A 57,671-nucleotide genomic window follows, 5' to 3' on the forward strand; every position below is an offset into this window, starting at 1 on the left:
TGTTTACCGCTACGATCAGGGGTTAGCTGCCCCCAATCTATTGTTTTTTGATGATGGGATATGTCTATGCCTTCTATACAATCAGACTGCCCTGTGAAATGCTTATACATAGTTAATCTATTAGGTGATAAACATGATATAGATGATATAAAAAGACCAACCATTGCCCATTTGCTTATATGCCTTATCCATGCACCACTATTCAAATAGCTTGAAAGGTATTTCAATCTATATTTTATGTGATTGGCCCACGCAACCGATACCATGATACCACTTGTTTGTCTTACCTGCTGATATTTGGATTTATGCACTTAAGTTTATATGATCCTATAAGCATTAATAAACAAATAATAGTAAAAAACAAAAAAAATATGAAATTGTTTGAATATTCTATTTTTTTATTTTTCTTGCCCCAGTTCGTTTTACTTTCATGTAATTTGATGCACCAATAAAACAATTACATATGAAAATCCATTCTGCTGCACTTGCATCCAGCAATGCGCATTATAAAGTGTGTCCTGAGGATACCAAACCAGAAGTTGCTTTTATAGGGCGTTCCAATGTGGGCAAGTCCTCTTTAATTAATGCGCTGTTGCAACGGAAGCAACTGGCTAGGGTATCTAAAATGCCTGGCAAAACACAATTGATCCATCACTTCTTAGTGAATAACCAGCTCTATTTTGTAGACCTACCAGGATATGGATGGGCACAAGTAGGGCATGCTACAAAAATAAAATGGAAAAAAATGTTGCGGGAATATCTGCTGCATAGATCCAATATGGTTGCTGTCTTTGTATTGATTGATGCCAAAATTGCGCCCCAAGCCATCGATATTGAATGTATAAACTGGCTGGGCCAGCATGCCATTCCTTTTGCTATTATACTTACAAAAGCAGATAAGAAACATAAAATGGTGGCGCAAAAACACCATATGGCTTTAACCCGTATCTTACAACAAGAGTGGGCAACTATACCGCCTCTTTTTATGGTGTCCGCACACAATAGACTAGGAATAGAAAACCTCTTAGGATACATTCAAGCAGTTACAGACCCTAACAGGAGCCTTTAATGCCATCTATCGATTGGCTACCAAAACTTTTTAGTATACGCAAAGCTTATACCAAAAAGGGATCGGTTAGATGCACTATTTAAAGGTTGTTGGTAAAGCTTGGCATGCATATGGTAGGTTTTAGAGATACGATAGGCAATTTCCCAATCATTGATAAAACGAGAGCTTCTTCCCACTGTACTGGAAAGTTTAAGATCCTCTGATAGCAGTAGATAGCTTACTTTAATGCTGGTGTTTTGCAAAATATTTGCTTCCTGATGGTCAGACTGATTCATACCTAGATCAGTTTCTATCTCTAGGTTATGGTTGATTTTAGATACTAAGTTTTGTATGCTTTGCGCAACAAAATCATTGATGCTATTGCTGAGTGCACTCCAACGGCCTATGTTTTGCTCATTATAGATTCTTTTAGCTATTAGCAAGCTTAAGACTTGATGGTTGAGGTAGTTTTTATCCAACAATGCCTTTGAGGCACATTCCTCTAAAGCAATATTTAAGTCAAAATCCATACTTTTTACTGGAAAGAAAAGTTGATATACAATATTTGGATGGGCTAATGTGCCATATGCAGAAAGCATAATTTCCACTGGAATCGGTCGCTTATCTGTACTTTCCGGACAAAGACCTGTTATAGAAGCAATTTGTTTGTAAGATGCACCAATATGGACAATCCCTTCTTGGGGATAACCATTAAAGTTAACCTGGCTATTAGGTGTAATGGTAAATGTTTTTTGAATGAGATTATAAACAGAAACGGTGTAGGTACCGCTCTGAAAGAGGTAATTACCCATTACATATGGCTTACGATTGGTGCCTACCTCTAGCCGCATTGTTCCTGTTCCTTGGCCTTGTAAGATATCGCTGGCATTACCATACGAGCCAAACAATACCTGCGCCTTTATAGTAGGTAGTATGGTTAGGTCAAGAATCAGTTTAATGGCTGATCGATCTTCACTTGTAGAGGCTGTATCTGTCTGATGCTTTGCTTTGGTAGAAACAAACTGTACCAATTTTGTGGTGTTTTCTATGTCTTCTTTATCATGCGCCACAATCGTAAAGCTGCCTTTATCGGCTGTGACTTTCATTTTAAGGAGTAGATCATAGATAGACCCTTCCATTTGTAAAGTCCCAGTGGCATATAGGTCTCCATAGAAATCAGGATGATGGATTCGAGTAGTATGCAATAGATGGAAGGTCTCCATATCCCCTGAAAGCATCAAGGGAAAGCCATCTTGTAGCACCATATGGCCAGATAAAGTAGCATGCCCCAATGCGCTATCCTGTAGATCAAGCTGATCAGCATATAAGCGATTCTCTTGGACCTTTATGGCGCCAGCCACTTGGTAAGAGGTGTTCAAATAGTTAATTTTAAATTTTCCTTTCTCTATGATGCCTTCGCCATTGAGCTTGGGTGCAGCCAGACTACCGGTTAATCGAAACTGTCCGCTTAACCTTCCTCCTATATCTGAACAAACAGATGCAAAAAAGGGATTCAATAGGTCCAAATCCATTTGGTTGAATCTAGTGGTAACGGCTAGGTTATCAGCGGGTTTAATCAGATGATAACAACCATCTATCTGTACCAGCTGTTGGCCTCCTTTTTGGAGCATTCCTGCTAGGACTAATTTATTTTCTAATAGGTTCCAATCTACTTTTGTATGTAAAGTGCCTACAGCATAGTCTTGAATGGCAACCTCTTTTAGCTGTAGGCTACCGGTTGCTATCAGCTGACCTTTTTGAATACGGGCTACTAACTTAGTGTCTAATATACCTTTAAGCGGCCCTACTGCTGAAGCATAGTTTAATGCAAGATGGCGTATGGTACAGCGTAAGGGATCTGTTGTGGGCAATTGCGTAAGCTGACCACCCACGCAAATGGAGGATTGGCCGCTTATAATAGATAAGTTCCCAATCGCTATGCCTAGCTTGGAAATACAACTGGTACGTTCTGTGTGTATGGTCCATATTTTGTCCTTAGTAGTTAAGCTAGAAGGGAGTAGATCAATTTGTATCGCGCTATCAGTAAGTCTACCTGAACAGGCTACAGATAGATGATTGCCATAGCTGGATAAACTATTTAAAATGGTAAATTCATTTTTATCCATAAGCAACTGAAGGGATAAACGATCTGTTTGAAAGGCTTGGCACCAATCCTGCTTATCTGATGCAATGTATAACTGAACCAACCGTTTTTTAGCATCCATAAGATGATGCGCATTCAGTTTTACTTTAAGCTTTTCCAAACTAAACTGCTTACAAGAAAGGGTTGATGCACTAGGCAAACGGAGGGAAAAATGATAATCCTGATCATAGGCGAAATGACCCAAAAAGGTGGTAGAGGGAGCTATATATAGATCACCTGCAAACCAGTTTAAAATTGGCAATATCTTTTTACAGTCGATGACGTAATCTAGATGCAACTGAGCAAGGATGGTGGACCGATCTGCTGGATTTTTAAATCGTCTGATAAGATGGTTGATATGGCTGGCCAAATCATTAATGGTAAATATCCCTTCCAACCTACAATCTATAAGTGGAGAGGTAATGGTTACTAAATCCTTGCTCCCATGTGCTATAGCACGTATAGCAACCTGATTACAGGCTACTTTTTTTGCCAACCCCTGAATGATACATTGATTCAACACAATCTTCCCCCGTGGACGTTTCGTTAATATATCTCTGATTTTAAATGAAAATTTGGTACTAAACGACAGCGGATCCGAGACAAAACCAAGTTTTTCCAAGTCGACCTGTTCTATTATTCCATCTGCTTTTAAGCTTTTAGCCATATGATAGGTACCCGCTACGGTTAACTTTGCATGAGGATCTTTGCTATGTAGCTTAAATGTGGCCATAGCATTGGAAACGATACAGGAGGCTTCTATCTTCTTATACTTATAATGGTGCACCTCGATTTCCGTTAGCTTAGCCGCTGCATCTAGGGTATTGAGATGGGTGCCCTGCGCTTTTATGGCAACTGTTCCAGAAAGCGATTGAATAGGCAGCGCAGGTAGCAATGCCTCTATGGCTACCTTATGCAAGGTTAGGTTACCGGTTACATGCTGTATGGGTTTACCTAGATGGTGTAGGGTTAGATCTGTTTGCACCGCCCCTATATTGGTAGTAATATCGCCAGTTAGTTTGACTGCTTGGGTGTTGCCAAGCAACTTGGCATTGGCTATGCCAATATATTGCAATGGAGTGGGCCATGCTGCTGGCTTTTTCTGTAGGTCATGCATATAGATCCGACCCGCTTGCACAAAGAGATCTCCATCGAGGCCGTTATAAGAACCTGTACCTTGAATATAGCTATCTCCAAAAACCAGTTTACAATTCTTCCATGTCATGGCATAAGGGGTTAAGGAAATGGATCCATCTAGTTTATAGAACATATGTTCCCCCTTAAAAAAATCTGAAAACCGACTTAACTCAATCGATGATAGGGCTGATTGATGTAATGTGGCGTCCAATGCAATAGACCTCTTTTGAAACTCGATTGCTAAATGGCAATTTTGTGGTCTACCTTCCTGATCAGCAACAAGGGGCAGTTTTTTAGCATATTGCACTGTGAAGTCGCCGTGTAGGCTGCTATATTTTGTAATAAAGTGGCAATCTTTAAGCACTACACTATGGGGGGTAATGCTAAACTGGGTCATTAGGTTTTTGCATGTTACAGGGAGGTCACTTGTTTCTTGGTAAGAAAAAGTAGTTAGGGTGCCTGAATGATGATCGGAAGAGGATAAGAAATGGCTGATCGCTAGGTTTATATTTTCCACCTTCAGCGCTTGTTTGTTTATTTGGTTATGGTAGTATAGGTTGACACCGCCTAGTTGAATCTTATTGATCAATAGATCTGTATCTGTTTCTGGTAAAAAGGGCAGCAGCACTTTGTTATAGAATGCAGCGATATTAAAATCCTCCTGGCTATTTTTTTCCAGATACAGTTTTCCTCCTGTTAGGGAAACCGAATCAATCATATCAGGCTTTAGCAAAAGCAAACTAAACAGATTCAGTCTACCTGTACATCCATGAATGGCCAATAAAGGTTTATCTTGAGGATCTGTAACGGTTAGATTTTCCAATGCAATATGACGCAACCAGGTAAGCCGGAAGGCATCGCATGTAATGTGGTAATGGGTAGTTTGATACAGATAGCTTGTTATGCTACGAAGCAGCTGTTGCTGTACCGGAGGTAGGTGAAGCAAGGCCAATAGCGCGGGTGGTAGTATGGCTATAAAAAGCAATAGCTTCCTAAGTGGCTTTACATACCATTTTTTCATTTTATTAAAAGCATTTTTTATATTTTTCAAAGCAAGCAAAGGGGGCGTAAAACATCCAATAAAATCAAGCGCTGGGCAAAAAATTGCGGGAAGCACAGCTTATACAGGCCAATAGTGTAAGTATAAGATTAATTGGATAGAGATCCAATCTTAGGTCTAATAAGGATTTTTTTGTTTCAGGTATAAGGGGTACTACCTAATTGAAACTTTTTACAAAGGGGATTGCTTGTCTTGCGTGGTCAGAAAGCTGTATGGATACCCAATCTGCCGCCAGCTCTATTACAAGGCTGATGCGTCGGTTCACATTAATGGTAAAAAATGAATTTATATTAACTTTGCCTCTGTTCAACCACTAACGTCAGCTTTTTGCCTACCACTTTTTGCTTGATCAAAAAGTGGACAAAAAATCAAGCCCTGTGCAAAAAGTTGCTAAAAGCAGCGCCTAGAGCTGAAAAGAAAAACAGCCTGTTTGAAGCCCGCATAGCGGGCGAGTTCTGTTTTTCCAGCTCTAGGCGCTGCTTTCTAAACGTAACTTTTTACAATGGGCGTTTTTCTCTTTTTAGAGTATAACGTTACCAGATGGCTGAATGGATACAGGCTGATTAGCCTTATTTCCCAATAAATTTTTTATAGAAGCAATGGCTGAATGAACCCTATGCTACTAAATAGATCTGATTCATTTAGCGCCTTGCTCCTATGCATTTATCCTTTTATAGTGGATACTATAACAGCATATTAAACAAACCTGGGTTTGGGTTTGAGTTTGATGGCACTTCTATACAAGAAATCAAGAAGCGGACACTGCTTTGTATATTTATCGGTTTGATCTGCATTTAGGTTCGACCGCACAAATCTCTTTTTAGCCTTTTTAGCTTTTTCAGGCCTAGACTCAATCAGCCTGGACATAAAGTCGCCTCTGCATGCCGATTTCATTATTTTTTCATACGCACTTAGTTTGTGCTCAGGTATAATGATATGATCATAGGTTATTAATTGTGCTCCGGGGTTAAAGGGAACTACACCTGCTACAGGTTTGAGCACGACCTCATTGGAGCCTAATGCTTCCCTTGTGCTGACACAAGAGGAAAAAGTATTCAAGCTTAACAGCGCAGTCAATAGCGCTACCCTAACGTGTATATATTTTTTCATAATCATAATATTGATATTTAATCCTGCTACAATGAACAAATAAGCAGCAAGCACAGTGATTGGAATAAACAACCTATAACTTATCCATACCAAGCCCTCTGCTTAAGTCTATTAAGGCAAATCAAACAAACCTTAATAAGGGATAATGGCAGCAAGGTATCCAAATTACCCCTTAATTTTTTAACTACAAAAAAATAAATACAATTCCAAATAATAGCGATGATATAAAAAGAACATGTATAAAAATATATATTGGGGATAGTAGACCTTCTTCAAAACCTATTTCTAATGGCAGTTTTGGTGTCGAAGCTTGTCTATGCTCCTCAAATACATTTAGTATTCTGCGGTGCTCGACTGCGCTTCTCCTAAAAACTGCTGATCACAAATAGGTTTTGAAGAAGGCCTATAGACTTCTAAGGGCTATGGAACGATAAAATTGCTACTATTATTGGTATTTGATCTAAACAAATCTTTCATCCATTCTGATGTGAGTAAGTCATGCACCCATTTTAAGCTAAGTAAATGCTTCTCCCATTCTGATCTCACTGGAAGATTATTGAATGTTGCGTTCGATGTTGCTGTATATAGATCTAGGCCATCTGTAAACATACCACTACCATTACCGAAGTTTTCATTTGATGCTGATCGCATCGTTGCGTTATCTGGTCCTAATGTTGTAACCATAGAGCTGTTACCAATAGAGCTGTTACTATTTAAAAGGGCGGTATTGCCTACAGGGGTCATTTCTATAATGACCAATATTATACCCAAATTAACAGCAAAAAATGTTACTACCCCTGCCCACCGACAATAACTTCTGCGCAACCTACCTTGAATAAAATCCGATTTTAAGCCCAGGCTAGGACGGCGCATAGCTAGCGACTGCCTTGTATTGACGCAAGAAGATAAGGTATTCAAGCTTAACAACCCAATGAATAGCGCCACCCTAGCATCTCTATATTTTTTCATAGTACTTGATGGTTAATATGGCTACGGAGCGATAAAATGATTACTGCCCTTAGTATTGGGCGCCAACAAGGCCTTTATCCATTCTGGTGTCAGTAAGGAGTTATTCAATTTTAGTGCAAGATTATCGAATGTTGACTCCAATGCTGGCGCATACCCATCTAGTTTGTCTGCAAATAGACTACTACTATTGCCTGAATCTTCATTTAATACTGATCGCATGCTTATATGCCGCCCATCAGATATAGCATTACTACTATTCGCACCAATCATATTGGATACCAATGAGCTGTTTAGAAAGTAGTATAGTGCTGTTACACCCAAAACCAAAAATGTAATGCCGCCTATCACTGCTGGTACACAACGAGGTTTTTTCGAGGGACTACTATGTACTGACCTTTGAAGATTTGTTTCTATCCGATTTTCCATGTCTATAGTGCATACATTTCTGCTTTTAAGACAAGAAGAGAAGGTCTGTGTATGGACACAAGAAAAGAAGGTCTGGAAGCTTAATAGTACGATCAATAGGTTTACCCTAGTATAGGTATATTTTTTTTTCATAATACTAATATTTAAATTTTAAATTAGTCTGCTACAATGAACAAAATAGGATGGCTTTGATGTACATTCCATCATTTAGTACCCATTGATCCATTTATGGCATCATATTTGATTGAGTCCTCCTACCCGCACTGAACTTATCGACTGCCAATGCAAGTGTTTTCTGGAACCTATTTAGCTTCTTTACAGGTATAACACTACTGTTTCCTAATCTTTCATTCGGTATTGATCGCCTTACTGGGTCAAACATAAATGGCCTTACGCCTTTTGTAAAAAAAGCATCCTCACCATGCAAACCAGTCCTATTAAATCCTGATGAACTATTTGTATTGGGCGACATTTTTATGATCCAAGCAGGAAACAGAGTTACCCATAAAATTAGGAAGGTAAACGGTACAATTATTTTAAACTTATCACCAATTCCTGTGTCTTGTTCATAGCGCTGCGTGTAATCCCGCTGCGTGTAATCCCATCTTATCGCTGGATCTCTACCTATAAATGGCTGCCTTGTATGCACACAAGCAGATAAAATATTAAGGCTTAACAGCCCGATCAATAGGCCTACCCTAGCGCATGTATACCTTTTTACCATAGTACCACCATTTAATAATGCTTATACATTTAACATTCAGCAAGAAGCAGCATGATTGCAATAAATAGCCCATAATCCATCCATATCACGCCCGCTGCTTTAATGTATTAACGCAAGTAAAAGAAACCCTAAATAAGGAATAATAGCAGCAAAGCATACAATTATTACTTTTAATTTTGTATTTATAAAAAAATAAATATAATTCCAAATAAAAGTATCAAAAACCACATACCATTTATTTAAGTCAGTAGGAAGCAAGAAACCTTCTGCAAAACCTATTTGTGATCAACAGTTTTTAGGAGAAGCGCAGTCACCAGCATACTAAATGTATTTGAGGAGCATAGACCACAAAATTGCCATTTAGCAATAGGTTTTACAGAAGGTCTATTTCATAATAAGGACTATAAGCAGCATAGATACTGGGTTAATCATACTGATATGGTAGCTTAAGATTCTGCTTTCTTTTAAAGGACTTGCGCCAATGCCGTGTCTTAAAAGGCTTAGCGTTACCCTTATCGAACGTATAGCTTCCTGCGTCCAAGTTTTTTTTATACGCATTTATTGTATCTACAGAGATGCCTCTATTATGGTCTGATGTTTTATTTAATGTTGATGGATTGAATGGACTGATGATTGGATCGATGGCATTGCTGCCATCCGAGTGGGTCCTATGGAATATTGATGGCCTATTGCTCATATGCGATAGAATGACCCAACTGGGAAAACCAATTGTCCATAACATTAAGATGAACAACGGCCCAAATTTTTGCAAATTATGCTTAAGCCTTGATTCCGATGGATAGGGCGAATGGTATGATCGCTTATGATCTCTACTACCTAATACTTGCCTTGTATCTACACAAGCAGATAAACTTTGAAAGGCTAACAACCCGATCAGTAAACCTACCCTAGCGGATCTATACCTTTTTTCCATAGTAGTCTGATTTAAATAATGGTACAATTTAAATATGAATGGCAGACCAGTGATTAGATCACTACCATAATCTATATCATGGTGGAATTGTTTGACTGATGTAGAGAACCAATAAAAGTAAGCGCATATATTATTACGCCGCCCGCAATACAAACCAAGCATAGATTTCTTGCTACCGAGCAACAGCTGCGGAAATTTCTATTGCTCAGCTTGCTACGCTTGGAGATGGTACAGACATGGTTATCGGAAGAATAGAACCTATTCGATTTAGGCGAACGCTCATCTACTTCGTGAATAGTAGAGAGCCCTCTATTAGGGATACTTCCATTAGGGAGGGGTCCATTAGGGAGAGAAAAAGAGGGTGTATATGCTTCACCCATTTTCACATAAGTGTTCATATAAATCTCCTAATTATTGTGACGAGGAAATGACGATTTCTCTGACGTTTTCTTTGCGTTTATTACATAAACAGACAATGGATCTTCCCATAGAGCTTTTGCCCTGTATGCACACAGGAGGATAAGATATTTAAGGTGAATAGCCCAATCAATAGGACTACCCTATAGTGTGTATATGTTTTCATAGCATTTTATTTTTAATTACAAGGAATTATATCCTTACTTTTTGCTTGATCAAAGGCATCTTTCTCTTACTTTTTGCTTGATCAAAAAGTAAGCAAAAAATCAAACGCTAATGAAAAAAGTCGCTGAAAGCACAGCTTACAGATAGAAAAACAGAAGCCACCCTGTAGGCTCCATTAAAAATTGTTTTTCTTAATCATCTGTAAGCTGTGCTTTCTGATCGCAACTTTTTTCAAAGGCGCGTTTTTGCTTGCCTTATAATTAAAACCATTGCCTTAACAGATACTTGGCTAAAGGACAATCTTGACTAGTGTATTATGCACATTTTCCCGATTCACGAAATTTTTCTGCAACCTCATGTAATTTATTTATAATATCAGACTGATTCTCAAACTTAGGAGTGGCTTTTGCATAGGCTTCTGCATCTTCACCGTATTTATATTTTCTATAATGGATTTGCTCCATTTTTTAGTAAAAATTCAAATATATCCTTATTTTTATCCTTATCAATCAGTCCTTCAGCTGCAAATAAGTTTATTGTCCAAAACAGGGCTGTCCTCCCAAGCCTATCTTGTGCATTCACATTCGCCTGCTTATCTCCTATTAAGAATTGAACAGCTTCTATATTACTAACGTTGATTGCATACATCAATAAAACATATTTATCTTCATTCGTTGCATCTATCTTTAAACCTTGATTAAGCCAATATTCTATCCTTGCCTCCGCAAAATTACTATCCTTAATGTCCTGTATGATCTGCTCATGTAAAAACATAGGATCACTAGCAACGAGTAAAGCATCAGCGCACTCTTGATGGCCTTTATCCTTAGCTAAATTAAATGGAGTTTTATCATCGGAATTTGTTAGGCTCGGATTAATATTCTTGCATTCTAATAACAGCCTAACCACATCTTTATGACCCGCTCCTGCTGCTAAATGCAAGGCAGTATTCCCATCTAGATTCTGTTCATTTACCTTAATCTTATCTCCATATTTCTCTAGGAGTAGCCCTACAACACCTTTATAACCATTCTGAACTGCCATATGCAAAGCAGTATTACCTGACCCTGGATCTTTAGCCGTAACATCTAGCCTATCTTCATCTTCACCTTCAGTCAATAAAATTTTAGCCATTTCCAATCGTGGCTCCTTAAACGCAAGTGCATATACAAGAGTATTTAAATTTTCCCCCGCGTTATTAATATGAGTCCGTTTGTCTTTGACTAAACTCCGAAATATTTGTTCATTATTGTTCCATATAGCCAATCCTATTGGTGTCAGATTTGGCCTTGGACCTACTACCGGGTTTAAACACTTTTGTACATCTTCTTGTGCTGAACTATCACCTTGTGTATCCATGTGTATCCATTCCTCGACTTGTACTGACACAAGAAGATAAAATATTGAAGCTTAATAGCCCAACGCATAGGCCTATCCTAGCGTATGTATACTTTTTCATAGCATTGATATTTATAAATGTATAATTTTAATATTATTAAATTTATTAAATCACTAACTAATAGGCAATATTGCTGCAATAGCCCCCCTTGCGAAACCCAACTGCTTGCTAAGCTGAATAAGATAAGGGCATAATAAAATAATATAGAACCGAGGGATCCGCTAAGCCCATTGCATAATTTTTATTAAAATAAGAGTATTAAAAAATAAATATAATTACAAATAAAAATGGCTAAAAAATCACTTAACCCTACAAAAACTTATCGGTAACGTAAAAACTTATATAAAAAGACTAGCCAGAAAGCTGGAAAATCAACATCCGCCATACAAACCTAACCAATCTGATTTGATCTTTCAGATCATCTTTAAGAGCAGATCTTTGATAAGCGCATTATTTCATAATAGGCTCGAGGAAACTGAGGGGACAACGGCGTTAACATGTTAGTTAACGCCATTGGCTAAATAGATGCCAGGTTCATGCAACACCGCTTAAATTATTTTTCAATAATGCTTTCATAGCATCATTTTTTGCATACTGTATTAATATCCGCCCTTGCGACTGTAAGTATAGAGAGGCGACTGTATTGTTCTCTGCTGTTGCCTTATTGTGCATAGTGCACCCCTGGATGATATCTCTTGCATCGATATTTACATCGTTATTTAACAAACATCCTATAAAGTCTATCGAAGAATTGCCCGTCTTATCCTGTAGGACTTTCTCTAAAACTGCCATAGTCTGCTCACCTATAACCACAATCTTCCCTGCTGGTACTCTACCATTGGGCTTCTCGGTAGTAGTCACTGAGTCCTCTGGAACCGATTCTATCGTACTACTAAGGATTGACTGCATAGTGTTACCATCAAACTGGTCCTCTGGTGCTGGTGTTGTGGTATTCCAGCGGCCTTCTGTAGTATTGCCCTTAAACAAATTCGCCGGGTCCTTTTCTATCGCCTTCAGAGCTAATTCTGTTGTTGTCTTATTCATGTTTCCATCTACTAATAACGTATCATTTCTCCATGGAAGTACATGGGTTCCATTCCAACAGGTTCCCAGAGATTGATCTGAAGTAGCAAGTGAATTTAGGCCTAAGAGATAAGAAATTACTACATAGCCTCCATATAAGCCTCCATATAGGGCTCCACCAATCAAAAAAGCACTTCCACCATATACAAGACATGCTACCGGCCACCTCATATGCTGACGAGTAACCTTAACTTTGCTGGAGGGATTATACGCTCTAGTATAGTTACCCTTGAACCCTGATTTACAACAACAAGCATTATAAATGCTATCCTTTACACCTGCCCCTAACTCCTGCCTCATATTCGTACAAGAAGACAAGATATTTAAACTTAATAGCCCAATGCATAGCTTATCTTATAATTTGTATACTTTTTCATAACATTGCTATTTAAATTGTATGTTATCATCACCAACAAGCAGCATTGGCTCAATGGATAGCTTATCATTGCGCCCATTCTGCTTTAAATTCTTTAAAAGAAAAACAACCCCTAACTAGGGGTAATGGCAGAAAGTCATCCAATCTTACCCTTTTTTCATTAATGAAAAAAAATAAACACAATTCCAAATAAAAACGAATAGAAAAAGCAATGCCTAATAAAAGGGAAAATTCAGGATAAGTAATTTTTGATTGATAAAGAGGTTTTTTTTATCAATATAAACAGCAGATAACCATTAGGGGAAGGGTAATGTATACCGCTTTTATATGAGACCTTCTGGAAAACCTATTGCTAAATGGCAATTTTGTGGTCTATGCTCCTCAAATACATTTAGTATGCTGGTGACTGCGCTTCTCCTAAAAGCTGCTGATCACAAATAGGTTTTGCAGAAGGTCCAATAGATGGTTTGTTATTTAGCTCTTATGCAGCGCATCAGCAATCTTTGCTTTAATAGCTGCTTCAATTTTATGAAAGAGTTCTGGATGGTCATTTAACAGCTCCTTGCTGGCCTCCCTGCCTTGGGCAAGCTTATGCTCTTCATAGGAAAACCAAGAGCCAGCTTTCTTTACAATGCCTAATTCTACGCCAATATCAATCAGCTCTCCAACCTTAGAAATCCCCTCTCCATAGACAATATCAAATTCAACGACCCTGAAAGGGGAGCTACTTTATTTTTTACAATCTTAACGCGTGTGCGTTTCCCTGATACGGTTCCATCACTCTCTTTTAAAGAGGTGACACTACGAATATCCAAACGAACAGAGGCGTAGAACTTTAATGCATTGCCGCCAGTAGTGGTTTCTGGGTTACCAAACATAACGCCAATTTTCTCTCTCAACTGGTTGATAAAAATGCAAGCACACCCTGTCTTATTAATGGTTCCGGTCAGCTTGCGCAGGGCTTGTGACATCAAACGGGCTTGTAAACCCATTTTGCTATCACCCATGTCGCCTTCTAACTCACTACGTGGGACCAATGCTGCAACAGAGTCAATTACTAAAATGTCTATGCTGCCAGAACGAATGAGATGCTCAGCTATTTCTAGCGCTTGCTCTCCATCATCTGGTTGGGCAATCAGCAAGTTTTCTGTATCTATCCCCAAACGTTCTGCATAGCTTTTATCAAAAGCATGCTCGGCATCAATAAAAGCAGCTAGCCCGCCTTTTTTTTGCGCTTCTGCAATGCAATGCAAAGAAAGCGTTGTTTTGCCAGAAGATTCTGGTCCATAAATCTCAATGATTCTTCCACGTGGTATCCCACCTACGCCTAATGCAAGGTCTAAACCAAGAGATCCTGTGGAGATAACAGGAATATCTACTACATGACTGTCGCTTAACCGCATAACCGCACCGCGGCCATATGTTTTCTCTAGCTTGTCAATGGTAACTTGTAGCGCTTTTAATTTTTCTGTATGATCCGTCATAGTTTATGTTATAAAAAATATAAATGGCCTAAATGTCGGTTAAACATACTACATTTATTTGATATGGCATCACACTAGACCGCTTTGCAAGACTATTCCTTTATATCTTGTATCTTTAGTAGCACTTTCAATATAGACTACACTTTAAAAATTTTGAATACAATAAAGTTGAAAACTTCTTTCTTAGGTCAGAAAAAACCTATTATACAACGCATCCTACAGCTACTGCTAGCTATTTATGGTAGCTGTCCATATGCAACTGCTACTACTAGACCTCTTTCGAAAGCGATTTATGATCAGCAATTTTTAGGAGAAGCGCAGTCTAACACCGCAGCATACTCGGATGTATGTGAGGAGCATAGACCAGCTTCGACACCAAAATTGCCATCAGAAATCGAATTTCGAAAGAGGTCTAAAGGAACTTTACCTATTAAGGAGATAATCATAGGTGTAAGCAACAAGCATAAGCAAGCATTGCAAAAACACTCTATCTACCAACCCAATGTTACTTTTTTAGGCATGCCCATCGAAAAATGGCTGTATCAGTGGGGTAAAAACCATTTCAACCCTGAAAAAATAAAAAATGAGATCGCCGCAATTCAGCAACTATATGCATACCGCATCAGCAAGGCAACCAGTGAAAAAGAAAAAACGAGGCTTGCGGCCAAACGAGACAAACTGATCCAACGAAAAGAATTTGCAGCGGTACATGGGAACCGCCTTATGCGTATGGGTGAAAAACCGCTATACTATGATCCAATGTATGTACGCCATAATGAAAAAATATTTTTAAACTATCTCCATTCAAAAGGATATTTAGATGCTGAGGTTACCAGCAAGACGGACATCCAAAAAAAAATAGTACGCGTAACCTATTACATAAAGCAGCAAAATCTATATAAAATTGCTTCAACCAGTCTGCAAGTAGCCTATAAACCAATACGGGATCTATTAGCCAGCCACAGTGGTGAAAGCTTTATTAAAATAGACGCCCCTTATGGGTATCAAGATTTTGTCAACGAGCAAGAACGTATTGTCAACTTATTAGCTGATAATGGCTACTTTGAGTTTGACGAACAGTATGTTTACTTTAAAGCCGATCTATCAAAAAATGATCATACAATAGGGGTGACTACTATAGTAGGCGTACCAGAATCTACAGTAGATAAAACCAAAATAGGACGGATCATAGTGGACTTAACCACCCAAAAGCAGCACCAATCCAATGCTGGCAACCTACAAACAAAAGTATGTCAAGGCCTCTTTTTTTTGGTTCCATCAGATGGATATCCTCTAGATGATCTAGCCAGCAAAATACCCCTTCGACCTGGTGATTTTTATAACAAAAGTAAGATTTTAGAAACATATGAACGGCTCTACCGAATTGCTACATTTGAATCTATTGCCATTTTACCCAAAATAGAAGCAGGTGAGCTCGTCATTTATATTCATGCAAAGCCTTATGAACGTGTAAGGTTGCAAACAGAATTCGGAGGGGAGTGTATTAACCTAGACCTTAAAAGACTCCGCCCTACCATCAAACTAAACCCTACGATAAGGCGCGTTGGTGGACTAGGATTATTAAACATAGAAGCAAGCATTGCGCTTAGGGAAGAATTTATAACGAAAACAGCCGCTAATCTTTCCCAGAATATTACATATGGATTACGGGGTAAATTCACTACACCACGTTTTATACTGTGTTTACCACGAAAAACCAATCTGATGCTGGAAAATTTTAATCCAAGCACCACCATAGATATCGGGTATAGTTTTACAAAAAATGCCATTTACAATAGCAAAAAAATAGATGCCATGTTGAACTATGATTGGTACAGCAAACATGTTGCATACCAACTTTCACCATTTAAAGTGGCATTTGATTACCCCCAAGTGGTAGATGCAACAAAAATAAGCCAACTTAAAACAAAATTAAGGTTACCCTCTCTTTTGACAAGCATAGGATGCATAGCTACCATAAGAGCAGCCACCCCTACCCTATATTTAAATTCGTTAGAAAGGTATAAATGGATGGTTTCCATTGGCATAGAACATGGAGGATTATATGAACATCTTGCACTATTCAAGAAAATTTTACCTAAACCATTTGAAGTGTATAAGTATATTAAAATTGATATCGGATACCGCCATGCTTTTAACCTTACACCCTATACGACACTAGCTTACCAGGCTAAATTAGGTACTGCTAGGGGCTATACTGCAACAGATAAGGTCCATCCAGACAAACAATATGCAATAGGAGGATATGGTAGCGTTCGGGCTTGGGATAAACAAATGATTGGCCCTGGTGTATACGAAGGAGATAAAAAGGAAGAACGAAAAGGTGATCTGCTCTTGCTAGGCAATATAGAGCTACGCCGAAAGCTAATTGGCTACCTAGAGGGCGCCCTTTTCCTGGATATAGGAAATACTTGGCGGTTGTCAAAAAATGAACCATCAGCAATGCAATTCTATTTAGATAAATTTTACAAAGCATTTGCTATAGGAGGTGGATTTGGGTTAAGATTAAATTTTTACAATACCTTTGTACTATGTGGGGATTTAGCTTTTCCGTTGCATAGACCTTCTGGAAAGAAAATAAAAAAGCTAGAACCCTTTTTCAATTTAGCCATTGGCTATCCTTTTTAAGGATATAAAAAATTAATTAAGCCATAATCATAATTATATGCAACCAAATACAATAACACTCAGGTTAGATATCACTGAAGTGAATGTAATTATCAAGTCCCTCTCTGAGAGGCCTTTTCGAGAAGTATATGAATTAATAGGTAAAATCCATACACAGTCCAATGCACAACTCAAACCAAATGGCACGCAACTCCAACCCAATGAATTACCAAATCATCACCAGCTACATGACAAAAGATAATAGACCTTCTGCAAAACCTATTTGTGATCAGCAGTTTTTAGGAGAAGCGCAGTCGAGCACCGCAGAATACTAAATGTATTTGAGGAGCATAGACAAGCTTCGACACCAAAATTGCCATTAGAAATAGGTTTTGCAGAAAGCCTAACCATATATTGTAACCTCATTTACATTACTTTTTACATATGACGAAAGACCAACTTTTCACCGCCATAATCGGCGCAGGAAAATGGTTAATCCATGACCAACAAAGCTTATTGGAATTTAGTGTAGTCATTGCATCCATTTTGGCCCATGTTTTAGAGGCACGCCAAAATATTTGGAGCAAAATTTTGGCTTTTCCTATTGCTTTTACAAACATTTATGTCTATTCCGTTAGACAGCTCTATGGAAAAGTAATCTATAGCATTATTTTTATATTCTTCAATCTATATGCCTATCTAAGATGGAAGGGAAGCATCCGTCGAAAACCTGTAGAAGTGAGCAGAACCTCTCATAAGATGCTTTTATCCATTACCGGTATGAGCATGTTAGGTGGGATGGGTTGCCACCTTATAATAGGCAAGTATCTGCATGCTGCATCATATGGCGATGCCTATTACCTTTCTTTTGGTTTTATGGACAAGTGGCTTATGTCACATAAAAAATTAGAAAGGTGGACCATTGCGCTTTTTCGCCACATAGCCTTCTCGCTGGCTTGCTATCAAATAGGGGCGATCATGCTATGTATCCATCACCTTATTTTATCATGTATAGGCATTTATGGTCAAATCAAATGGTATACATCTTACAAAGGGAACCTACCCTAACACTTTCCTTAGGGTAGCATACAGCGCGTACAGCGCCATTATAGTTAGAATAATAAGCAGGTATGCATACAATTAAAGAAAAAAACAGTAAATTGGAGGAATTAATGCCCAATGCCTAAACCGTGTTGGACTTCCAATAGGGTCTATCATCTTAATGGATAGACCATTTTAAACGTAAGCGAATGGCACCTGCTCACCTAAGAAGATGTTATAATAGGGAGGCGGTGCCATTCCAGAGTGATATTAAAATATAACCTACGAAATCTTAGTAAAATGCCTTGCGGTAGGAAAAGAAAAAGACAAAAGATAGCTACACATAAGCGTAAAAAACGTCTTAGGTTAAATAGACATAAAAAGAAAAATAGATAGCACTTAGGTGCCAAGAAGCATTATTATCTACTTTGCTTAACTATTTATTAAAATAGGCTACTAATTGCTTTCTGGGTTTCTGTAAAAAACGTAAACAAAATGAGCACGTGGGTAACGAATTAATAATTAATAGTACGGATAATAATTGTAGAATAGCACTGTTAAAAGATGGAAATCTTTTTGAATATCAGGTAGAAAAAGAAGACAATAAGTTTAAAGTAGGCGACATTTACTTAGGGGTTATTAAAAAAGTAGTGCCCAGTTTAAATGCAAGTTTTGTGGATGTAGGGTACAAGAAAGATGCTTTTTTGCATTATTTGGATCTTGGTCCACAATTCAATTCTCTGAAAAAGGCTATTCGATATGTCAGGCATAAACAAGGGAATATAAAAAATCTAGTTGAATTTGTAGTTGAGCCGCCCATAGACAAGCTGGGTAAAATTGGAGATCTACTAACAAAAGGGCAAGAGGTATTGGTCCAAATCGTAAAGGAACCTATTTCAAGTAAAGGTCCACGTATAGCTTCTGAATTGACTTTACCTGGTCGTTATATGATTCTTATACCCTTTGTAGATACGATTAGTATTTCCAAAAAAATTACAAATGCAGAAGAGCGTGATCGGCTGCACCGTTTAATCGCTTCCATTAAGCCTAAAGATTTTGGTGTAATTGTGCGTACGGTGGCCAAAGGAATCGATGTGGCCACATTGGACAGAGATCTAAGAGATCTTATCGATAAGTGGCAAAAGGGGATGGAGCAACTGGTTACTGCACTGCCTGGCGAAAAAGTTATCGGGGAAGTAAATAGAGCCTATACTATTTTACGAGACATGCTCAATGAGTCTTTTGACAGCATTGTCGTAGATGACCAGCTTCTTTATACCGAAATAAAGCAGTACATCCATACTATTGCACCTGATAAAGAAAAAATTCTTAAATTCCATCAAGGTAAGATCAAACTCTTTGAGCAATTGGGTATAGAAAGGCAACTGAAAACCTTGTTTGGTCAAACGGTTGGCATAGAAGGGGGGGGGTATTTAGTGATTGAGCATACGGAAGCGATGCACGTCATTGATGTGAACAGCGGCAACAGGGCGCTGGACGAAGAAGGGCAAGGGAAAATGGCTTTAAATGTCAATTTAGCTGCTGCACAAGAAATTGCACGCCAGTTGCGTTTGCGCGACATGGGGGGCATTATAGTAGTGGATTTTATAGATATTAAGGACATAGAAGATCGTAAGCTGCTTTATCAAAAAATGAAGGAGCTGATGAAAGAAGACCGCGCTAAAACTTCTGTTTTGCCCCTGTCAAAGTTTAGCATTATGCAAATCACACGACAGCGGGTACGCCCAGAAATGAATGTAGTCACAAGAGAACTTTGCCCATCTTGTAATGGAACAGGAAAGATCGATGCTTCTATATTGGTTGCAGAAAAAATTGAAGAAAACTTGCGTCTTGTCTTGATGAATCAAAACGAAAAAGGCATAAGGCTCTTGCTGCACCCTTATCTCTATGCCTATTTTACTAAAAACTTGATCTCTAAAAGATTGAAGTGGTTTTTAAGATATGGCAGATGGGTTACATTGGTTGAAGATTCTTCAATGGCAGTAACAGATTACAAACTTGTCAATCAAAATCAAGAAGAAATAGAACTCCATTAGTGCTTTTTTACAATAGACCTTCTGTAAAACCTATTTGTGATCAGCAGTTTATAGGAGAAGCGCAGTCGAGCACCGCAGAATACTAAATGTATTTGAGGAGCATAGACAAGCTTCGACACCAAAATTGCCATTAGAAATAGGTTTTGCAGAAGGTCTAATATTATGCCAAGTAGGCTTGGTTCATTTGTAAGCCAAGCCTACCTACTTATTCAAGCAGAACGCAGTAGAAGAGACCTTCTGCAAAACCTATTTGTGATCAGCATTTTTAGGAGAAGCGCAGTCGAGCACCGCAGAATACTAAATGTATTTGAGGAGCATAGACCACAAAATTGCCATTTAGCAATAGGTTTTGCAGAAGGTTTAAGGAATGGACAAGTCCCACTTTTTACTTGAACCCAAGTATTTATGCAACCAACTGGCCATGTTAAGCTTGGATAATTAAAAAGGAACCCTTAGATTACTGCTAAGCAGAAGATAAATTTAAAGCCATTAGACCTTCTGTAAAACCTGTTTGTGATCAGCAGTTTTTAGGAGAAGCGCAGTCGCCAGAATACTAAATGTATTTGAGGAGCATAGACCACAAAATTGCCATTTAGCAATAGGTTTTGCAGAAGGTCTATTGAGCCGCTTTAAGCAATTATCCGCTCGACATTATGACGCATACAAAAAGAATACATCTATTCTGCTTTTTGCTTGATCAGAAGGTAAGCAAAAAATCAAGCCCTGATGGAAAAAGTTGCTGAAAGCACAGCTTGCAGATGGAAAAACAGAAGCCACCCTGTGGGCTCGATTCAACTGTTTTGTTTTTATATGTAACCTATGCTTGCTGGCCGTAACTGTTTTCCAAGGGCATGCTTTTCCTTGTTTACGGAGCAGCAGCGCGATATGGCTTCTAAGGAGTTGTAGTCAAATGCAGTTTAGCTTTTAGGCATAGCCCACATCTGTGGGTAGGTGCTGAATAGCCAAGAAAAGCAACTTAATGAATAATAAAAATTATAAATTTATAAATCATGAAGCGCACTAGGCTACCCAAGCGTAATAAAATAGCTATTGTAGTAGCTATTTTTAGCTTTTTTCTTTACTCAGCTACCAATGCCCATGCAAAAAATATAAAAAGCAAAAAGCCTGCTACAATCTTACAAAAGATAAAAGAACTTTGCAAGCAAAAAATCTCTAAAACGGATTCCCTTAATGACAATCCTTATATAAACCTTTTGGCATATGATTTGGTCCATCAAACGGGTCATAACGTTAGCCTTATGCCTTATATGCAACAAGCCAACACCCAGATAAATAACGATTTCCTCCCCATCGCTACAAAAACATCAGGTCCACCAAACCACAACACCCCCTCAAATGATGTAGCTACAGATGCGTTATTGGAAGAATTGCTGGGTGTTCACACATTTACACAACCCATTCATGCTGAACAGGAAAGAAGCATATGGCAGAACTTTTCATTTGATTTCAGCATAGGCGCTGGACTTATTTATTATACAAACGGCTTGGAGCATATGCGTTTGCTTCAAAGGAAAAACCAAAACCATGATTATTTTTTTGTAACTAAAACAAACGAGGTATACAAGCCCAATTGGTTCCACCATACACTTAATATGGTAAGTAATTTTAACGAATCTAATTGTGTAAAAGGTGATGATGCTCAAAACAGCGCATTTCAAGGCAAAGAGTGGGGCATCCCCATTACATTAGGGATCCAATATATTTTCTGGCAACGCCTGCTTGTGGGTGTTGGTAAAGAAGTAGTCTTTAATGCCACCAACAGATTGCTCCATAATGATGACCATATAAAACATAAGGCATACATTATGCCTAAAAAGTGGTCGGTTCAGGGAAGATGGTTTGCTAAATGCGGATGGTACGCGTTTAATGGTAAAAAACATAGATTTTTTGGAGATATACGTCTATTCCATATACGTCATTTGGGTAGTATGTTTGCTAGAGTAGTAACCTTTGGCCCCTATTTGCATGAAGCATTAGCCTATAATTTCGGCTTAGGATACGAGCAGCAGCTTACAGGTTACCTTTCATGGATCACCCGCCTTTCCGTGGAGCTGCAAAGCTTTAAACAGTTTACCAGTAAAAAATCTTGTGATTATAATATTGCATATAAACAGCTAGCTATTTATCTCCAAGTAGGACTCTCTATCCGAGCCAATCCATTGAAGCATTTCAAAAACAAAAAAGATCAGAATGAAAATCATAGATTCAATGACATCAGCAAGCTAAAAGGCTTACAAAATTTGCTAGACTTAGATTAACTATTGTTTGCAAATATTTAAACCGCTTTCACAACTTATTTATGGTGCGTAATTTTTAGGAGAAGCGCAGTCGCCAGCATACTAAAATCTATAGACCTTCTGCAAAGCCTATTGCTAAATGGCAATTTTGGAACTTGTCTATGCTCCTCAAATACATTTAGTATGCTGCGGTGCTCGACTGCGCTTCTCCTAAAAACTGCTGATCACAAATAGGTTTTGAAGAAGGTCTTATTTAAGGAGCATAGACCACAAAATTGCCATTTAGCAATCGACTTTTGCAAGGGGGCTATTGTTTATCAACATAATATTTATTATACTAATGGTAGTGGTCCGATATTTTCAGCTGTTTTTTAAACAGTAAGGCTACTGATCAAGCAAACAGCTGGCTTTTTAGCCTCTTTTTGCAAGGAGAGAGACTTAGGGAGCGCTATCATTTTAAATTGTATAATTTTTAACATAAATATTGCTATGAAAATTAAAATCGCGTTATTTGGCTTATTTTTGGCCAATGGCATCACACATCTACATGCTGATCAATATAGATATAACCCAGAAGAAGAAGAGATAGAGAACGAGCAGAATAATGCTAAGGAAGATAAAACAGGAAAAGATAAATCTGAAAATTTAATAAAGATGGGGGCTGATCTTGGGATAGATCCTTCTTTTTCATTTCAAGATGAGGTATATTCAACTAAAAACAAAATTAGCGCAAAGCTAGCATTTAGTGCGGATGTGCCAAATGCTTGGTGTAACAAAAACGCAACCATTAATATAGATACTGGTTGGAATGGAGACAAATTTACTGTTAAAAAGGCTGCACTATCCATTGACAAGATGGTAACGATGGGCTACGCCTCTACTGTTTTTGGTTACGAAAAATCAGCTAGCGCTTCGCTTGTATCTGCAGGTGCAACTGTATTGCAAGCAAAATATGCCTATACCTTTGACTGGTTCCGAATAGCAGCTGCCATTGAAAGGCCTGTTGAGCTCCAAGTAGGGCACTTTGATAAAGAGAATGTAGCAGAAAAAAATGATAAAAAAGACCGAACTAATAAAGTTGATGATTCAAAGGATGACAACCGCCCTTTCAAATTTAAAAATCGCATCCCAGCTGCGGGCATTAATCTAGGGGTTGTTACGGATGACTGTAATATTGGCTTAAGCGCTTTGTTCCGTTATACAGACTATACCCATAACGCTAATGAGAAAAGTTCGGATACTAAGTACTGCTTTACTTACGGTGTGAATTTAGGTATTCAGTATCAAATAGTTCCTAAAAAATTTACAGCTACAGGGCAGGGTATATATGTGGATGGTTTAGGTGATTACATATCAGGACTTGAAGCGATTCAAAGTGATACAGATCGTAAAGAAATGTGTGCGGCCTACTACTGTGACAAGGAAGAAGATAGCTTATCTACTATACGTGCATATGGCGCTTCACTTTGTTTAGCGTATTGTGTAACACCTAAATGGAAACTTTCTGTAAGTGGATCTTATCTTAGAGCCCTAGAAAATGAAAAAAAGCCGGGCCAAGCCTTTTTGCACCAGTATAATGCCGTCCCGAAAATTTCCTATGAAGTTAATAAATATGTCACGCTTTCTGGTGGTTATACGCTAGCAAAAGAGTGGAGAAAAGATGAAAAGAATGAACACAATAAGGGACATCAACATAAATTCTCCGGAGGCATAAAGTTTAGCTTAAAATAAGCAATGTATGGCGCTACTTTTTACTTGATCAAAAAAAGTAGTCAAAAAATAAAGCCCTGTGCAAAAAGTTGCTGAAAGCATACCGAAAAAACAGAAGTCACGCTGTGGACTTTACAAAGCTGTTTTTCTTTTTTAGTGGTGTGCTTTCTGGCCACAGCTTTTTATAAGGGGCTTTTTTTCTTATTTTTGGGTAGTGTAACCAAAAGGCTGCATAAAAGCTGTTCCTTTGCGCTTACTGCGCAGCCATGGCCATTTGATTGAAACAATACCTTTTAGCAAGTGGCCAAATCATATCAATAGTATATTTACATGCATGAGAACAGAATAAAAGCTGCTATGGTCTTTAGTATAGGCTTAGTAGCCAGTAGTATTATTTTTAGCTTAGCCTTTTGTTATACCCGCTCAAGCGCTTTAGAATATATCAGCGTAAAGGGGCTTGCAGAAAGAGAGGTGGATGCCAATGTCGGTATATGGAATATGAAGTTCGAGTCAGTGGATAACGATCTAGAGCAAGTAAATAGGCAAATTAAAAAGCAAACAGAAATATTAGTTGGCTTTCTAAAACAACAGGGATTTGTAGATAAAGAAATTATATATGGAGCCCCTGAATTACGTAATCATAGTAAATATGACTCAAAAAGTATTAAATACCCAATAGAGATGGAAGTGACTGTACATTCACCAAATGTATTTTTAGTATACGAAACGGTACAAAAGTCTCAGGAACTAATGAAACTAGGTGTTTGTTTATCTTACCATAGATACGATGGGCCAGCTAAGTTTATCTTTACGGACTTAAATGCAATTAAGCCATCTATGATTCAAGAGGCTACCATAAATGCAAAAAAAGCTGCAAAGCAGTTTGCTACTGATGCAAATGTTCGTCTAGGCAAATTACGTAAAGCCTCTCAAGGTACTTTTTCTATAGAAAAAACCCATCTGCCTACTAAAAAAAAGGTTCGTGTAGTGACCCAAATGGAGTACGCTATTGGGTAAGCATGGCTGCTCAGATTGCTCATTTGTTTATATAAGCTTAGATGCCATTTTTTAATTGATTTTAATAAATTAACTATGAATGGTCTTGATATTTTACTCATTATACCACTTATTTGGGGAGGGTATAATGGGCTTAAAAAAGGGTTTATTGTAGAGCTGATTTCTTCCTCCCTACTGGTATTTGGTTTTATAAAAGGTGTAGCCTTATTTTACACATTGCTCCCCATTATAAAAGATAAATTACCTACTTTAGCGCCTTGCCTTCCTGTTTGCTTAGCGGTTTTAATGCTCTTGATAGGAGGCGGCGTGATTTACTTGCTTACAAAATTGATTAAAGGAATGCTTGCCATTAGCCTTCTGGGTATATTTGATAACCTATTAGGAGGGGTATTTGGGTTGTGTAAAGTATCATTCTTTATCAGTTTGTTGATTTACTGCTGTAGCTGCTTAAGCATTACTTCCTTTCCCAGCATGTATACACATAATAGTTTATTATTTCCACTATTAGAACCCATTGTTCCAAAAGTTTTACAATCTTTTACATCTATACATCACCTCGATGCATTCAAGCAATGGTGCAGCTGGCCATCAGCTTAAGCAATTCATCTACAAGCTGCACTTTCTGATCGGAACTTTTCCAAAGACGCGTTGTTTATTGTTTTGATAGTGCCATATAGGCTAATGGACACATTAATGACTGGATTTAGCAGCTCTTTTTCGCTCATTGGGATCTAATATTACTTTGCGCAAACGGATCGATTTTGGTGTGACTTCTACACGTTCATCATCCTTGATATAGGTAATGGCTTCTTCTAATGTCATCACCACAGGTGGACTTAACCGAATGGATTCATCTGAACTTGATGCACGCATATTGGTAAGCTGCTTCCCTTTTAATAGGTTCACCTCTAAATCATTATCCCTATTGTGTTCGCCTACAATCATCCCACCATACACCTTTTCACCTGCACCGATAAATAGCTTACCTCGGTCAGCTAAATTAAAAAGTGCATAGGCAACTGCATCACCCATCCCCATAGAAATAAGTACCCCATTGCGCCGTCCAGCAATAACGCCACGATAGCTACCATAACTATGAAAGGTCCTATTCATAATACCAGTACCCCTCGTTTCAGTAAGAAAGGTGCCATAATAGCCAATTAAACCACGTGATGGCCCAACAAAAATGATACGTGTTTTGCCCCCTCCCATTGGACGTAGATCTCTCATTTCTGCTTTTCGCAAACTCATAGATTCAATAACAGATCCTGAAAATGCATCGTCTAATTCTATTTGAATTTCTTCTAGTGGCTCTAGCTTTTCACCATTAGGCCCTAGCTTAATCAACACCCGTGGCCTGCTAATGGAAAGTTCAAACCCCTCCCTTCTCATCGTTTCTATTAAAACACCCAATTGTAATTCACCACGTCCAGCTACTTCAAAAGAATCTTTAACCGGGCTTTCTGTTACTTGAATAGATACGTTTGATTCCAGTTCACGCATTAGCCTATCCCGTATGGCATTAAAGGTAACCTTGCTCCCTTCCGTTCCAACTAGTGGAGAATCATTAACTGAAAAGTTAATAGCCAATGTAGGTGGGTCTATAGGAAGCGCAGGGAGGGCATTCATCACAGTAGGTGCGCAAATGGTATCGGCTACGTTGGCACGTTGCATGCCTGCAATAGCAACAATATCACCAGCATGTGCGGTCTCAATCGGCACATGGTCCATACCACGGAAAGCCATAATTTTTGTAACCTTACCATGCTCTACTACCGCACCATCTTTATTCAGCGCCTTGATCGGTTGTTGTACTTTTAAGCTCCCTGTAAAGATACGTCCTGTTAACATACGACCTAGATAAGGATCATACTCCCTTGCCGTTATAAGCATGGAAAAGTCACTATTTAAATCGACAGTTGGAGCAGGTACATGATCTAGAATTAAATCAAATAAAGGAGATAGGTCTTTTCGCTCCGCATCTAATGTTCTACTGGCCCAACCTGACCTTCCAGAAGCATAGGCAATAGGAAAGTTAAACTGTGCTTCTGTAGCCTCAAGTGCCATAAAAAGCTCTAAGATTTCATCTTCAACCTCTGCTACACGTGCATCCGAACGGTCAATCTTATTGACTACTACAATAGGACGCAACCCCAGCTTTAATGCTTTACTTAAAACAAACTTCGTTTGAGGCATCGTCCCTTCTGCTGCATCCACTAATAAGACCACACCATCTACCATGCTTAAAATACGCTCTACCTCTCCACCAAAATCGGCGTGACCAGGTGTATCTACAATATTGATCCGGGTATCTTTCCAAACTAAAGAGGTACACTTGGCCAGAATTGTAATGCCACGCTCCCGCTCTAAATCATTTGAATCCATAACCCGCTCGGCTACTTCTTGATGGGCCCTAAATGTGCCACTTTGTTTTAATAGGTTATCTAGTAAAGTTGTTTTTCCGTGGTCTACGTGTGCTATAATGGCAATATTACGTAATGGTTGCATGAAATCTTATTCGTTTAATGAGTATTTAGGTTACGCGTATTGAACATAACGCTAATCTAAAAAATAGAAGCCTTATCTTGCTTTTCATTCTTAAAATGAATGGAATAGGAGCAAGCATAGGGGTACCAACCTGCTACAACAGATCTTCTGCAAAACCTATTGCTAAATGGCAATTTTGTGGTCTATGCTCCTCAAATACATTTAGTATGCTGCGGTGCTCGACTGCGCTTCTCCTAAAAACTGCTGATCACAAATAGGTTTTGCAGAAGGTCTAACGTTAAAGAGCCGCCAACAAGTTATCCATAAAGAAAAATGCATGCTTGCACTTGCATTGTATAAATATAGCATGTCAAACCATCCCTTCATCAGAAAAACTGAAGTAGGTTCTATCTGTAAATATAATATGATCTAGAACCGCTACATCAAGCAACTCCCCAGCCTTGCTAAGCGTGTTGGTCAATTCAATATCAGCAGTACTTGGAGTAGTATTACCAGAAGGATGATTATGGGCTAATATAATGGCAACAGCCTGATGGTCTAACACCAGTCTAAATAAAAATTTAGCATCTACAATGGTTCTACTCGTACCGCCACTACTGATTTTTATCTTCTTGATTAGATAATTCGCCCTATTGAGCAACAAAACCCAAAACTCTTCTACAGACTTACCGGTTAAATCTGGCTGTAGCAGTCTATAAGCTTTAAGAGAGCTGTTAACCAGTTCTTTTTTAATAACAGGCTCATAAGCCCGCCTACGGGTAAGTTCCATAGCACAGACAATAGCAACCGCTTTTGCTTCCCCTATACCCCTAAAGCGCCGTAATTCCTGTACAGAACGTTTGGCCAGCTCTTGCAGGCTATTGCCACTGGTTTTTAAAATATGTTGTGCCAATACCACAACGCTTGTGTTGCGGGTACCAGAACCTATCAACACAGCTAAAAGTTCTGCATCCGTTAAACTAGAAGCCCCTTGGCGTAGTAGTTTTTCCCTTGGTCGGTCTTCTGGCGCCCAGTCTTGTATTCTTAGCGGAACTGTTGCATATATCTCCCGTGCCATATCATTTAAGCCATTTAGGCTGCAGCTACAGTTAACCTATTTACATACTTAGCAAGCTTAGCTTTACTACCAGCGCTCTTATTTTTGTGCACTATGTTTTTTGCTGCAAGCTTATCTAACATAGAAAAAACCTTAGGTAACAACTGCTCTGCAGCATTTTTATCCGTAAGCTTACCAACCTTTTTCACAAAGGTTCTACATGTTTTTAACTGATAACGATTGCGAAGATACTTAGCACGGCTTGACCTGATTCGTTTTTCAGCTGATTTATGATTTGCCATATGAAATGTAATTGAATTAACTATTAAATATAATTTAATTGCATGCAAGATACTACTTTTTTATATACCATTCAATCACTTGATTTAAAATGATAGCCCCAATCGAAGCGCGGGGATTTCTCCAGAACGAGCGCTGATACCCACAAAAAAAGATTCTGTTAGCATATATTGTGCATGCACCGCACAACTACCCCGCCTTTCGAGTAGATCTGATAATGTATCTTCAGTTTCTATGGCAGGTTTTTTTGCATCGATCAGTTCGAATCCTAGTTGTAGCTGCAACAAGAAACGCCCATAGCGTACCTCATAGCCCCCTAGTGTTGTAACTTCCATACCACCTACTGACAGCATATTGGTTAACAAAGCTTTTTTATACCAGTTATGCCCTAACTCTAGGGAGCATAGTAAAGCATTATGGGCATTAATGGGAAAATTTAATAATACAGATCCCCTAAAAATAAAATGGTATGCTTGGGTAGATGCCAGCCACCTACGGCTACCAGCTATACTACAGTCTACTCTACTGCTTTTTCGCTGTCTATAATGGATCGGGTTATGACGTAGTGTTAAAAAAGATGCTGTATGCGCTATATATCGTATACCTATCGTGGCTAAAGGAGCAAATTTTAAGCTAAAAACATGATTTTCTTTATTATTTAACGGCTGTGTATTGGGTGGACCGGCTGTATTTACTACTACCTTATCTTGTACTACTACCTTATCCTTCTTGTTTTTAGTCCAGCCATTGATCAATAGTCCCATGCCAAAGTTAAGCTGCCAAGAGGGCGCACATAACCAATGATAGGTAACCTCTTCTGTAGCTACAAAACTATAGTTTGGTGCATGCTGTGCACGTACCAATGTACCACCCTTGACTGCACCCACACTGATTCTATTGCCCCATGTAGATAGGGAAGGATCAGACTGATAGAGCTCTATATAAGCCAAGATGCCCCATATATTCGGGAACCTAAGCTTCTGCTCTTTTTGAAGCGGATAGGGCACCAAAATGGAGAGTCCAACTCTTGGGTAAGTGTCCAGCTGACGCGCAAAAAAGGGATGAATATATAAAATATCTGCATCAATAGTAGTGGGCATGACTACTATGGGTTCTTTATTACTTTTACCTATTATAGCTCCAGATCGTAATTGTATAGCGCGTGGATAAGAATGCCAAGCCTTATTAACTTTTGAAGTAGCCAGCGATGTAGTTATATTAACATTAGCTTGCTGAGCAGCTTTTGCTACACCAGGAAGCAACCAGGTAATGGACAAAACAAAGCCTACTATATAATGGTACAATTGCGTTGGGCTCAAAGTATATGGATTTAAAAATGAATACAACCTTATGCAAATACAAGATAACGCCTGTAATCGAAACAACATATTAACATTTTTTGTTTACAAAATAAAAAAACAGCTTTTCAGGCATACTACAACAGTTTATATATTGGTTTTTTGTCATCTTCCCTTAGAAACTTGGTCTTGGGGTTTCTTTGCACACAAACAGATTAATCGGCATGCTATTACTACCCTACCACCAGGTATGTTTGCTTTTTATAAAGCACATCTAACCTTCTTGACCGAGCAATCTGTAAATCCAGATAAACGTAGATATGTGGTCAAAGACGAAGCATCCAAACATTTTATAGACCTAGAGATCTACTGCTCTAGCCCACCGCAAAAGCTTTTGTTTCACCAAGCTGTAGCAAAGGTGCGCAAATGGTAGATACACATGGCAAGCTCCCTTAGGCCATACTACATACCCACAAACAACTAACAGAAGCTTTTAAACATAAAGATATAGCTAAAATTCTAAAATGCTCAGCAGATTTAGGTCATTATATTGGTGATGCACATGTTCCTTTGCATACTACACAAAACTACAATGGACAAATGACGGGTCAGGAAGGGATTCATGCTTTACGGGAGACAAGGTTGCCTCTTTTATTTTTCGACACCTATAATCTTTTTGTAGGCCAGGCCGTTTATATCGAAGACCTATCCAGCCACATTTGGGACATTGTGCACCAATCTCACAGCTTGGTTGGCAAAGTGTTGGCTTTAGAAAAAGAGCTTTCCGCGCAATATCCACTAAAATATAGTTTTGAGCAAGAAGGCAATCAATTAAAAAAACAATATGCTATTGCATTTGCTACTGCTTACCACCAAGCCCTACAAGGGCAGGTGGAAGCACGTTTGCAACAGTCCATTATAGAAGTAGGCAATTTTTGGTTGACTACTTGGATCAACACAGGCGCTCCTAGCTTAGATGATTTGCATACCAGTGTACCAATCGAAGATGAAACAGAACAGCTGCTGCAAAAAGGCACCATGCTAGAAGGCGTTAGAGGGTGCGGGGATTGACCTTATAAATACTATATTTTCTAATGACCTTTATTTGTAATTATATTTATTTTTTTGTATTATAAACCAGGAGGATAATTACAAGGCATCTTGGCATCCATTACGACTTAACTAAAGGGGGTTTACCTTATTTAAGGCCAATGTCAGGGCCAAACAAATGCAATAGTATGCATTAGACCTTCTTCAAAACCTATTTGTGGTCAGCAGTTTTTAAGAGAAGCGCAGTCGAGCACCGCAGAATACTAAATGTATTTGAGGAACATAGACAAGCTTCGACACCAAAATTGCCATTAGAAATAGGTTTTGCAGAAGGTCTATTGAATCAATGCTGCTTGGTAGTGGTGTAATTTACAATTAAATATCAATACTATGAAAAGGTATACGCACTATAGGTTAGGCCTACTCATTGGGCTCTTAAGTTTACATATTTTGTCTGCTTGTGTGCATACAAGGCAAGAATTGGGTACAAATGAAAAGAAATGCTTGCCTAACTGGAGCGATAGGGCCAGGTATATAGCGGAGGCATTATATACAACGTCCATTCTAGGTGGGGCAATCTATGGTGTTATTAACCATCTTACACATCCAGCAGCTGCGCATAATATAACAGCTAGTAGTAGTACTATATCCACCATGCGATCATTTATACCAACCAATCGGACCACAAGCGCCACGCCACATAGAAGCATTATATTATCCAGTATAGCCCCTACAGAAGCAGGGTTTATTCTTAATGCAACAGAAGTGGACCCAAGCACATTGGCTATTAATGGGAAACCATTTGAATTGACTACTGATGCAGAACCTGCCGATGGCATAGCAATAAAGAATCCTATGATTTTAGAGGAGCATATTTTGAATGATATCATCGATAGTGGTTTCTCAACAAAAAGGATACAGCATTGGCTGAACAAAGGCCTAGATATAGATGCAAAAGAACCGAAAACAGGGTTGACGCTATCGATGCATCCAATATGGTTGAGAAAACCAATCGCCTTTCGATTCATAATGAGTAATGGGGCGGATGTGAATATAAGCAATAAATACGGGTACACACTCACAATGTTAGCAGCAGGGCAAGGTCTTGAGGATACAATTGATTATCTAATAAAAATTAAAGGGGCGGATGTTTGTAAAAAAGATGTATATGGTCAGACAGCACGAGACCTTACAGCAAACATTAGCAACCCGGATATACAGACACGGATTCACAACGAATTCACCGAAGCAATGAAAAAGCAGAACTGTACATCATATACTAATCAAGACTAACCTTTGGGTGGTTTTGTAAAAACAATGCGGATTGTAAGTGGTGCTGCAAGTGATACTGTAAGTGATACTTGTAATTACAATTAAACATCAATGTTATGAAAAGGTATACGAACTATAGGCTAGGCCTACTCATTGGGCTATTCAGTTTCAATGCTTTATCTGCCTGTGTACATACAAAAAAAGAATTAGATTATTGGCCTAAGCTGTTGCGTTGTTGTACTACACAGCACTCAAATAACAACTCGAAAATCGCTAAGGTCTGCACAGCAGTAACAGTGGGCAGTTTGCTTGCTCCCGTTATATATTACTTTTACTATTTTGGAGTTGTAGAGGATGGATTTAAGGAGTGGTGGGGGGCGGATGATAATGGAATACATTATAGTAGTAATAGAAATAGAATGAGTTGTTTTAATATCAGCGCGCCATCATCGACATCAACCGGTTGGAATACAACCGCTATGCCCTATGTAAATGCTACACAAGCAGACTCCATTATTCATGCGATACAATTGGCCAAGGCAAAATTCGCTATTAATGGAGAACCCTATGATGGCGTAACATCAATGAATTCGATGGTCTTACATGATCAGATTATAAAAGAGATAAGGTCACATGATTTTTCACCAGCAATCATAGCATGTTGGCTGAATCAAGGCCTCAATATAGAAGCAAAGGATCCAAACCAAGCCCTAATAAATAAAAAGGATACAAGAGGATGGACACTATTGATGTATGCAGTATGGCGTAACAATGAGCCCGCCATTCGATTTTTACTAAATAAAGGAGCGAATACGAATACACAAGATGATGCTGGGAACACAAGCTTAATGATCGCATTAGAATGGAATAGTAAGCCTATAATTGACCTTTTAATAAAACATAAGGCAGACCCGTGTATAAAAAATGAATATGGTGATAGTCCACAATCCTATGCAGCATTCCATTATAACAAAGCGAAGGATAACAAATACCAATTCGAATTGAATGAATGGGCTACTATTATAGAAAAATTAAAGGAAACCCCAGAAAAAAACAAAACGAAACAATGTCATCTGGCGGCATAAGATTAGCCTTTAGCCAGACATCTATTGAGACAGACGCATTTTTTCTTGTTTTAGGATAGACTAACCCATACTGTTGAATGGAACTAGTGAAACAATTGGAGCAGCTTATTGCAAGGCTTTATTTTAATAAAAGTGCGCTTTTTAATCGAGCTGCTTTACACAGGGGCGTTTTTTTATTGTTTTGCGTAACAGTACCATACTGCTGTATAGGAACCTCCCTTGACCGTGGCCATACATAGTGTACCGCTAGCATAGTCAAACCATTAACCAATACGCAAGGAAATCCATTACTAGTCGTTCGCAATAGAGGATAAATCCATTTGGGCCAAACAACAACAGCTAATGCACCTGTAGCCATACCTATTAAAGCAGCAGGTGAGCTGCTACGAAAGCCTAAAACAGCTAAAATAAATGGAGCAACCACTATAGGAATATAAAAGTCATGGAGCCAGTTAGTCATACGACCTATCATAGAAAGATAAGGACTATTTAAAGATAGGACAATAGCCAACATAGCAATAACTAATATAGATACATAAGCAATCCTATAATGATCAGTACAAGAAACATTTTCTCTAAAACGCGCACGAAATAAGATTGGCAATATATCATAAATCATAACCGCACAGATATGCAGTCTAGAGTCCGCTGTGGACATAGTAAGGGCTAATAAACATATACAAAGCGCCCCCTTAAGTAATGGCGAAACATGACCCATTATATAATTGAAAATATATTTTCGTGATACATCTGATGGTATCCATTCAGCAACAACTCCACCAGCCAATAGACAGCATAGCGTAATAAAAAAACCAATAATGCCAGCATACAAAAACACTTTCTTTGCTTGAGAAGGGTCAGAAGACATATACATATGCTGCATATAAGCAGGTTCTATAAAGAAAAACATAATGCATAGATAGCGCAATGCATATACTAACTTTTTTTTACCAAACAATAGCGCGCTCCATGCAAATTGTTTTTGAGTGGTTACAAAACCAAGCGTTTCACTAATTGAAAAACCCTTTTTTGTACAAAAAACCATATAAAAAAACAAATTAGACCAATAAAAGTAACAAATTGCCATATATCTGTTAAAACAACAGCACGAATGCCACCAAATATAGTATAGGCAACAAGCATTAGCGTCTAGTATAGTAATGCATAAGGGGCTAACTGAGCCTATACATCCACTTATGACTTGTGAGATGACATAAACTTGACTAGCAACAATCATAATAGAGGTACAAGTACTCAATAGAGCTGCAATAATTCTTGGATATTTTCCATATACACGGCCCATTGTCTCTGGCATGGAGATATTGATAGATAAACTTAGACATCCTTTTGCTCAACCAGCTAAGCATTAGAAAAGGGATAAGAATAGCAAACAAGGCCCTGCTTAGCCAAAATGGACCAAAAGAAAACATTGATAGATAACCTATCAACATAGCTCCACCATAATAAGTAGCCAATGTAGTAGCTATTAGACTAACTGTAGAAAATTGGCGATTACCTACAGCATATACCCGAAAGGTAGTAAACCTTTTAATAGAGTAAAAGACGATCACTGCAGTAGATAACAAGAAGCTTATTACGATAAATAAGGGGATATCAAACGACATAACTAATAACTAGAATAATATATATAACCTATTCACTTAGGCTTTTATTTTACGATTGGTATATTACTGAAATTTTCCGACTCGAGGAACTTTTTCGGGGTTGCTTCCCGAACTTGGCGCATAACTCTTAGGCGAAGAACTACTACTAATAGTAGAAAGCACAGATAATGATGAAGGACATTTTCCTCTATATATCTCAGGTGGCTAAGCAAAACGTGCCTTCTGTCTTTTAGGCATAGGTAACTTAAAAGAAGATCTAACAACATATTGAGTAGGATACTTCTCAGAATCTATTATGCAATCTGCCACTTTCTGCACCTCTGGAGGCAGTTTACGATTAAGTATAGGATTCAGGTCCTCTGTATTAGATTCAGTTTCCATACTATATTTCTTATGCAAAACCACATGATTATAAAGATCACATCGTTCTTTATGAGCAATATCTTGTTCAAGGCCTGAAAACAACTCTTCTATATTTTTATTATGATGCTTACGGGCCACCTCGATAGGCAACATACCTTTTTCACCACAATAACAAGGACATGCACCTAGTTGCACGAGGTATGCTGCAGTTTCATAATCATTATTATAAGTTGCATAGAAAAGAAAAGAATGCCCAAAATAGTCTAGTTTAGATACGAGTACGCGTTGCTCCTCTTGACTAAATCGATTCAAGTTATTCATTTCACTGGCTTGGATAATGGCCCTCATAGCGTTAAGAAAGTATTGATCGTCTTCACATTTATAACCAGGCATCTTGCAGTCGGGGATTTACCCCTTGTCGTACCAGCACTACAACAGATTGAGTAGAGCGTATAGGCTTTAACCAGCTCGACATCATCATTATTCTGTGCCGCCTTCCGCATTATGCTATAAAATAAGGTCATACCATCTTCCTCAACTTTAAAAAGATGGGAATTATCTTGAAAAAGCCAGGGCTTATTCCCAGGTTTTTTACCTTGGCCTACTTTAGGTGCATTCATACTTTTATCATTCGGATCCATGTTATATACAAGGTTATACCTACTACAAACATTAGTAAACAGCTCTACCCCTATACAAATGACTACTATTATTAAACGAAAAGTAGTGGCATATATTTTTTTAAGGTACACCATTATTAAATAATAAGCAATAAGTAAATAGCAATGAATTTTTAATATTAAGTAATTCTTATTACTACAGATACAAGTACCTTGATGTATTTGGTACAAACACAAAAGATAGCTACTGCACCAGAGCAGCATGGAAGGATAAATGGGAGGATTAGCGCAGTTTTGGATTAAAAATAGGTTAAATTAGCTACTAGACCTCTTGCTAACAAGTAGAGACCTTCTACAAAACCTATTTCTAATGGCAATTTTGGTGTCGAAGCTTGTCTATGCTCCTCAAATACATGTAGTATTCTGCGGTGCTCGACTGCACTTCTCCTAAAAACTGCTGATCACAAATAGGTTTTGAAGAAGGTCTTAGGTTTCGAAAGGGGTCTACTCTTTTTACGGTTATTAGAAAACAATGGTTCCTCTTACTGAAAAACACTACCGATTGGCGCTTTCGTTGGTGCCTGGTATAGGCTGTACCTGGTTAAAAAAATTATTAGCTTACTTCGGAAGTGCCCAAGCGGTATTTGCAGCTGCACATAAAGGTAATACTTTACTGCCCTATAAAATAGCGAAAGCTATCACTTCAAGCAGTAGCCTTGCCCAAGCAGAAAAGGTGCTACAGCTGCATGAGGCAGAAGCGATTCAACTGCTGACAACAGAGGAAGACAGCTATCCCAAGCGGTTGTTGGAACTACCTGATGGTCCTTCTATTCTTTATTATAAGGGCCAAGCGCTGTTGAATCAACAACGCGTGGTAACGATTGTGGGCACCAGGCAATTAACCTCCTATGGACAAGGGGCAATTACGAAATTTTTAGAACAACTCCTCCCCTATCAGCCGCTTGTGGTGAGCGGTTTAGCCTATGGAGTAGATATATGGGTCCATAAGCAGGCATTGGAGATGGGACTAACCACAGTAGCCGTATTGCCAACCAGTGTCAATGAAATCTACCTTACTGCACATAAAGAAATAGCTATGGAGCTGTGTGGGCCAAAAGGAGGCCTACTAACAGAATACCCGATAGGAAGTGGCCTAGGCGCCCATACTTTTGTGGCACGCAATAGAATTTTAGCGGGATTAGCAGATGTAACCATAGTTATTGAGGCCAAAGAAAAAAGTGGGGCATTGATCACTGCTTACTATGCTAATAGTTACCACCGAGAGGTTTTTGCACTACCGGGCAGCATCTACTCGGCTACTTCTGCAGGATGCCATCGGTTGATTAAACGGAACCAAGCACACCTGCTGACCCATATAGATGATTTAGCCTATATTATGAACTGGGAGGTGCACCATCAACCGCAAACAGATACCTTCCTGAATCATCCGCTTACAGCATCAGAGCAAATGGTCTTAGAACAGCTGCAGCAGGCTATGGAACCCATCACCATTGATGCACTCACCTATGCTACAGCTTTGTCTCCTGGGGCATTACAAGCGGCATTACTGTCACTAGAACTACAAGGTTTATTACGTGCACTACCAGGTAAGCGTTTTATATTGGCTCCTATGTATAAGCAATAGACTTCTGTTGAAACACTACTGCTACACCATAAGCAGCGTTTCAACAAAAGTCTAACGAGATGTAAAGCATAATGCAAGAATTTAGCTAAATTTGAAGCAGCTAAAGTATAATAGACCAACACCATATGTTTAAAGTAGCAACCTTATATAAATTTGTGCCCCTAGATGATCTAGTAGGGCTACAAACGCAACTACAATCTATATGCAGCGCGCTAACGGGCACACTTCTTATTGCTTCAGAAGGGATTAATGGGACGATTGCTGGTTTGCCTGATCTACTAGATCATGCCATGGGCCAGATAGCAGCGATTCCTGCATTCCGTGACTTATGGTATCAATATTCTAAAGCGGGCAATAAGCCATTTCGCCGCCTAAAGGTTAGGATCAAAAAAGAAATTATAACCATGCACAAACCGGAGGTCGGATCTATGCCACTACGTGGCCAGCATGTCTTAGCTGCAGACTGGAATAACACGTTAGATGAGGCAGCTGTTGTAGTGGATGTTCGCAATGACTATGAGTATCGACTGGGAAGCTTTGAAGGTGCATTAAATCCTAAAACAACCTACTTTAGCCAATTCCCCGCCTTTGTTGACAACCATTTAACACTCTATAAAGACCAACCTATTGCTATGTTTTGTACAGGAGGCATCAGGTGTGAAAAAGCATCTGCTTATATGCTTGCGGCTGGTTTCAAAAAGGTGTACCAACTCAGTGGAGGCATCCTACAATATTTGGCCCATACGCGCCAAGCGCTATCCAGATGGCAAGGGGAATGTTTTGTCTTTGACGAGCGCATATCGCTAGGCCATGGATTAAAAAAAGGCAATAGCCTACTTTGCTATGGCTGTCGTATGCCTTTAACAACAGAAGATCTAGACGAAAACTATGAACCTAGTATCCGGTGTAAGTTTTGTCTAAAAAACAAATAAGGGCAACCTTTTTTGTGCCTATCCTTTCCACATCAAAATGGATCCGTTGCCCTTACGCCAGAATCTGTTGAACCAGGTGGCAAAGATCGTTATAAGATTCTGCAAAAAGTGGACACATATTTCCAGTTGGGCTATTTTTAATTTGTATGCGATTGGCACTAAAGGTTGCACCAAAAAGCATATCCAATTTATGGAGTGGGTAGCGGAGCAACAAATGGCCTTGTCCATCATTATCTTCATGAGGCGAGGGATTCATCATAATGGCTATTAATTTGCATAGCTTATATTTGCTTTTCATTTTAGAAAGCAATGTCATAAAGTTATCTAACCCAACTGGTATCATATTGTTGTGTTCCGGAAGAATAAGCACTAGTTTTTCTATGATGGACAAGGTATCTTGTAACGCCGTTAACTGTTCTTCTTTAATCTTTAAAGGTTCACTGGACGAAGACTTGATTAACCTTTCTAAGCTTATTGTTTCTAATGCTGTATCACATCCTTTTGCTTCTAATGCACCAGCACACCAACAACTAAAATTTTCTGGAAAGGGATTACCAGGCTCGGTTGTAGTGAGAATAAGCACCTTGGTTTTCATGGTGTGGCATTTGCTTTAAACTTTGATAAACACAGACCATAGACCCTTAAAAAGGGGCTGCCTGTCTGCTTATTATTCCAAATAATGGGTTGCCTTTCTTTTAAAATTTAGGCGACCCATTCAAATAATCAAATAACTTGTTAATGCTTAGATCTTCTGCAAAACCTATTTCCAATGGCAATTTTGGTGTCGAAGCTTGTCTATGCTCCTCAAATACATTTAGTATTCTGGCGACTGCGCTTCTCCTAAAAACTGCTGATCACAAATAGGCTTTGCAGAAGGTCTCGTGTATAAATAGATAATAGCCTGGAACTAACAATATTTGCACGAATATAGCAATTATTTGCGCAAATAACGTAATATATTTGTTCAGTGACCATTTTATTTTGACAGGACTATCCCAATAGTCAATGTGCTACATACCATTATTTGGGTACAAGTCGATAGAAAGTCATACATAGGATGGAAAAAATAATATTAGGCAACCATATGTCGAGTAGTGGATGTTCGCTTTGGGCCTCCACTACAATTTTGGCAGATAAAAAGAGAACGATATAAAAGCAAGCGAGTATACTACCTAAAGTAATCCGCCTGCCTATACTACCTCTAGGCTTATGTAAGGCGACTAAGAAACCCAATACAATAAGAATGATAATGGCAAAGGGGGTCATATAGCGAATATGCTGCTCTGCTATAAAAAAACGGACACTTTCACTGCCCTTATAGATCAATTTTTGAATATGCAATTTCAATTCAGGTAAGGTCAATCCATCTTTTAGATTGGGATTAATCTCAAAATCTTCTGGATTTACTTCTAAGGAAATGGTTAAAGAATCTCCTGTGGTAAGCACTTCATGCTTTGGAAAAAGTGTCCGCTTCTGCCAAGATCGCAGGATCCATGTTTGGCCCGTTGGATGCCATTGAATCCTTTCAGCATGCAGTCGCTCTACTAGGGCATTATTTTTAAAGGTGTCCAAGCTGACATCATATCCGGTATTGTTGTAACCATAATATTTAGCGATATGGAGGTATTGATCAGGCCCTGCCTTAAGTTGCACATAATCTGATCGAACAAAAAAGCCCATATCTAGATATTTGGTTTCAAACGCAACGCGTTCCTTATTGGCATCAGCCAATACCCAACCTGTTAGGTAAAAATTGGCGCCGGTCAGTAGCAATGCAATCATTATATAAGGTGTGATGATGCGATGCAAACTAATGCCACCGCTTAATAAGGCAATAATCTCTGATCGTTTTGCTAGCCTAGTGGTCACCCAGATAGTCGTACAAAAGACGATAATAGGCACTAAAAGGTTGACCAGGTAGGGCACCAGCACACAGTAATACTTAAATACTTGATAAAAAGAGAGCTGATGTTTTTTAAAATGGCTTACATTTTCCACTGCGTGGATAATGATAACCAATAAGATAAAAACGGCAAGTACAACAAAAAAAGTAGCAAAAAACTTTTTGGAAATGTATCGATCTAGTAGCTTCATTTTGGTTAGATTTTTTCCATGATGGTTTTCAGGATATGGTTTTTCCATGCCACAAAGTTATCCTGCTGAATCTGTGCTCTAGCCTGGCGCACCAACCATAGGTAAAAGGTTAAGTTATGGACACTAGCCAATTGAACGCCTAATAGCTCTTCAGCAGTAATCAAATGGCGCAAGTAGGCTTTTGAATAATAGCCACTCACAGGACCACCCAGTAGCGCATCTATAGGGCTAAAGTCATCTGCCCATTTTTTATTTTTAATATTCAGTATCCCTTGTGTAGTAAATAAAGTGCCATTTCGTCCATTTCGAGTGGGCATGATGCAATCAAACATATCTACACCTAACGCAATGCACTCTAAAAGATCCAAGGGTGTACCAACGCCCATTAAATAGCGCGGCTTAGACCTAGGTAAAATGGAACAAACCAATTCTGTAATCTCATAGAGCTGACCGGTAGGATGGCATACGCCTCCTATGGCATTACCAAGCCTATCCGCTGCAGCTATGGTTTCTGCAGATTGGATCCGTAGCTCTTTATAAATACTGCCTTGCACAATTGGGAAAAGAGTCTGATGGGCATGCTGCTCGGTTTGTGTCGCATCAAAATAATCTATTCCCCTTTTGAGCCAGCGATGGGTACGTTCCATAGAAGCTTTTGCATAACCATAGCTACAAGGATAGGGTGTACACTCATCCAATACCATCATGATATCAGCGCCAATGCTGCGTTGAATATCCACCACAGATTCTGGCGTAAAAAAATGGCTAGCGCCATCTATATGCGAGCGAAAGGTAACACCTGCTTCTGTAAGCTTACGATTGCCCGCTAGCGAGTAGACCTGATAGCCCCCACTATCGGTTAATATCGGACGAGGCCATCCCATAAAAGCATGGAGCCCTCCTGCTGCATCCAACACCTTGGTGCCTGGACGGAGATAGAGGTGGTAGGTATTGCCTAGGATGATATCGGCATCAATCTGGTCTTGCAGTACTTGCTGCGGAATCGACTTTACCGATCCTATGGTACCTACTGGCATAAAAATAGGCGTACGAATGGTCCCTTTACTAGTAGTGATCAGCCCTGCTCGAGCCTTGGAATGCCGATCTTCATGTTCTACTAAAAATTGCAATGAAGTATGGATTATTATATTGTATTTAAGTAACCTTTCAACCAAAGGTAGTAAACCAATGGCTGCTTACCTAGCATCCTTTTTGGATATCAGGTCAAATATATGCTTTTTTACCTTTATCCTATATCAAGGGCTGCCAGCACAATTTGCAAATAGCAATAAAGTCCATATTTTCCCTTAAATTAGTAGCTTGAGTAGATCTGCATATCGTAGACCTTCTGCAAAACCTATTTGTGATCAGCAGTTTTTAGGAGAAGCGCAGCCGAGCACCGCAGCATACTAAATGTATTTGAGGAACATAGACCACAAAATTGCCATTTAGCAATAGGTTTTGCAGAAGGTCTCTTGTAGGTTTGTGCCATTGCTAAACTTTTTTGAACAGGCTACTTCATCTGCTTTTTATCGGCCATTCCATTTTAATGACAACTATTTTTATTTTTATGCAACTTCGTGCGGATTCATTAATCAAAGAATACAAAGGTCGTAAGGTAGTAAAAGGAATTTCACTGACCGTTTCCTCTGGGGAGATTGTGGGGTTATTAGGCCCAATGGGGCAGGAAAAACCACTACCTTTTATATGACGGTTGGTCTTATCAAGCCAAATAGTGGGAATATTTATTTAGATGAAACATGCATCACCCCATTACCGCTATACAAACGTGCCCAAAAGGGCATTAGCTATTTGCCCCAGGAAGCCTCTGTCTTTAGACAATTAACGGTAGAAGAAAACATCATGGCTGTATTGGAAATGCGCAAGCTATCCAAACAGGAGCGCAAAGAAAAGCTAGATGGATTATTAGAAGAGTTTAGCATTACGCATATACGAAAAAGCAAGGGCAATGTACTTTCTGGGGGGGAGCGCCGCCGTACAGAAATCGCTAGAGCATTGGCCACTGACCCTAAATTTGTTTTACTAGATGAGCCTTTTGCAGGTGTAGATCCGATTGCTGTAGAAGAAATCCAACTGCTTATTGCCAAACTAAAGCATAATAATATTGGCGTACTGATTACAGATCATAACGTAAATGAAACGCTTTCCATCACGAATAGAGCTTATTTAATGTTTGGGGGTGCATTGCTAAAAGCAGGTACTGCAGAAGAATTGGCAGCAGATGAACAGGTACGCAGGCTTTATCTTGGAGAAAAATTTGAATTAAAACGTTATGAATAAACTGTATGAGTCTATAAAAGAACAATATCAAGCAGTAATTGGATTAGAGATTCACATTCAATTGCTGACCCATAGTAAAATGTTTTCCTCAGATAGGGCTGAATATGGAGCCCTTCCGAATACCAATCTTAGTCCTGTTACCTTAGCCTGTCCTGGTGCTTTACCCAGGGTGAATAAAAAAGCATTTGACTATGCTATAAAGTTAGGTTTAGCCTGTGGATCAACGATTACAGATTTAAACTTATTTGCAAGAAAAAGCTATTTTTATCCAGACCTACCTAAAGGCTTTCAAATCACACAAGACACTACGCCTATTTGCCGAGGTGGTTTTGTAACCATTTATTCTGATGAAGGTGTGAAGAAAAAGATTCCACTGATTCGGATGCATTTAGAAGAAGACACGGGTAAATCGTTACATGGCATCGTAGAGGATATTACTTTATTGGATTACAACCGGACAGGTACGCCTTTATTGGAACTGGTAACGGCTCCAGAGATTACCACAGGGGAGGAAGCTTATCAGTTTTTAGCTGAGATCCGGAAGTTGGTTCGTTATTTAGAGATCTGCGATGGCAATATGGAAGAGGCTTCTTTGCGTTGTGATGCCAATATTTCCGTAGCCCTTAAGGGTGCGCAGCGCCTTGGCACGAGGGTAGAGGTTAAAAACATGAATTCCATGCGCAACGTTCAGCTGGCCATAGCCTATGAAATCGATCGACAAATCGCGCTATTAGAAACGGGTGAACCCGTGATTGCAGAGACCAGGAACTTCCAGGCTGCTTCAGGTGAAACGGTTAGCCTGCGTGCCAAAGAAACCGCCAGCGAATACCGTTATTTTCCAGAACCAGATATTCCTCCCATATGGGTTTCAGCGGAATGGATAGAAAGCATTCGCAAGACAATGCCTTTATTGCCAAGGGCTTATTTTAAAAAATTTATAGAAGTATATGGGCTTTCGCACTATACTGCTTCTGTGCTTACTGAAAACAAAGCCTTTGCCATTCTGTTTGACGAGCTATGCCAACATACGCCCTATTATACAGCTGCTGCCAATTGGCTGCTTGGACCTGTTAAAGGCTATCTGAATGAGCTATCTATTCCCTTAGAAGACTTTCCCCTTACGGTAGACCGTTTTGTTTCCTTGATCACCTTAGTAGAAAACGGTACGGTTAGTTTTTCCGTTGCAGCCAGCCAAATCTTTCCCCTATTGCTGCAGCAATTAGATACAACCCCTATGGCCCTTGCAAAAAAGCTAGACCTAATACAGGATAGCGACGAGGCCAATCTTAAAGCGCTCGTTGCAGCAGTATTAGCCGCCTACCCAGATAAAGTAGAAGCCTACAAAAATGGCAAATCAGGGCTACTGGCCATGTTTATGGGAGAAATCATGAAGATGAGCCAAGGAAAAGCCAATGCCCAACTGGCCAGCAAATTATTAGAAGAGGCCTTAGATAAGGATTAGCTAAACTTGCATTTCCACTAACGGATCTGGTAGTAGCCCTTACAGTGTATTGCTGCGCTATCGTTATATACTACCCTTAGCCGCTGGTTGATAAGGGCAATGTGCCTATATCCTTAACATAATCAATTAATTTAAAATTATGAATCTTATTCGTTTAATAAGCCATACAGCGTTGCACATTTTTGGTCACCGTAGCTTGCTGGTATGGAGCCTGTTTGCCTATTTTATATGTACTTCATGTAGTAATGTGCAAGTGAGGGAGGGGATAACGAATAACATAATTCAATCGAATGCAATGGAAGATAGCACCATATCTCGAACGAGATTTAAAGACGGTTGTACCTTAGTTATGCATAAAAATAGCATTATTGCTTGACTCAAAGGATGAGTCTAAAAACCAGAAAGACCTAATGGAAGAAATAAAGCGCACATTAGAAAATAATAACAGCGATGTTGGATCCAATGAAATCGGAACTGGTTATAATGAGCTACATTTCATAGTAGCTGCCCATAAAAACGGTACTAAACTAATAAAAGAATTTTTCGAGGAAATTCTTGAAATGATAACGAATCGTTATCCGAAGCTAACAAATGCAGTGAATCATAACAATGAAACAGCACTACATCTCGCAATGTAAGACAAAAATCTACGAATTACTCAAATCTTACTTTCACGGACCAATCTTACTATACAAGATATAAATGGCAATACTCCTATTCATTTGATGCTAGATCATCTAGAAATCCTAGAAGAATTCATAGCCCAAATAGAAAGAGGTAAAATTAAGCCTGTTGATATAGAGCAGCCATTTTGTAGTTCAAAGAATAATCAAAAACAGACTGTTATTCAATTGATTTTGACTAAATATAATCGTCTCCCTAAAAACCATCCTGAGGATTCTCGATATAGAAAGTGCATAAATGCGTTATCCGAATATATCAGAGCTATCACGATGCATTACCTCTTGATACGTAAAAAGATAAAACCAATAAAATTAACCCAAGCACAGCAATCCAACCAAGAAAAATGTGCTATATGCTATAGTTTATACCTTCCAAAGAATAACCTAGTACAAATAGCAGACTGTGCACACCATTTTCATACAGACTGTTTCAACAAGTTATGTAGCAGGTATGATCAAGATCCAAATCAACAGAAATTCACTTGCTCTTATTGTAGAAAGGTACTACTTGAAAAGTAAGTAGGTTTGTGTTTTCCAATCACTATAGTACGAATCTTATGGAGTATTCATACTCTACCGTTATACTGCCTTAGAAAGAATATGATCCTATTTCGTTTAATAAGCCGTGCAATGTTGTACATTTCTGTTTGCCGTAGGTTACTGGTATGGAACCTAGTTTCCTATTTTTTTTATATATAGCTCATGTAATACGCAAATGAAACATGGCCTAAGAGATGGTCAATACGGTTGCCAAGAGCAAACCGGTATTCAAGGTGGACAAAAAGATAAGTTTGATAATAATCCTGTAGCATTTAAAAAATATGAACATCCAAAATTACATCTGGCTTGCTGGAAAGGAGATTTGTCAAGAGTAAAGAAATTATGCAAAGACGCAAACTTTATTAAAAGACATCTAAACTCGCATAACAGTCTGAGATACAGCTTGGGATATACCCCTCTTCAGGTAGCCGTGATACTGGGTCATTGGAAAATTGTTAACTGTTTATTAGAACAAAAAGATATTAATGTAAACGCATCAGTTCAATCGCAAAGTGAAAATTTAATTCCTATTACCGCTCTGCACTTAGCTGTGTATAATCTTATGTCTCAAGCTTTTAAATGGGAAAAACATATGAAAATACATGAAATGTTGTTGGACTATTACTCCACACAGGCTGACAGGATTACCTCAAGTCTATTCATAAATAGCAATAATATATTCCATCAACTACTTGACAAAATTGACAAGATTAATCTAGAAAAATTTCAACTGTTATATAATTCAAAAAATCAACACATTAAACAACTACTAAATCTAAGAAATAGCCAAGGACTTACCCCTCGTGGTCTTGCAATAAAAGGATATATCGAAAAAAACCTTGACCCTACAATCGAGACAACCCTACAGAAAATCATCACTATATTAGCGAATAATGATACCATCAAAGGCTATTCTAAGGAAACTATAAATGGTGATAACGAACTACATTCCATAGTAAGATTACATAACAATAAGGGTTTACCTAAAACAAAAAAGCAATTTTTAGAGAAAATTGCTAAGAAGCTAAGGGATTTTTCTTTAGGAATAGTAAATAAATTGAATAAGAGAAAGGAAACACCATTGTATGTAGCACTTGAAACAAATAATTCAGCAATGGCTACCATCTTACTTCCATATACTGATCTTACTATACAAGATATAAATGGCAATACCCCACTGCACTTAATGGAAAATCATCCAGAAATATTCGAATATTTTGAGAGCCAAATAGAAAAAGGCCGAATTAAGTACAGTGACATAAAAAAATCATTTTTTTATATAAAAAAACAAAAAAAACCTAACTGCTTTTGGTAGTATTTTGAATACAAGCAAGGTTCTCTCTCGCAACGATCCTAAGTTGTTAAATCGATACAAAGACTGTATTCTCAAATTATTCAAATACGGTTCAGTACCTACAATGGATTACCTCAGCCAGTCTGCGGATATAGAGCTAATAGAACCAACTAAAGCATTAAATCAAGAAGAATGTGCTATATGTTTCGAGAATTTATATCCTTCAAAGAAGGTATTAGTAAGAACCAAAGTCTGTATCGACAGCCACTATTTTCATAAACACTGTTTCAACAGAGCTTATAACGAGTATATGAAAAATCCAGAACAAAATCAAAAGAGACCACGCTGCCTTATATGTCAACGTAATATTCGAATTACATTAGGGCCTTCATAAGTAGGTAATGCATCAATATACTTCTATTTTAAGGAGCATCGCTTTACTTCAACGAACGTTATTACCCTTATAACTAAATCCTATTTTTAATAGTTAATGGGAAGCATTTAACGTTTAAAGCAGATTAGCAAGACAAAAACGGCTTTCTGATCAGCTTGATCGGGCAAGTGCGTTGTAACAACCTATCACACCCCTTTGTTTCTTGATTCTTCGAGATGGCCAACACCATTAACGGTAAAGTATTGACGAGGCATCACCTTAAAGTGGTGTTGCGCATCGCGTTGATGGACTTCAACAATAGCCTGGGTAATATTGAGCTTTTTTTCATCATATGCTAGATCTATAAGTACTTTTTTATGACATAGATCATATGGAAGGCTATAATCCTTGCTATATATCTGCGCCAGCGCATCTAAAGCTGGTTGGTCTACTTTTAACTCAAAAATATAGATAGTTTTCGTATCATTATATTGGTCTTCCATAACGATATCTGTACGGCCTATGCCACTATCACTTTCAGCGCTGGCCCAGGTATCATATGTGGTATGAAAAGCACCATTCAGAAAAGAATACAAAGCCCCATGAAAACTCTTTTCTGTTCTATCTAGAATAACGATAACCTGCTTTGGCCAAACAACCACTGCGAATCCGGTTCAAGAAAGCAGACCAGTTGTTAGTTCTTAAATCATCTAGGATAGATGCGCTATATGTTCTTCCTACTTCTTGTTGTTTTTGAGCTATAAAATCAGCCAATATAAGCTTTAAAGCAGACTTCACTTCCTGATTAGGGAATTTTAAATAGTAGGTCAGGTGATTTGTACTCTGGGATCCGTTTAGATCCATCGTAAGGTAACCCGTTTGGTACATTAAAGGCAGTAAAGGCATTTCATGCAGCGAAGGATGGACGAGTTTGAATTTTTCTTTGTCAATTGGAAAACTATCTTTATCCCAATCCCTATTAAACCTATCGATATTTTGTTGCATCTGTTTCAATAGGATAGTAGGGCTACCCGAGTTAAACCAGGAATTATCAAAATCTTTTATATAAAAAAATCTCAATATAGCATCTGGATTATAAACGCTTATCATTTTATCAGCTGTAAAACAATAACCATTATAGTAATCCTTTAACGCTTGTTTTAATGCAATAAGTGTGTACTTTTCCTCCTGCGGTTTTTTTCTGTTCAGTTTTTCAAGTACTGGATTCACAATTGTGTCCTTGCTAAGGAATAGATGATCGATATCCCATTCTGTATAGCCCAACATTTCCGCATAATCCTCATGGAATGATATATCATTGGCTGAATTCGCCCCTGAGGTAAGACCAGATAAGTGAAATTTAGTGACACCCGTTACAAAAATAAATTTACAGTCCTTCTGGCGACTTTTTAAAACTTTGAAAAACGAACTGAGCACAGCAAGCACCTCTTCATACTGCTCTTTTTTACAAGAAATTAACGGGCTATCATATTCATCAATCAAAATAATGGGCTGTGGTTCATAGCCGTCGCCTAGTTTTTTTAATGCGTTAATCAACTTTCCTAGTGTCCCCTCTAGTGTTGGCTCACCTATAATAGGATCTATCGCACTTCTATCTATAGTATAGCACTCAGCAAGGGTATACAATATATCTATCAAGTTGTTTTGTAGTTTTTCCGGATTATCCTTAACTAGCTCCGAAAAATTTAACCAAATAACTGGATATTTTTTCCAACTATAGGTTTGATCTGCATCAATAGCACATCTTTTAAATAACGCTTTATTCCCTTTGGCTATTTGATCTATGGTATCTAGAAGTAGCGATTTGCCAAATCTACGTGGCCTTGTAAAGAAATAATATATTCCATTCGTCTTAAAGAGTTTGGCGATATAGGCCGTTTTATCTGCATACAACTCTTGCGCGATCATCTCTTTGACATCAGCACTACCAACAGGAATGTAGCCATCTGCTATAGCACTTTCCATCTGGTTCCCTATGCCATTATCTTCTGTTTTATGCGCCATACCCTAATCTTTTATATCCAAAGGAAATCAGTAAATCCTCATCCTCCTCTATTCTACACCAAAGATTTTTTCGAAGGCCAAATCGACTTTTGGGGTGATTTTTTCCATAACCTGTTCTATTTTTTCAACATAATGACCCCATTTTCTTGCACAATGCTCGATTGCACCAACAAAGCAATCAACTACGAATCTAGTAAAATTAGTTGAAATATATAAAGCATATTTTTTTGCGCACCACATTTATGCCCTATAAAAAGATAGCAGATGCAACCAGTATGCTCGATCATGCCATCTGGATGGCTATTTGCATAGCCATTGCAGCAGCCCATAAGCCACCGGTAGGTTAAATATATTCAGACCTTCTGCAAAACTTATTGCTAAATGGCAATTTTGGTGTCGAAGCTTGTCTATGCTCCTCAAATACATTTAGTATTCTGCGGTGCTCGACTGTGCTTCTCCTAAAAACTGCTGATCACAAATAGGTTTTGCAGAAGATCTCTTGTAATACAGCTAAAAAATACCTAAACCTGTGCTTTCCAATCGCTCAGTAGAAGCCCTACAAGGTAGGGATACCACTGTTGGTATGCCAACTTGAGCCCTAGGTTTGTAGAATTAATTTTTCTATAAGCCATTAGATTTATCCTTAACATAATAATTATTCATACATGACCCTATTTCGTTTTATAAGCCGTGCAGCGCTGCACATTGGTGGCTGCCGTAGATTACTGCTATGGCATTTATTTTTATGTTTTATATATGTTTCATGTAGTATGCAAATGAAGCATGGGGCAACGAAATCTCAAAACAGTTACTCGGAACAAACTGATACTCAAAATATAACAAAAAATGAATTTGATGATGCAGATAAAGTGCTTAAAATATATAAAGGTACAGAATTGCACTTAACTTGCTTGAAGGGTGACTTGAAGCAATTAGAACGCCTATGCAAGGATAAGGACTTGATCCACAAGCAACTAAATTCGTATGCCACTTTCAACTATGTCCCTTTTCAACATCCCACTAATACCCCCTATCAATATGTCCCCTTGCATTTAGCAATAAAGAGTGGGAAACCGGAAATTGTTGCCTTCTTGTTAACGATACCAGGTATTAATGTAAAGGCACCAGTTGAATCTTTATATTATGGTCCAACTCATGTTACTGCTCTGCATTTAGCTATACATAAGTTTCTTCAATCTCGAGGCAAAGATTTGGTTGATAAAATATTTAAAAGACCGTCTGAAAAACGCAACTACATGAACATAATCAAGCTGTTTGTGCAACCTAAAAACAAGAAGAATAGAATAGTGAGATAGCTCCTCCTTCCGATTGCGCAACTTCAGCGGGTGATAAGAGATATAAGTTTCTACAACATGTCCTATCTCAAGGCAATGTAAATCATCCTAGTCTCTTAAATGTACTAATCGAAAGAAACGATCCAGTAATATTGGAATCGACGTTGCTACATTATAATAATGGACATTACTATAAAGAGCTTAATAGACAAGATCAAAATGGTCATATACCCTTTGATTTAGCACTCATGCAATCTAGAGAAGCACTAGAATCCAAGTCGCAAGAGAATGCAAAAAAATATTTAAAATTTTATTTGACTTTTTTGTAGGGGTCTACCAAATCAAATAATAAAACTAATAAAACCAAAGGAAAGAAAAGAGCTATATGAAAATGAATACAAAAATGAATGTCTTATATGTAAAGAAGTATTATGCTCTGTACAGTACGTAAATACAGAGGATATAGTGGAGGCAACATGTTGCAAAAAACACTTCCATATATCGTGTTTGTGCAGGTCATACTGCAGCAACAATCCCAGTTCATCCAACTGCCCTCATTGTAGAACTCCTCTTTAAATCAAGATTGTTATCTACAATTAGTTTCTACCACTATATATAAAAACCCACTAGCGATGCTCCTTTTTTAGGGAGCATCGTTTTCCTTTCATGATGTTATTACAGCTATAACTGAATACTATTTAAAAAAAATGGGAAGCATCCAAAAGGGGAATACAAATTCCTTACTTGCTAACGCTGGGCTTTTTAAGCCATTGAACGCTTAACTAAACTACATGAATAGCATCAAAAAACATTTTTTAACCTATTGCAAATTATCGATTATTCTGTTTGGTTGCATGACGTTTAGCGCTTGCCTCTTCGAAAAGAACAACACGCAGGCTTATCGATCAACACCAAACAACTCACTAGCCGACCAGAACAAGATTAAAGAGCTCAACACAAAAATTGAAAAACTAATCCAGAGCTCCCAGGGGCTAGAAACGCGAGTCCAACAATTGGAACAACAAGTCCAACAACAAGCCCATGGAATAAAGGGACCAACCTATACAATCCAAAAACCTGTAGAAACCAAGGCAGCAACCAATAGATTGATCCAACAACTCAATAAAGTAGAGCAAAAAGTTGCGAAACTTGAGAAAGAATTCGATATAAAGATAATTGAGAAATGTATTAATGAGAACGATCAAAGAATTAATGAACTAGTGCAAAAACAAGACAACAACATCAAGGAAATATCCCAAAAAATCAAAAACCTACAGGACGAAGCTGGTAAGCAAGTCAAGGAAAAAATCGATGAAATGCAAAAACAACTCAAGGAACTAGTGCAAGAATTCATGGAGTTCATGGAGTTCATGAAACTATCCAATATGGATATAATTAAGGAATGTGTTAATGAGAACGATCAAAGAATTAATAAACTAGCGCAAAAACAAGACAACAACACCAAGGAAACATCCCAAAAAATCAAAAACCTACAGGACGAAATTAGTAAGCAAGTCAAGCCAAAAGTCGATGAAATGCAAAAACAACTCAAGGAAGCAGAGCAAAAAACCCTGAAATTTCAGGAATATATTGATGATAATGAACAAAAAATTAATGAACTAAAACAAGACAGCAACATCAAGGAAACACTCCAGGAAATCAAAAACCTACAGCAGGAATTTGGTAAGCAAGTCAAGGAAATGCAGAAACAACTCAAGGAAGTAGCGCAAGCAATCCTGAATTTTCAGGAAAAATTCGATGAAATTAAGAAATCTATTAATACTCAAGAAACAGCCTGTAAAGTAGTGCAAAATGAAAACGATAAAATCAAAATAGAAGTCAATGAACTTAAAAAACAACTCCAGGACTTCAAAACAACAGTTAAGAACATTAAAAAACAAGGACCTAGTACACATTCTCATATTAATCAGGACATAATCAAAAACCTAGAAGAAGAAATCAAGTCCATAGCTGATAAAATCAATGACATATACAAGAAAATCGATGGCTTTAATACACTCAAATCAGAAGTCGATAACTTTAAGGAACAACTTGAGAAAATAACACAACAATTTCATGCAATCAACAAAGAAAACATTCCTACATCACCAGAAAAACCAGCTGATGAACTAGACCAGAATAAAACCTTAGATCAAATTCAAAAACTGCGTCAGGAACTTGGTGATTCAATAAATGAACTGAGCAATAACAACAATGATCTGTTTGATCAACTAAAAAATAGCATCACAACAGAATTCAATAAGTTAGAGGAAGCATACACTCAACTCAAGTCAAAGCTTGAAGATAATATTAATAGTCAATCTGACCGCTATATTATCAATCAAAAAATCTTAGAATCAGTCAAGGGCATAGCAGAAAAAATAGAAAGCAAAAAAAATAAGAACGAAATAGAAAGAATAAGAACACGCTTACAGAGGATAAAGGATACAGATTTTAGTAAAAATGAAGCATACAAAGAAATAATCAAAAACCTAAAAAAAATAAAAGAACTAAACAAAGACAAAAATTTAGAGGATATAGTAAAAAATACACTAAATAAACAAGTAGGCCAAACACTAATACAAGAAATTGAAGATCTTCTACTGAAGGATACATCATTCAATGACTTACTAGAAAAATCTGAAGCAATAAGCATAGCCACATCACCGGAAATAGTTAAAAAAGTAGTCGAAGAGATAAGACAAAAAGAGATAACAAAAAGTCTAATAGATTCCCTAAGTAATAAACTACTACAGGAACTAAGTTTGAACGAAATTGTTCAAACATATTTGGAAACGAAAGACGATATACTAAACAATTTCCCGTCAAAAGCAGTAAAAGAGAAAATAGAAAAGACAAAGGAACAAAAAAACAAATAAAATAGTAGAAAAGATACTAAAACAAATCCAGAGCAAAACAACGAAAACAAAACTTATGGAAGAAATAGAAAAAAATCAGAGTATAAAGCATAGTATAGAAACGATACTGGAAAATAACATAAAAACCATACTAGCAACAGATCGCAAACCAAACCTACAGGAACATCTAAAGAATCGAGTAAAGCATCGAATAGAAAGACATCTAAACGAGGAAATATTAAAGGAATTCGCCCTAAAACTACCAGAAGAACAACGCCTGAACGCCTTACAGCAACTGAAACAGGAACTACAATAGCAAAAACAGGTTAGGTTTTTCCCTCTCCCAACACCCCTAAAAACATAACGCCATAAATATGTTATATTATCTGATAATCAATAAAATTATCCCATTAATAGCCATTATGATGTATACACACAAAATCAGCAAGATAAGTGGAAACCAAGGTAAGACCTTCTGCAAAACCTATTTCTAATGGCAATTTTGGTGTCGAAGCTTGTCTATGCTCCTCACATACATTTAGTATGCTGCAGTGCTCGACTGCGCTTCTCCTAAAAACTGCTGATCACAAATAAGTTTTGCAGAAGGTCTGTAGTTGCATAGGCGCATCACCAGATTATCCTTACAATTTTTTAATTTTAAGGTATCATCAGCTTAAATTGTAACTTATGCCTACAGACGCCATATCGCTTGAACCCAAACTTAGACGCGCCATACAACAGGCATTTCTAGCAAACTATCACTTAACTTTATCCGAAGCCGAATGCAGCTTACAAATTACCAGAAAAGAATTCCATGGCACCTTTTCACTTCCTGTATTTCCTTTTTGTAAAAGATGTAAGGCGCAACCGGCCGAATTGGCAGCAAAAATAGGCTGCTGGCTGCAAACCCATACCAATCTCATTGCCAGTTATAATGTGATCAATGGTTTTTTAAACCTTGTCATCCATGATGCCATCTGGATGGCTATTTTAAAATCCATTGCAGACCATCCAACCTATGGTCATTTGCCTACACAAAAACGCCATATAGTGGTAGAATTCTCATGCCCCAATACCAATAAACCCCAACACCTGGGCCATTTGCGCAATAACTTTTTAGGTAGCGCCTTGGCGGCTATCTTAGATACCGCTGGCTATAGCGTCAATAAAGTAAACCTGATCAATGACCGCGGCATCCATATTTGTAAGTCTATGGTTGCCTACCAACAGTTTGGCAACCATGAAACCCCAGCAAGCAGCGGTATAAAAGGCGACCACCTTGTGGGAAAATATTACGTCAAATTTGACCAGATATACAAAGCAGAACTGGCACTTAAAAAAAGTGAAGAAGAAACACCTCCTATTTTACAACAGGCACAAAAGATGTTGGTGAAATGGGAAAAAGGAGACCCTGCTGTAATGGATTTGTGGAAAAAAATGAATGGATGGGTCTATGATGGCTTCAACGTGACTTACGCCCAACTAGGCATTACCTTTGATAAAACCTATTATGAATCTGAGGCCTATCTGCTTGGTAAAACGATTGTAGAAGAGGGGTTGCAAAAAAAAATATTTTATAAAAGGGCAGATGGGGCCATTGCAGTTGATTTATCCAAAGCGGGTTTAGGGGAAAAAGTGCTGTTGCGCAGCGATGGAACTGCTGTCTACATCACACAAGACTTGGGTATAGCAGACCTCCGCTATGCAGATTACCATTTCGATCAAATGATCTATGTGGTAGGTAATGAACAAGCCTATCATTTTAAGGTTTTATTTGCCATCATGGCCCAATTGGATAGGCCATATGCCGCTTCTATGCACCATTTCCCCTATGGTATGGTGGATCTCCCCGATGGTAAAATGAAATCCAGAGAGGGAAATATAGTAGATGCCGATAACCTGATAGCAGAGATGATCGATACCACCAGCCACTATATGGGCAATAGCCATAAGACTGAAAGACTCACACAAAAGGAACTGCAAAAATTGCACCATACCCTAGCAATGGGTGCCTTAAAATTCTTCTTGCTACGGGTAGCACCTCAAAAAAGGATGTTGTTTAACCCTAATGAATCTATTGATTTTCAGGGAGATACAGGAACATTTATTCAATATACCTATGCTAGAATCTCTTCCCTAACAGGCAAGGCTAAAGCAGCTTGGGCTGTTGCATTGGATCCTCCAAGTGCTCCACTTAGCCAGTTGGAGCAGGCGCTTATCTTCCAACTCTATAGGCTACCAGAGGCCATAGCAGAGGCTGCTGCTACCTATATGCCCTCTGTAATCGCCAATTACGCTTTGGAATTGGCCAAAACCTATAACAGGTTCTATGCAAATTACCCGATATTGCGAGAGGCTGACCTTACCATAAGAAGCTTTAGGCTATTGCTTTCGACTTGCGTAGCTAGGGTGCTCAAAAAGAGCATGGGGCTTTTAACCATTGAGCTACCGGAGAAAATGTAATAGCCATTACCATACAATGGGTGCTTGGCCTGTGGCTACTAGATAGTCATTGGCCTTGCTAAAGTGTCTGTTTTGAAAAAATCCCCTATGCGCAGAGAGCGGAGAAGGATGGGCCGATTTGAGTATAAGATGTTGCCCGCCATCAATCAACCCCGCCTTCTGGCCAGCATAGCTCCCCCATAGCATAAATACCACTTGCTGTTTGCCTTTTGCAATCGCTTCTATCACTGCATTCGTAAAATGCTCCCAACCTTGGTTTTGATGCGATCCTGCCTGATGCGCTGCTACCGTTAAAGTGGCATTTAATAACAATACACCCTGTTTGGCCCAATGGTCTAATGAGCCAGATATCGGCTTTGGAATGCCTATATCTGCTTCTAGTTCTGCAAAAATATTCCGCAAAGAAGGCGGAAAAGAGATGCCTACAGGAACAGAAAATGCCAACCCATCTGCCTGCCCTGGGCCATGATAAGGATCTTGCCCTAAAATCACCACTTTTGTATTGCTAAAAGTAGAAAGATCAAAAGCCCTAAATATGTTTTTAGCTGCTGGATAGATGGTCCCACTTCGATAGGCTTCCTTTACATAATCCGTTAGCCTTTTGAAATAAGGTTTTTCAAACTCTAAGGCAAGTTTATCTTTCCAGGATGGTTCTATACGTACATTCATGCTTGCAAATATTAAATAGCCCTCTTTCGCTTTCGAAAGAGGGCTAAATCAATAGATAAGTTTATAAAAATTTTAACACAAATGTATTACTGTACAGCACATAGCTTAAATTATAAAAAACTTGACTGCATCAATTTCTTTTTATAAATTTAGTCTTATTGTACCTTATTCAGGGTTGAGCATTATTTAATGATAACATGAGACATTACGAAACAGTATTTATACTATCGCCAGTACTTTCTAACGATCAAATAAAGGCATCTATTGATAAGTATCGGTCTTTTTTAGTGGAGCGTAATGCAACCATAACATACGAGGAGGAGCTGGGTTTAAAGCCATTGGCTTACCAAATAAAGCATAAAAAAAGTGGGGTATACCACCTAATAGAATTTGCAGGCGATCCGGGCCTTATTAAGGAGTTAGAGGTTACCTATGCACGGGATGAAGAGGTTTTGCGTTTTTTAACCTTTGCTTTAGACAAGCATGCATTGGCACATAACATGGAAAGACGGTCGGAGCAAAAAGAATCTAAGAAAGCAGCAGCGGTATGACTTTAGTAAACGAATCGATACAAAAAAAAACAATCACTAAGAAGTTTTGTCGCTTTAAGCGGTATGGCATTAAATATGTCGACTATAAATGCGTTGAGTTTTTGATGAAGTTTCTCAATGAGCAGGGTAAAATACTGCCTAGG

49 protein-coding genes and 2 pseudogenes (2 of these 51 running past the window's edge) are annotated in these 57,671 nt (G+C 38.4%); 26 read left to right on the forward strand and 25 right to left on the reverse strand.

What is annotated here, in order from left to right:
- Positions 1 to 311, reverse strand: partial view of a glycoside hydrolase family 25 protein gene (locus FPG78_RS04875; RefSeq protein ID WP_144086869.1) — the 5' portion only. The gene continues 535 nt to the left of window position 1, outside the view; 311 of the gene's 846 nt are visible here — the first part of the coding sequence; it begins with the start codon at positions 309 to 311; its stop codon lies beyond the left edge, outside the window.
- Positions 312 to 463: 152 nt separating this feature from the next.
- Between FPG78_RS04875 and yihA the strand changes: the two genes are divergently transcribed.
- Positions 464 to 1,069 carry a ribosome biogenesis GTP-binding protein YihA/YsxC gene (gene yihA, locus FPG78_RS04880; RefSeq protein ID WP_144086870.1) on the forward strand — a complete coding sequence of 202 codons (606 nt, stop codon included), beginning with the start codon at positions 464 to 466 and terminating at the stop codon, positions 1,067 to 1,069.
- 17 nt (positions 1,070 to 1,086) lie between these two features.
- On the opposite strand, the gene FPG78_RS04885 is transcribed toward yihA, so the two are convergent.
- The 10 genes and pseudogenes from FPG78_RS04885 to recA form a co-directional block, all read right to left on the reverse strand.
- Complete coding sequence (locus tag FPG78_RS04885; protein ID WP_144086871.1) at positions 1,087 to 5,349, reverse strand: translocation/assembly module TamB domain-containing protein; 4,263 nt, start codon at positions 5,347 to 5,349, stop codon at positions 1,087 to 1,089.
- Between the two features lie 735 nt (positions 5,350 to 6,084).
- Positions 6,085 to 6,591 (reverse strand): hypothetical protein, encoded by a 507-nt coding sequence (locus tag FPG78_RS04890; protein ID WP_144086872.1) that lies wholly within the window; start codon positions 6,589 to 6,591, stop codon positions 6,085 to 6,087.
- Between the two features lie 327 nt (positions 6,592 to 6,918).
- Positions 6,919 to 7,467 (reverse strand): hypothetical protein, encoded by a 549-nt coding sequence (locus tag FPG78_RS04895; protein WP_144086873.1) that lies wholly within the window; start codon positions 7,465 to 7,467, stop codon positions 6,919 to 6,921.
- Positions 7,468 to 7,488: 21 nt separating this feature from the next.
- The gene (locus FPG78_RS04900; RefSeq protein WP_144086874.1) at positions 7,489 to 8,025 is read right to left on the reverse strand and encodes a hypothetical protein; all 537 of its coding nucleotides are present in this window, start codon (positions 8,023 to 8,025) and stop codon (positions 7,489 to 7,491) included.
- Between the two features lie 94 nt (positions 8,026 to 8,119).
- Complete coding sequence (locus tag FPG78_RS04905) at positions 8,120 to 8,617, reverse strand: hypothetical protein (protein ID WP_144086875.1); 498 nt, start codon at positions 8,615 to 8,617, stop codon at positions 8,120 to 8,122.
- Positions 8,618 to 9,041: 424 nt separating this feature from the next.
- Complete coding sequence (locus FPG78_RS04910; protein ID WP_223262016.1) at positions 9,042 to 9,713, reverse strand: hypothetical protein; 672 nt, start codon at positions 9,711 to 9,713, stop codon at positions 9,042 to 9,044.
- Between the two features lie 734 nt (positions 9,714 to 10,447).
- On the reverse strand, positions 10,448 to 10,597 hold the full coding sequence (locus tag FPG78_RS07190) for a hypothetical protein (protein ID WP_186292471.1): 150 nt from the start codon (positions 10,595 to 10,597) through the stop codon (positions 10,448 to 10,450).
- A complete protein-coding gene (locus tag FPG78_RS04915) occupies positions 10,578 to 11,522 on the reverse strand; it encodes an ankyrin repeat domain-containing protein (protein ID WP_144086877.1) in 945 nt (314 codons plus the stop codon). Before FPG78_RS04915 ends, FPG78_RS07190 begins: the two co-directional genes overlap by 20 nt.
- A 544-nt stretch (positions 11,523 to 12,066) precedes the next feature.
- Positions 12,067 to 12,933 (reverse strand): hypothetical protein, encoded by an 867-nt coding sequence (locus FPG78_RS04920; RefSeq protein WP_144086878.1) that lies wholly within the window; start codon positions 12,931 to 12,933, stop codon positions 12,067 to 12,069.
- A gap of 532 nt (positions 12,934 to 13,465) precedes the next feature.
- Positions 13,466 to 14,475: pseudogene (gene recA, locus FPG78_RS04925) on the reverse strand (recombinase RecA).
- 153 nt (positions 14,476 to 14,628) lie between these two features.
- On the opposite strand from recA, the gene FPG78_RS04930 reads away from it, so the two are divergent.
- The 8 genes from FPG78_RS04930 to FPG78_RS04965 all read left to right on the forward strand — a co-directional run bounded on the left by FPG78_RS04930 (position 14,629) and on the right by FPG78_RS04965 (position 25,783).
- Positions 14,629 to 17,124: a BamA/TamA family outer membrane protein gene (locus tag FPG78_RS04930; RefSeq protein WP_186292472.1), complete on the forward strand. Its 2,496-nt coding sequence runs from the start codon at positions 14,629 to 14,631 to the stop codon at positions 17,122 to 17,124.
- Between the two features lie 161 nt (positions 17,125 to 17,285).
- Positions 17,286 to 17,438 carry a hypothetical protein gene (locus FPG78_RS07195; protein ID WP_186292473.1) on the forward strand — a complete coding sequence of 51 codons (153 nt, stop codon included), beginning with the start codon at positions 17,286 to 17,288 and terminating at the stop codon, positions 17,436 to 17,438.
- A gap of 109 nt (positions 17,439 to 17,547) precedes the next feature.
- The gene (locus FPG78_RS04940; protein WP_144086881.1) at positions 17,548 to 18,171 is read left to right on the forward strand and encodes a nicotinamide mononucleotide transporter family protein; all 624 of its coding nucleotides are present in this window, start codon (positions 17,548 to 17,550) and stop codon (positions 18,169 to 18,171) included.
- 476 nt (positions 18,172 to 18,647) lie between these two features.
- Positions 18,648 to 20,201, forward strand: a complete 1,554-nt coding sequence (locus tag FPG78_RS04945; RefSeq protein ID WP_144086882.1) for an Rne/Rng family ribonuclease — start codon at positions 18,648 to 18,650, stop codon at positions 20,199 to 20,201.
- A 1,010-nt stretch (positions 20,202 to 21,211) separates the two neighbouring features.
- The gene (locus FPG78_RS04950; RefSeq protein WP_144086883.1) at positions 21,212 to 22,480 is read left to right on the forward strand and encodes a hypothetical protein; all 1,269 of its coding nucleotides are present in this window, start codon (positions 21,212 to 21,214) and stop codon (positions 22,478 to 22,480) included.
- Between the two features lie 468 nt (positions 22,481 to 22,948).
- Positions 22,949 to 24,190, forward strand: coding sequence for a porin family protein (locus FPG78_RS04955; protein ID WP_144086884.1), 1,242 nt, complete (start codon positions 22,949 to 22,951; stop codon positions 24,188 to 24,190).
- A 309-nt stretch (positions 24,191 to 24,499) separates the two neighbouring features.
- Positions 24,500 to 25,186 carry an SIMPL domain-containing protein gene (locus tag FPG78_RS04960; RefSeq protein WP_144086885.1) on the forward strand — a complete coding sequence of 229 codons (687 nt, stop codon included), beginning with the start codon at positions 24,500 to 24,502 and terminating at the stop codon, positions 25,184 to 25,186.
- A 75-nt stretch (positions 25,187 to 25,261) separates the two neighbouring features.
- On the forward strand, positions 25,262 to 25,783 hold the full coding sequence (locus FPG78_RS04965; protein ID WP_144086886.1) for a CvpA family protein: 522 nt from the start codon (positions 25,262 to 25,264) through the stop codon (positions 25,781 to 25,783).
- 93 nt (positions 25,784 to 25,876) lie between these two features.
- Here the strand turns inward: FPG78_RS04965 and typA are convergent, their stop codons facing one another.
- The 4 genes from typA to FPG78_RS04985 all read right to left on the reverse strand — a co-directional run bounded on the left by typA (position 25,877) and on the right by FPG78_RS04985 (position 30,349).
- The gene (typA, locus tag FPG78_RS04970) at positions 25,877 to 27,694 is read right to left on the reverse strand and encodes a translational GTPase TypA (protein ID WP_144086887.1); all 1,818 of its coding nucleotides are present in this window, start codon (positions 27,692 to 27,694) and stop codon (positions 25,877 to 25,879) included.
- Between the two features lie 349 nt (positions 27,695 to 28,043).
- The gene (radC, locus tag FPG78_RS04975; RefSeq protein ID WP_144086888.1) at positions 28,044 to 28,751 is read right to left on the reverse strand and encodes a RadC family protein; all 708 of its coding nucleotides are present in this window, start codon (positions 28,749 to 28,751) and stop codon (positions 28,044 to 28,046) included.
- A 14-nt stretch (positions 28,752 to 28,765) separates the two neighbouring features.
- Entirely contained in the window at positions 28,766 to 29,032 is a 267-nt protein-coding gene (gene rpsT / locus FPG78_RS04980; RefSeq protein WP_144086889.1) for a 30S ribosomal protein S20, read from the reverse strand.
- An 84-nt stretch (positions 29,033 to 29,116) separates the two neighbouring features.
- Positions 29,117 to 30,349: a hypothetical protein gene (locus tag FPG78_RS04985; protein ID WP_144086890.1), complete on the reverse strand. Its 1,233-nt coding sequence runs from the start codon at positions 30,347 to 30,349 to the stop codon at positions 29,117 to 29,119.
- Positions 30,350 to 30,482: 133 nt separating this feature from the next.
- Between FPG78_RS04985 and FPG78_RS04990 the strand changes: the two genes are divergently transcribed.
- The 4 genes from FPG78_RS04990 (at position 30,483) to FPG78_RS05005 (ending at position 33,735) form a co-directional block, all read left to right on the forward strand.
- A complete protein-coding gene (locus FPG78_RS04990) occupies positions 30,483 to 30,761 on the forward strand; it encodes a phospholipase C/P1 nuclease family protein (RefSeq protein ID WP_144086891.1) in 279 nt (92 codons plus the stop codon).
- 137 nt (positions 30,762 to 30,898) lie between these two features.
- A complete protein-coding gene (locus FPG78_RS04995; RefSeq protein WP_144086892.1) occupies positions 30,899 to 31,399 on the forward strand; it encodes a phospholipase C/P1 nuclease family protein in 501 nt (166 codons plus the stop codon).
- 369 nt (positions 31,400 to 31,768) lie between these two features.
- Positions 31,769 to 32,671, forward strand: a complete 903-nt coding sequence (locus FPG78_RS05000; RefSeq protein ID WP_144086893.1) for an ankyrin repeat domain-containing protein — start codon at positions 31,769 to 31,771, stop codon at positions 32,669 to 32,671.
- 95 nt (positions 32,672 to 32,766) lie between these two features.
- The gene (locus FPG78_RS05005) at positions 32,767 to 33,735 is read left to right on the forward strand and encodes an ankyrin repeat domain-containing protein (RefSeq protein ID WP_144086894.1); all 969 of its coding nucleotides are present in this window, start codon (positions 32,767 to 32,769) and stop codon (positions 33,733 to 33,735) included.
- A 118-nt stretch (positions 33,736 to 33,853) separates the two neighbouring features.
- Here FPG78_RS05005 and FPG78_RS05010 read toward each other — a convergent pair whose 3' ends face one another.
- The 4 genes from FPG78_RS05010 to FPG78_RS05025 all read right to left on the reverse strand — a co-directional run bounded on the left by FPG78_RS05010 (position 33,854) and on the right by FPG78_RS05025 (position 36,899).
- Entirely contained in the window at positions 33,854 to 34,780 is a 927-nt protein-coding gene (locus tag FPG78_RS05010; RefSeq protein ID WP_144086895.1) for an SLC5/6 family protein, read from the reverse strand.
- Positions 34,781 to 35,564: 784 nt separating this feature from the next.
- Positions 35,565 to 36,116, reverse strand: coding sequence for a hypothetical protein (locus FPG78_RS05015; RefSeq protein ID WP_186292474.1), 552 nt, complete (start codon positions 36,114 to 36,116; stop codon positions 35,565 to 35,567).
- Positions 36,068 to 36,478, reverse strand: coding sequence for a hypothetical protein (locus FPG78_RS05020; RefSeq protein WP_144086897.1), 411 nt, complete (start codon positions 36,476 to 36,478; stop codon positions 36,068 to 36,070). The genes FPG78_RS05015 and FPG78_RS05020 overlap by 49 nt, the downstream gene beginning before the upstream one ends.
- A gap of 232 nt (positions 36,479 to 36,710) precedes the next feature.
- Entirely contained in the window at positions 36,711 to 36,899 is a 189-nt protein-coding gene (locus FPG78_RS05025) for a hypothetical protein (protein WP_144086898.1), read from the reverse strand.
- On the opposite strand from FPG78_RS05025, the gene dprA reads away from it, so the two are divergent.
- Entirely contained in the window at positions 36,876 to 37,988 is a 1,113-nt protein-coding gene (dprA, locus tag FPG78_RS05030; protein WP_144086899.1) for a DNA-processing protein DprA, read from the forward strand. The genes FPG78_RS05025 and dprA overlap by 24 nt on opposite strands.
- 125 nt (positions 37,989 to 38,113) lie before the next feature.
- Entirely contained in the window at positions 38,114 to 38,920 is an 807-nt protein-coding gene (trhO, locus tag FPG78_RS05035; RefSeq protein WP_144086900.1) for an oxygen-dependent tRNA uridine(34) hydroxylase TrhO, read from the forward strand.
- Between the two features lie 52 nt (positions 38,921 to 38,972).
- On the opposite strand, the gene FPG78_RS05040 is transcribed toward trhO, so the two are convergent.
- The 3 genes from FPG78_RS05040 to tgt form a co-directional block, all read right to left on the reverse strand.
- Positions 38,973 to 39,515, reverse strand: a complete 543-nt coding sequence (locus FPG78_RS05040) for a hypothetical protein (RefSeq protein ID WP_144086901.1) — start codon at positions 39,513 to 39,515, stop codon at positions 38,973 to 38,975.
- Between the two features lie 425 nt (positions 39,516 to 39,940).
- Positions 39,941 to 41,062: an LptF/LptG family permease gene (locus tag FPG78_RS05045; protein WP_144086902.1), complete on the reverse strand. Its 1,122-nt coding sequence runs from the start codon at positions 41,060 to 41,062 to the stop codon at positions 39,941 to 39,943.
- A complete protein-coding gene (tgt, locus tag FPG78_RS05050) occupies positions 41,020 to 42,144 on the reverse strand; it encodes a tRNA guanosine(34) transglycosylase Tgt (protein ID WP_144086903.1) in 1,125 nt (374 codons plus the stop codon). The genes FPG78_RS05045 and tgt overlap by 43 nt, the downstream gene beginning before the upstream one ends.
- 440 nt (positions 42,145 to 42,584) lie before the next feature.
- Between tgt and lptB the strand changes: the two are divergent.
- The 5 genes and pseudogenes from lptB (at position 42,585) to FPG78_RS05075 (ending at position 47,315) form a co-directional block, all read left to right on the forward strand.
- Positions 42,585 to 43,315 (forward strand): annotated as a pseudogene (lptB, locus tag FPG78_RS05055) (LPS export ABC transporter ATP-binding protein).
- Entirely contained in the window at positions 43,308 to 44,777 is a 1,470-nt protein-coding gene (gene gatB, locus FPG78_RS05060) for an Asp-tRNA(Asn)/Glu-tRNA(Gln) amidotransferase subunit GatB (RefSeq protein WP_144086904.1), read from the forward strand. The pseudogene lptB and the gene gatB overlap by 8 nt, the downstream one beginning before the upstream one ends.
- Before the next feature lie 368 nt (positions 44,778 to 45,145).
- Positions 45,146 to 45,415 (forward strand): hypothetical protein, encoded by a 270-nt coding sequence (locus FPG78_RS05065; RefSeq protein ID WP_144086905.1) that lies wholly within the window; start codon positions 45,146 to 45,148, stop codon positions 45,413 to 45,415.
- Positions 45,416 to 45,499: 84 nt separating this feature from the next.
- Complete coding sequence (locus FPG78_RS05070; RefSeq protein WP_144086906.1) at positions 45,500 to 45,979, forward strand: E3 ubiquitin protein ligase; 480 nt, start codon at positions 45,500 to 45,502, stop codon at positions 45,977 to 45,979.
- Positions 45,980 to 46,175: 196 nt separating this feature from the next.
- On the forward strand, positions 46,176 to 47,315 hold the full coding sequence (locus FPG78_RS05075; protein ID WP_144086907.1) for an ankyrin repeat domain-containing protein: 1,140 nt from the start codon (positions 46,176 to 46,178) through the stop codon (positions 47,313 to 47,315).
- 558 nt (positions 47,316 to 47,873) lie between these two features.
- Here FPG78_RS05075 and FPG78_RS05080 read toward each other — a convergent pair.
- Together FPG78_RS05080 and FPG78_RS05085 are read right to left on the reverse strand one after the other, a co-directional pair.
- Positions 47,874 to 48,329 carry a PD-(D/E)XK nuclease domain-containing protein gene (locus FPG78_RS05080; protein WP_144086908.1) on the reverse strand — a complete coding sequence of 152 codons (456 nt, stop codon included), beginning with the start codon at positions 48,327 to 48,329 and terminating at the stop codon, positions 47,874 to 47,876.
- Positions 48,289 to 49,692, reverse strand: coding sequence for an AAA family ATPase (locus tag FPG78_RS05085; RefSeq protein WP_144086909.1), 1,404 nt, complete (start codon positions 49,690 to 49,692; stop codon positions 48,289 to 48,291). Before FPG78_RS05085 ends, FPG78_RS05080 begins: the two co-directional genes overlap by 41 nt.
- A gap of 776 nt (positions 49,693 to 50,468) precedes the next feature.
- Here FPG78_RS05085 and FPG78_RS05090 point away from each other — a divergent pair.
- The 4 genes from FPG78_RS05090 (at position 50,469) to argS (ending at position 56,308) form a co-directional block, all read left to right on the forward strand.
- Complete coding sequence (locus FPG78_RS05090) at positions 50,469 to 51,008, forward strand: ankyrin repeat domain-containing protein (RefSeq protein ID WP_223262017.1); 540 nt, start codon at positions 50,469 to 50,471, stop codon at positions 51,006 to 51,008.
- A gap of 770 nt (positions 51,009 to 51,778) precedes the next feature.
- Entirely contained in the window at positions 51,779 to 53,866 is a 2,088-nt protein-coding gene (locus FPG78_RS05095; RefSeq protein ID WP_144086911.1) for a coiled-coil domain-containing protein, read from the forward strand.
- A gap of 55 nt (positions 53,867 to 53,921) precedes the next feature.
- A complete protein-coding gene (locus FPG78_RS05100; RefSeq protein ID WP_144086912.1) occupies positions 53,922 to 54,161 on the forward strand; it encodes a hypothetical protein in 240 nt (79 codons plus the stop codon).
- A gap of 371 nt (positions 54,162 to 54,532) precedes the next feature.
- Entirely contained in the window at positions 54,533 to 56,308 is a 1,776-nt protein-coding gene (argS, locus tag FPG78_RS05105) for an arginine--tRNA ligase (RefSeq protein ID WP_144086913.1), read from the forward strand.
- A gap of 6 nt (positions 56,309 to 56,314) precedes the next feature.
- Here the strand turns inward: argS and FPG78_RS05110 are convergent, their stop codons facing one another.
- Positions 56,315 to 56,977 carry a uracil-DNA glycosylase gene (locus FPG78_RS05110; RefSeq protein ID WP_144086914.1) on the reverse strand — a complete coding sequence of 221 codons (663 nt, stop codon included), beginning with the start codon at positions 56,975 to 56,977 and terminating at the stop codon, positions 56,315 to 56,317.
- A 197-nt stretch (positions 56,978 to 57,174) separates the two neighbouring features.
- On the opposite strand from FPG78_RS05110, the gene rpsF reads away from it, so the two are divergent.
- Positions 57,175 to 57,528, forward strand: coding sequence for a 30S ribosomal protein S6 (gene rpsF, locus FPG78_RS05115; RefSeq protein WP_144086915.1), 354 nt, complete (start codon positions 57,175 to 57,177; stop codon positions 57,526 to 57,528).
- On the forward strand, positions 57,525 to 57,671 hold the 5' portion of the coding sequence (rpsR, locus tag FPG78_RS05120; protein ID WP_144086916.1) for a 30S ribosomal protein S18. 105 nt of this gene lie beyond the right edge of the window; 147 of the gene's 252 nt are visible here — the first part of the coding sequence; it begins with the start codon at positions 57,525 to 57,527; the stop codon falls past the right edge of the window. Before rpsF ends, rpsR begins: the two co-directional genes overlap by 4 nt.

The sequence above is a fragment of the Cardinium endosymbiont of Dermatophagoides farinae genome (genome assembly GCF_007559345.1).
Taxonomy (GTDB): domain Bacteria; phylum Bacteroidota; class Bacteroidia; order Cytophagales; family Amoebophilaceae; genus Cardinium.

What these genes read in the sequence shown, in the direction of transcription:
- yihA (WP_144086870.1), top strand. Translation starts at nt 464, where the DNA reads ATGAAAATCCATTCTGCTGCACTTGCATCCAGCAATGCGCATTATAAA.
- FPG78_RS04885 (WP_144086871.1), bottom strand. Translation starts at nt 5,349, where the DNA reads ATGAAAAAATGGTATGTAAAGCCACTTAGGAAGCTATTGCTTTTTATA.
- FPG78_RS04895 (WP_144086873.1), bottom strand. Translation starts at nt 7,467, where the DNA reads ATGAAAAAATATAGAGATGCTAGGGTGGCGCTATTCATTGGGTTGTTA.
- FPG78_RS04900 (WP_144086874.1), bottom strand. Translation starts at nt 8,025, where the DNA reads ATGAAAAAAAAATATACCTATACTAGGGTAAACCTATTGATCGTACTA.
- FPG78_RS04905 (WP_144086875.1), bottom strand. Translation starts at nt 8,617, where the DNA reads ATGGTAAAAAGGTATACATGCGCTAGGGTAGGCCTATTGATCGGGCTG.
- FPG78_RS04910 (WP_223262016.1), bottom strand. Translation starts at nt 9,713, where the DNA reads ATGCTTGGTTTGTATTGCGGGCGGCGTAATAATATATGCGCTTACTTT.
- FPG78_RS07190 (WP_186292471.1), bottom strand. Translation starts at nt 10,597, where the DNA reads ATGGAGCAAATCCATTATAGAAAATATAAATACGGTGAAGATGCAGAA.
- FPG78_RS07195 (WP_186292473.1), top strand. Translation starts at nt 17,286, where the DNA reads ATGCACAACTCAAACCAAATGGCACGCAACTCCAACCCAATGAATTAC.
- FPG78_RS04940 (WP_144086881.1), top strand. Translation starts at nt 17,548, where the DNA reads ATGACGAAAGACCAACTTTTCACCGCCATAATCGGCGCAGGAAAATGG.
- FPG78_RS04950 (WP_144086883.1), top strand. Translation starts at nt 21,212, where the DNA reads ATGAAGCGCACTAGGCTACCCAAGCGTAATAAAATAGCTATTGTAGTA.
- FPG78_RS04955 (WP_144086884.1), top strand. Translation starts at nt 22,949, where the DNA reads ATGAAAATTAAAATCGCGTTATTTGGCTTATTTTTGGCCAATGGCATC.
- FPG78_RS04960 (WP_144086885.1), top strand. Translation starts at nt 24,500, where the DNA reads ATGCATGAGAACAGAATAAAAGCTGCTATGGTCTTTAGTATAGGCTTA.
- FPG78_RS04965 (WP_144086886.1), top strand. Translation starts at nt 25,262, where the DNA reads ATGAATGGTCTTGATATTTTACTCATTATACCACTTATTTGGGGAGGG.
- typA (WP_144086887.1), bottom strand. Translation starts at nt 27,694, where the DNA reads ATGCAACCATTACGTAATATTGCCATTATAGCACACGTAGACCACGGA.
- radC (WP_144086888.1), bottom strand. Translation starts at nt 28,751, where the DNA reads ATGGCACGGGAGATATATGCAACAGTTCCGCTAAGAATACAAGACTGG.
- rpsT (WP_144086889.1), bottom strand. Translation starts at nt 29,032, where the DNA reads ATGGCAAATCATAAATCAGCTGAAAAACGAATCAGGTCAAGCCGTGCT.
- FPG78_RS05000 (WP_144086893.1), top strand. Translation starts at nt 31,769, where the DNA reads ATGAAAAGGTATACGCACTATAGGTTAGGCCTACTCATTGGGCTCTTA.
- FPG78_RS05005 (WP_144086894.1), top strand. Translation starts at nt 32,767, where the DNA reads ATGAAAAGGTATACGAACTATAGGCTAGGCCTACTCATTGGGCTATTC.
- FPG78_RS05010 (WP_144086895.1), bottom strand. Translation starts at nt 34,780, where the DNA reads ATGGTTTTTTGTACAAAAAAGGGTTTTTCAATTAGTGAAACGCTTGGT.
- FPG78_RS05015 (WP_186292474.1), bottom strand. Translation starts at nt 36,116, where the DNA reads ATGCCTGGTTATAAATGTGAAGACGATCAATACTTTCTTAACGCTATG.
- FPG78_RS05020 (WP_144086897.1), bottom strand. Translation starts at nt 36,478, where the DNA reads ATGGTGTACCTTAAAAAAATATATGCCACTACTTTTCGTTTAATAATA.
- dprA (WP_144086899.1), top strand. Translation starts at nt 36,876, where the DNA reads ATGGTTCCTCTTACTGAAAAACACTACCGATTGGCGCTTTCGTTGGTG.
- trhO (WP_144086900.1), top strand. Translation starts at nt 38,114, where the DNA reads ATGTTTAAAGTAGCAACCTTATATAAATTTGTGCCCCTAGATGATCTA.
- FPG78_RS05040 (WP_144086901.1), bottom strand. Translation starts at nt 39,515, where the DNA reads ATGAAAACCAAGGTGCTTATTCTCACTACAACCGAGCCTGGTAATCCC.
- FPG78_RS05045 (WP_144086902.1), bottom strand. Translation starts at nt 41,062, where the DNA reads ATGGAAAAACCATATCCTGAAAACCATCATGGAAAAAATCTAACCAAA.
- gatB (WP_144086904.1), top strand. Translation starts at nt 43,308, where the DNA reads ATGAATAAACTGTATGAGTCTATAAAAGAACAATATCAAGCAGTAATT.
- FPG78_RS05075 (WP_144086907.1), top strand. Translation starts at nt 46,176, where the DNA reads ATGAAACATGGCCTAAGAGATGGTCAATACGGTTGCCAAGAGCAAACC.
- FPG78_RS05085 (WP_144086909.1), bottom strand. Translation starts at nt 49,692, where the DNA reads ATGGCGCATAAAACAGAAGATAATGGCATAGGGAACCAGATGGAAAGT.
- FPG78_RS05090 (WP_223262017.1), top strand. Translation starts at nt 50,469, where the DNA reads ATGAAGCATGGGGCAACGAAATCTCAAAACAGTTACTCGGAACAAACT.
- FPG78_RS05095 (WP_144086911.1), top strand. Translation starts at nt 51,779, where the DNA reads ATGAATAGCATCAAAAAACATTTTTTAACCTATTGCAAATTATCGATT.
- FPG78_RS05100 (WP_144086912.1), top strand. Translation starts at nt 53,922, where the DNA reads ATGGAAGAAATAGAAAAAAATCAGAGTATAAAGCATAGTATAGAAACG.
- argS (WP_144086913.1), top strand. Translation starts at nt 54,533, where the DNA reads ATGCCTACAGACGCCATATCGCTTGAACCCAAACTTAGACGCGCCATA.
- FPG78_RS05110 (WP_144086914.1), bottom strand. Translation starts at nt 56,977, where the DNA reads ATGAATGTACGTATAGAACCATCCTGGAAAGATAAACTTGCCTTAGAG.
- rpsF (WP_144086915.1), top strand. Translation starts at nt 57,175, where the DNA reads ATGAGACATTACGAAACAGTATTTATACTATCGCCAGTACTTTCTAAC.